The following is a 57508-nucleotide window of genomic DNA, read 5'->3' on the forward strand; positions in this document are numbered from 1 at the left end:
GGGCGTGTCCCTCAGTTGAACCAATGTTCCCGTGCTTTCATGATCAGCGACTTGGCTTCTTCCTCGCTGACACCGGTCATCTCGACCAGCTCGTCCACAGCCAGTTCGGCCAGGTCGTCACGCGTATGGATATCGCCTTCGGCCAGCTTGCCGATCAGTTCCGGGTTGAGGCCGTCGAGCGAGCGCAGGTCCTGCGACACCTCTTCCACCTTTTCTTCCCGGGCCAGTTCCATCGTCAGGAGCGCATCACGCGCGCGATTGCGCAGCTCGTTGACGGTGTCTTCGTCAAAGGCCTCGATCTCCATCATTTCACTGATGGGGACATAAGCCACTTCTTCCAGCGTGGAGAAGCCTTCCTCGATCAGGATGTCCGCGACTTCCTCATCCACGTCCAGCTTGGACATGAACAGCTTGCGCACGACATCGCTTTCTTCGGCCTGCTTCTGCGCCGATTCTTCCTGCGTCATGATGTTGATCTGCCAGCCGGTCAGCTCGGACGCCAGGCGCACGTTCTGACCACTGCGGCCGATGGCGACGGCGAGGTTTTCCTCGTCGACCACCACGTCCATGCTGTGCTTTTCTTCATCGACCACAATCGACTGCACTTGTGCCGGCGCCAGCGCGCCGATCACGAATTGCGCCGGGTCTTCCGACCACAGCACGATATCCACTGCCTCGCCGCCGATCTCGTTGCGCACCGCGGTGACGCGCGTACCGCGCACGCCCACGCAGGTGCCGATCGGGTCGATGCGCTTGTCATGCGCCACCACCGCGATCTTGGCACGCACGCCCGGGTCGCGGGCAGCCGCCTTGATCTCCAGCAGGCCCTGTTCCATTTCCGGCACTTCGTTTTCGAAGAGCTTGATCAGGAAGTCGGGCGCGGTGCGCGACAGCTCGATCTGCGGGCCGCGCGCGGCGCGGTCCACGTTGAGGATATAGGCGCACACACGGTCGCCGGTGCGCAGGTTTTCCTTCGGGATGATCTGGTCGCGGGCCAGCAGCGCCTCGACGCGGCCGGACTCAACGATCAGGCCCTTCTTGTCGGCGCGCTTGACCGTGCCGGTCATGATCTTCTCGCCGCGATCGAGGTAGTCGTTCAGGATCTGCTCGCGCTCGGCATCGCGGATGCGTTGCAGGATCACCTGCTTGGCGGCCTGCGCGCCGATGCGGCCGAACTCGACCGACTCGATCTGCTGCTCGATATAGTCGCCCAGCTCGATGCTGGGATTTTCCTCGCGGGCCTCGAACAGCAGGATCTGCTTGTCCGGCTCCTGCAGGCCCAGTTCGTCGGGAACGACCAGCCAGCGGCGGAAGGTTTCATGCTCGCCCGACTCGCGATCGATCGCGACCCGGATATCCACGTCTTCCTCGAAACGCTTCTTGGTGGCCGAGGCGAGCGCCGCCTCCAGGGCACCGAATACCACATCCTTGTCGACGTTCTTCTCACGCGCAAGCGCATCGACGAGCAACAGAACTTCGCGGCTCATTGCTTGTTCCCTTTTCTTTGATTTCCTTTGAAGTCGATCACCGGCACCAGGCGTGCCTTGTCGACATCGGATACGGCAAATTCCAGCAGCGCCGGGCCATCCTTGCCCTCGAACTCCAGGCCGATCTTCTCCTCGCCCGCGGCGCCGGTCGGCTCGCGCAGGATGCCTGTGAAGTTCTTCTGTCCGTTGACGGGCAGGCGCAGCGTCACGCGCGCCTCCGCGCCGGCAAAGCGGATGAAGTCGGCCAGCTTATTTAGCGGCCGGTCCAGTCCGGGCGACGAGACCTCGAGGCGTTCATAGTCGACGTTCTCGACCGTAAACACGTGGGTGAGCTGGCGGCTCACCTTTTCACAATCCTCGATGGCAATGCCGGTTTCAGGCTGATCGATATAGACACGCAGCAATCCGGCCGGGGCACGCTCGAGCTCGACCAGCTCATATCCCATGCCGCCTAGGGTGGTTTCGATCAAATCTGCCAGATGCACTGTTATCCCGAGTAATGGCCATCAACACCGTGGCAGGCAAACCCGCCGGTGCCGTCCGGGACGACCCTGCTGCAGCGCTGCCTGTCCGCCAACCCGTTCCGCCCCAGCGGAACCACCGAAAACGGGCGAACCAAAAAAAAATGGGCGCAATGCCCATCATTCGCCCACCCTCGGACGAGGATGGCTTTTTGAATAGACTTGAATTATACGCGGATTATGTCGAAAAGGCAAAAGCCAGACATTTGCCGCGGACTGCAGGCGGCGCCTGCCGGGCGAAACGCCCGCCGTGCGCCGCATGCAGCACTTAGCGATTGCCGCCGCGGTTGCCGCCGCGATTGCCACCACCACCACCGCCACTGCCACCGCCACGCGGCGAACGGTTGCCGCCCGGCTTGGCTGCCTTCGGCATCACGTTGCCATTGGCCTCGCCGCCGCCGCGGCGGGGCTTGCCCTGCCCCTGGCCGGCCTGGCCCCGGGCTCCGCCCATGCCACCGATGCCACCCATGCCCGCGCCGCCGCGCCCCTGGCGCGCACCGGTGCCGCGCCCGCCGCCCAGGTTGGCGGCGTGCGAGGTCAGCAGCGTCGGCCCGTGGCTGATATAGCCCATCGACGTCTTCATCGGATCCGGCTGGCTGCTGCGGCTGCCGCCGCTGCCACCCCGCGGGCCGCCCTGGTCAAAGCGCGGCAGGCCGTCCATGCCCGTGGGCATCGGCATGCCGGCAATCGCCGCCTCGGTGCGCTGCTTGCGCCCGCCCACCTTGGTGGCGCCCTTGGGCGCCTGCTCGCCCTTGCCGGGCACCTTCAGGCCGACGCTGGTCATCAGCGCCTTGACGTCATTCGGCTCCACTTCCTGCCAGCGGCCACGCTTGAGGCCGCGCGGCAGCAGGAACTGGCCATAGCGGGTACGGATCAGGCGCGACACGGTCAGGCCAACCGCCTCGAACATGCGGCGCACTTCCCGGTTGCGGCCTTCGGTCAGGGCCACGTGGTACCAGTGGTTGACGCCTTCACCGCCACCGTCGGCAATGCGCAGGAAGTTGGCCTCGCCGTCATCGAGCTTGATGCCGTGCAGCAGGCGCTGGCGGTCGGCTTCGGCCAGCTCGCCCAGCGTGCGCACCGCGTATTCGCGCTCGACGCCGTAGCGCGGATGCATGAACCGGTTGGCGATATCACCCGAGGTGGTGAAGATCAGCAGGCCTTCGGTGTTGAAGTCCAGGCGGCCCACCGCGACCCACTTGCCGGTCTTGATGCGCGGCAGGTTGTCGAACACGGTCGGACGGCCTTCCGGATCGGACTGGCTGACGATTTCGCCGGCAGGCTTGTGATACAGCAGCACGCGCGGCGGCTTGGTCGACACTTTGCGGTGGATCAGCTTGCCGTTGACGCGGACCTGGTCGGCCGGCAGGATGCGCTGGCCGATATGCGCCGGCAGCCCGTTGACCGAGACTCGGCCCTGCAGGATCAGCTCTTCCATTTCGCGGCGCGAGCCGAGGCCGCCCTCGGCCAGCACCTTGTGCAGCTTGGGCGCGTCGTCATCGGCGGACAGCTCGCGCACGGGCTTGGCCTTGGTGCGCGGGATGACGGTGTCTTCGCTGTCGTACTGCTCGGAGATCACGAAGCGGAACAGGTCTTCGCTGCCTGCCGCGGTCTTGTCGGCGCCGGCCGGTCCCTTGCGGGGTGCCTGCGGCTTGCCGCCATCCTTGCGCCGGCCCTGCTGGCGCGCGCCGGCGCCCTGGGCTTCGCCGGGAGTCGCCGGCTTGCCGCTGCGCGGGCCCTGCTTGCGCTTGCGGCCAGGCTGCTCCGGCTTGTCGGCACCCTCCGCCCGCGCGGCGCGGTCGATCTTGTCTGCCTTGCTGTTGCCCTGGCCGCCCTGCCCGCCTTCGCCCTGGCCCGTCTTGCGCTTGCCGCGGCCGCGCTGGCCGCCGCGCCCGGCACCCGCGGCGCCCGCACTTGCGGCGGCGCCCGCCTCGGCGGCATCGCCCTGGCCGGCCGCGCCGGCGCCTTCGGCGCCCTCGGCGCGGTCCTGCGTCGCCTGGCGGCGCGATGCCACCAGGTTCCTCAGACCACGGCGCAAGCCCTTGCGGCGGGGCGCGGCGTCGCTGCCCGATCCGGGTTCTGCGGCGCCGGTGTCGGCGGATGCGCCCGCATGGCGGGCGTCTTGCTCAACGGAATCAGACAAGATATTCACTATCGGATGTTGCATGTTATTCAGTTCGGCACGCGCTCGTCGTGCTCGCTCGGGTGCGGCGGGGTGCCGTCGTGCGGCAGTTCGTCCCGCGCCCCGTCCGGAGGGGGTGCGGCGGGTTCGGTTGCATCGTCCGAACCTGCCTCGGCAGCCGCCGGGGGCAGCGGCTGCGCGTCAAAGCCATTGGCGCTGTCTTCGGGCGAGGTGTCGTCTTCCTGCACGGCTGCAGCCTCGCCCGCTGCCGATGTGTCGGCCGGGGTGGCCGGCTCGGCAAAGGCTTCTTCATCGGCGCTGGCCGGCTTGTTCGCCGCCAGGTCTTCGAAATTGATCGCCTGCTGTTCCAGCAGGGCGGCTTGCGCCTGCGCCTGGGCGTCTTCCAGCGGCGGCAGTTCGTCCAGCGTGCGCAGGCCAAGGTCGTCCAGGAATGCCTTGGTGGTGGCATACAGCGCCGGGCGCCCCGGCACGTCGCGGTGGCCGATCACCTCGATCCAGCTGCGGTCCTCGAGTTTCTTGATCACTTCCGTGCTGACCGTCACGCCGCGGATTTCCTCGATATCGCCGCGCGTCACCGGCTGGCGGTAGGCAATGATCGCCAGGGTCTCCATCACGGCCCGCGAGTATTTTGGCGGTTTTTCCGGATTCAGGCGGTCGAGGTATTCCCGCATTTCGGGCCGGCTCTGGAAGCGCCAGCCACTGGCCAGCGCCACCAGTTCCACGCCGCGCGGCCGCCAGTCCTGCCGCAGCTCGTCCAGCAGCACGCGGATCGTGTCCGCGCCGACGTCATCGTCAAACAGGCGGCGCAGATCGTTGACGCGCAACGGTTCCTGCGCGCAGATCAGCGCCGTCTCGAGGACGATCTTCGCCTCTTGGGTATTCATGTTGATGGTGTGCAGCCTGTCTTTGCACCTGCTCCCGGACGGATCCGGGGCACCGGAGATTTTGGATACAGCGGTGCCAAAGCCACCGCCATCTCATTGCGCAGCGAGCCGGATACCTGCTGCATCCAAGCCGTGCACTTCCCTTTCTTTGCATCGAGTTGCCGGGTGGTTCCGGCAGGAGATCGTCCGCATGCCGTCATGGACCGGCCAGCGGACCTCTTGCGTCGCTCGTCCAAAAGCGGACATCGCGGTCGGCGAACTGAACGCCTCGGACGCAAGAAAATACGGGTATCGGGAGCAAGGCCGGCATCTACCACGCCGCAGCGCCAACCGGACTTTTGAACCAGATCTTTTGAACCGGATGGACCGCGGGGGCCGGCGATCATCGAAAGCCTTCCGCTTCCTGTGTCCCGGGCGCGCCTTCGGGTATGAAGGCTGCCAGGCGCTGCTCGCCGCTGCTTTCCGCAGCCTGTCTGACTCCGCGCGATACCGCAATGCTGGCGATTGTATGGCATTCCCGCCTCCGCCTGCAACCATCATCCTGCCTGCGCGCGGCGCCAACGCCGCACCAGGCGCCGCTCGGCATCAAAAAACCAGGCAGAAGCCCTGCTCCGCCAGAGAATGTGGCAGCAGCACCGCTCGCGCGATGCCAAGGCCACCGAACGCCATCACGGCAAGACCTGCGCCCAGGCGCACGCCAGGGCGTCGCGACCACAGCCTGAGATAGCCCGACAGCCCGGACAGCACCAGCAGGTTCGGCAGCGTGCCAAGCCCGAACACGCCCATGACCAGCGCGCCCGAGCCGGCATTGCCCGCCAGCAGCGCCAGCGTCAGCGCGCCGTAGATCATGCCGCACGGCACCAGGCCCCACGCCAGGCCCACACCATAACGCCGCGCCAGCCCGCCCCGCGCCCGCACGAAGGCAGGCAGCGCGCCGGCGAGGCCGCCCATGCGCCCGGCCACGGCAGTGCCGGCGCGCGCCGCCAGCCGCTCCAGCCAGTTGACGGTGAAGGTGCTGCCGCGCAGCAAGCGCCAGCCCGACCACAGCAGCATCACGCTGCCCGCGCCGAACAGCCAGCGCTGCACCGGCAGGTAGTCCTGCTTCCAGGCCGTGGCGCCGGCGGCGCCCAGCGCGGCGCCAAGCAGCATATAGGTGGAAATCCTGCCAAGGTGCATCACCAATATCTCGCCAAGCCAGGCCGTCCGGCTGCGCACCAGGCTGACCGGCGCCGCCGTGCCGCGCCGCTGCTCTACCGCCAGCGCCACGCCGCCGCACATCGCCGCGCAGTGCACGCCGCCCAGCAAAGCGAGCAGGAAAACGCTGATCAATACACCAAATGTCAATTCTGTCTCCCTGCCGCATCACATCGCACGGTAAAATGTCCATATCGTGCCCCGCTGCCATTTCTAGCAGGTTCCAATTGCTCACTTCCATCCCCATTACCGAGATGTCGCCCCGCTGCTCCACCTGTGCGATGGGACAGCTGTGCCTTCCGGTTGGCATGTCGCAGCAGGACCTTGCCAAGATCGACACGCTGGTGCAGGAACGCATCCGCGTGCACAAGGGGGAAACCCTCTACCGCATGGGCGACCCGCTCACCGCGGTCTACGCCATCCGCTTCGGTACGCTCAAGACGCATGTCACTACCGAAGACGGGCGCTCGCAGATTACCGGTTTCCACCTGCCCGGTGAAATCGTCGGCCTCGACGGCCTGGGCGAGATGCAGCATGCATCCGATGCAACCGCGCTCGAAGATACCGAGGTATGCGTGGTCCGCATGAACGACCTGCAATCGCTGTCGGCCGACCTGCCTTCGCTGCAGCAGCAGTTCCTGCGCCTGATGGGCAAGGAAATCACGCACGACCAGCTGATGCTGGTCACGCTCGGCTCGATGCGCGCAGAGGAGCGCCTGGCCGCCTTCCTGATCAATCTGTCGGAGCGCCTGTCGGCGCGCGGTTATTCGGCCTCCGAATTCGTGATGCGCATGAGCCGCGAAGAAATCGGCAGCTACCTCGGGCTGAAGCTCGAGACCGTCAGCCGGCTGTTCTCGCGCTTTGCCGAGGCCGGACTGATCCAGATCCGCCAGCGGCATGTCAAGCTGATCGACATCGACGGCATCAAGCAACTCTACAGCCGCACCTGCTGACCCACCGCGGCGTTGCCGCGCCGCGTGCGGCGCCGGCAACGCGGTGGGCCCGTTCCTGCTCCCTTCCTATTCCAGCTCGTCCGTATCCGCCAGCCGGGTCGGCATGGTGTACAGCGTCAGCCCGCTGGACAACGCGCAGAACACCCACGCCAGCAGGAAACCAACGGTATAGACCGACTCGCGCGACGATTCGATCGGATGGCCGAAGAATTTCAGGTCGCCCGGATCGACGACGGAAAACACCGTCGCCGTCGCCAGGCCCGCCATCAGGAAGCCCGGCCACAGCACCCACATCAGCCAGCGCAACCTCATGGCTGCCTCGCTGCCGCGGACCTGGGCGGCACGGCTCCAACCTTCTCCACCACCAGGCCATGCCGCGTTGCGCCCTGCACCGGCATGTCGGGGTGCACCGACGCCAGCCAGATCGTCACGCCGCACGCCACCATGGCCGCCAGCGGACCGGCCATCAGCAGCCACGGCCACGGTTCCTTCCACCACGGATTGCCTTGCTGATTCATCTTGCCCCCTTCATCCTGGCGACGACCTACGAGTCGCCTAGCTTCACAATTCGCGCGGCACGATAAAACTGGTGGATTGCCGGATTTCGGCATGCCCCTGCTCCGTGCCTTCGCTCGTTACCGTTACGTTGATCTTGTGCGTGCCCTGCGTGGCGGCCTCGATCGGCACACGGATGCGGATCGGCAGCAACCGGTTCGAGGTTGGCGCCAGCGATTCGGCCTGCTTGTCGTATTCGACCGTCAGGTCCTTCAGCTCATCGCTGTCGGCGCGCACGCGGATCTGCATCGGCGCTTCGGTGGTGTTGATCAGCTGCAACCGATAGACGTTCTCGATCCAGCGCCCTTCCACTTCCCGGCCCAGCGCGCCACGGTCGCGGATGATGTCGACCTTCAACGGGGTGCGCAGCATGATCGAAGCCATGAAGCCGGCCAGCAGCGCCCCCCAGATCACCGAGTAGATGATGACGCGCGGACGCAGCAGGCGCTTGCGCGATGCCGCGGCGGACAGGCCCTTGCGCATCGCGTTTTCCGAAGTGTACCGGATCAGCCCGCGCGGGTACGCCATCTTGTCCATGACCTGGTTGCAGGCATCGATGCAGGCGCCGCAGCCGATGCACTCGTACTGCAGGCCATCGCGGATGTCGATGCCGGTCGGGCACACCTGCACGCAGATGCTGCAGTTGACGCAATCGCCCAGCCCGGCCTGGTGATGGTCGGTCTTGCGCGAGCGGCTGCCGCGCGGCTCGCCGCGGCCGACGTCGTAGGTCACGACATAGGTGTCGCGGTCCACCATCACGCTCTGGAAGCGTGCGTACGGGCACATGTACTTGCATACCTGTTCGCGCATAAAGCCCGCATTGCCCCACGTGGCGAACGCATAGAACAGCATCCAGAACGCCTGCCACGGTCCCAGCGACAGCGCCAGCACCTCGCCGCCCAGTTCGCGGATCGGCGCAAAGTAGCCGATGAAGGTGAAGCCGGTCCAGAGCGCGATCAGTATCCAAAGGAAATGCTTGGTCGCCTTGATGCGGAGTTTGCGCAGGCTCCACGGATCCCCGTCGAGGCGGATGCGCGCGATGCGGTCGCCTTCGACCCGCCGCTCGATCCACATGAAGATCTCGGTATAGACCGTTTGCGGGCACGCGTAGCCGCAGAACAGCCGCCCCGCGATCGCCGTGAACAGGAACAGCGCCAGCGCCGAGATGACCAGCAGCACGGCCAGGTAGATGACGTCCTGCGGCCACAGCACCAGCCCGAAGATATAGAACTTGCGCTCGCCAAGGTCAAACAGCACGGCCTGGCGTCCGTTCCACTGGAGCCAGGGCGTGCCGTAGTAGATCAGCTGGGTCAGGATCACCAGCCAGACGCGCCAGCTGGAGAACGCGCCCTTCACCGAGCGGGGATAGATTTTGCGGCGGACCTCGTAGAGGGTTTCTTCCGAGGTCTCGCCCGGCGCAGCGGCCGACCTTTGCAGGTCGGCCGCCCGGGCCACTTCTTCGGTCCCGGGCGCGTTCATGGGCGAGTTCTCCGGCGAGCCACGAGCGCTCGCTCACATGAGTCGTCGATCATTGCCCGGCTCCGCCTCCCGTATTGGACAAGCCCCACACATAGGCCGTCAGCATGCGGATGCGCTCGGGCGTCAGGATTTCCTCGTGGGCCGGCATATGGTTGTTGTGGCCCTTCAGGATGGCCTCGACGATGCTGGCTTCCGAGCTGCCATAGAGCCAGACGTTGTCCGACAGGTTCGGCGCGCCGAGCGCTTGGTTGCCCTTGCCGCCTGAACCATGGCATGCCACGCAGGTGGTCTTGAACGTGCCCTCGCCGCGCGATGCACGGATCGGATCCGACGACAGCCCGGACAGCGAGCGCACATACTGCGCCACGTCGCCCGCCTGCTTGGCGTCGATCGAGGCGCCGAACGGCGGCATCACGCCGTTGCGGCCCTTGGTGATGGTCTGGCTGATGGTTTCGGGGTCGCCACCGTACAGCCAATCGTTATCGGTCAGGTTGGGGAAGCCCCGGCTGCCGCGCGCATCCGAGCCGTGGCACTGTGCACAGTAGTTCAGGAACAGGCGCTGGCCGATCTCGCGCGCCTGCGGGTCCGCTGCCACCTGCTTGACGTCCATCTTCAGGTATTTGGCGTAGATCTCGTTCTGCATGCGCTCCTGCGCCGCGCGGTGCGCGGCCAACTCGCCCTGCGTGGAGAATTTCAGCACGCCGGCGTATGAGCCCAGGCCCGGATACAGCACGAGATAAGCCAGACCGAAAATGCAGGCCAGCAGGAACATCCACATCCACCAGCGCGGCAGCGGGTTGTTCAGCTCGCGCAGGTCGCCGTCCCAGACGTGGCCGGTATCTTCGGTGCCACCGGGGGTCTTGGTGATCTTGCGTTGCGAGAACAGCAGCCATACGCACCAGATAATGCCGATGAGCGCGATGGCGGCAATGTAGTAACTCCAGAATTCGGAAATGAAATCGCTCATGGCTAGGGGTTCCGGCTCGATGTTGTCGTGGTTTCGTCAGGCAGCGCGAACGGCAGCATGGCCGATTCTCGGTTGGCGGCCTGGCGGCCGGCGGACCAGGCCCACCAGCAGATGCCGAGGAAGACAACCATGGACACGACGGTCGCAATGGCGGTGATCATGGCCATGGCTTACTCCTTCGGGGCCGCGGCGGCGGCATCGACGCGGACGTTGCGGCGGTTGGTGCCAAGCCCTTGCAGGTAGGCCACCAGCGCGTCCTCTTCGGTCTTGCCTTTCAGTTCTTCCGGCGCCTTCGCAATCTCGGCGTCGGTGTACGGCACGCCCAGCCTGACCAGCGCACGCATGCGCGCCTGGATATCGTTGGTCGGCAGCTCGGCCTTCTCCAGCCACGGGTACGACGGCATCACGGATTCCGGCACCACGTCGCGCGGGTTGCGCAGGTGGATGCGCTGCCAGTCGTCGGAGTAGCGCCCGCCCACGCGCGCCAGATCAGGGCCGGTACGCTTGGAGCCCCACAGGAACGGATGGTCGTAGACCGATTCCCCTGCGGTGGAGTAGTGGCCGTAGCGCTCGGTCTCGGCTTGCAGCGTACGCACCTGCTGCGAGTGGCAGCCGACGCAGCCTTCGCGGATATAGATATCGCGCCCCATCAGCCGCAGCGGCGAATACGGCGTGATGCCCGGATCCGGCTCGGTGGTGGAGTGCTGGAAGAACAGCGGCACGATCTGGACCAGGCCTGCGATGCTGACCACGAGGATCGTGCAGATGATCAGCCAGCCGATGTTCTTCTCCAGCGTTTCGTGGGAAAAGAAGCGTTGTTTGTCGGACATCTTTCTATCCTGGATTGATCAGTGGGCAGAGGCGGCGATGCTGGCCGGAATCGGCGCATCGACGGCGGGCTTGCCGGCAATGGTCTTGACGATGTTGTAGGCCATCAGCAGCATGCCGGACAGGAAGCACATGCCACCCAGCAGGCGAATCAGGTAGAACGGATACTTGGCCTTGACCGCTTCGACGAAGGCGTAGGTCAGCGTGCCGTCAGGCTGCGTGGCGCGCCACATCAGTCCTTCCATGACCCCGGCGATCCACATCGAGGCGATATACAGCACCACGCCGATGGTCGCGATCCAGAAGTGCCACTCGATCAGGCGCACGCTGTACATCTGCTTCTCGCCGAACAGCCGGGGGATCAGGTAGTACAGCGAGCCGATCGAGATCATCGCGACCCAGCCCAGCGCGCCGGAGTGCACGTGGCCGATGGTCCAGTCGGTGTAGTGCGACAGTGCGTTGACGGTCTTGATCGACATCATCGAGCCTTCGAACGTGGACATGCCATAGAACGACAGAGCCACCACCAGGAACTTCAGGATGGGGTCGGTGCGCAGCTTGTGCCAGGCGCCTGACAGCGTCATGATGCCGTTGATCATGCCGCCCCAGGAGGGTGCCAGCAGGATCAGCGAGAACACCATGCCCAGCGACTGCGCCCAGTCCGGCAGCGCGGTGTACTGCAGGTGGTGCGGGCCGGCCCACATGTAGGTGAAGTTCAGCGCCCAGAAATGGACGATGGACAGGCGGTAGGAAAAGATCGGGCGCTCCGCCTGCTTGGGAATGAAGTAGTACATCATCCCCAGGAAGCTGGTGGTCAGGAAGAAGCCGACGGCGTTATGGCCGTACCACCACTGGATCATTGCGTCCTGCACGCCGGCATAGGCCGAGTAGGACTTCCACAGCGACACCGGCATCTCGATGTTGTTGACGATGTGCAGCAGCGCGATGGTCAGGATGTAGGCGCCGAAGAACCAGTTGGCGACGTAGATATGCCGGGTCTTGCGCTTGACGATGGTGCCGAAGAACACGATGGCGTAGGCCACCCAGACCGCGGTGATCAGCAGGTCGATGGGCCATTCGAGTTCGGCGTATTCCTTGGAGCTGGTGATGCCCAGCGGCAGCGTGATGGCGGCCGCGACGATGACCAGTTGCCAGCCCCAGAACGTGAACGCGGCCAGCGGGCCGCAGAACAGCCGCGCCTGGCAGGTGCGCTGGACCACGTAATACGAGGTGGCGAACAGCGCGCTGCCGCCGAAGGCGAAGATCACCGCATTGGTATGCAGCGGTCGCAGCCGGCCGAACGACAGCCAGGGTGTATTGAAATTGAGCTCGGGCCAGATCAGCTGTGCTGCCAGCAGCACGCCGACGGCCATGCCGACGATCCCCCAGACTACCGTCATGACAGCGAACTGTCTTACGACGCCGTAATTGAAGGTGTCGACGCGTGATGACGCGGCAGTGACATCCATTCAGACCCCCAAAGCTTAGAGAAAATAAAAAACCTACTGACAGTGTGACTTTAGAAAAACCATGCCGCGGGTGCGTTGATCTTTATCAAGCGGCTCCGGGCACGTCTTGAACCTGCGCGCGCGGCTCCGGTCCGAGGCACGCGCCGCAGGCTCACGGCTTGTCGTTGTCCAGCAGGATCGATTCGGCAGGCCGGTCCAGGTCGTCGTATTGCCCGGCATGAAGCGCCCACCACAGCGCGCCCGCGATGACCACCACGAGCACCAGGCTCATCGGCACCAGCAGGTAAAGCGTTTCCATCGTCAGGCTCCGTGATGCAGCGACTTGTGCCGCGACTTGCCGGCGCGCAGCAGCCGCCAGGCGTTCGCGACCACCAGCAGCGACGACAGCGACATGCCGATGCCGGCCATCCACGCCGTCACCAGCCCGGTCGCCGCCAGCGGAATGGCGACCACGTTGTAGAAGAAGGCCCAGCCCAGGTTCTGCCGCACCACGCGGCGGGTCTTGCGCGACACGGCCAGCGCGGTCGCGATCTCGGCCACGCCGCCGTGCGTCAGCACCGCGTCCGCGCCGGCCTGGGCCAGCGGCGCGCCGCTGCCGATGGCAATCGACACCTGCGCCTGGGCCAGCACGGGGGCGTCGTTGATGCCATCACCGACTGCGAGCACCACCGCCCCGCCCTGCTGCAGCCGCGCCACGTAGTCGCGCTTGCCTTCGGGCGTGACCTCGCCGGCCACGCGGTCGATACCGAAGTGCGCGGCCCACCAGTGCACCGCGGCCGTGTTGTCGCCCGATACCAGGTGGCAGCGCACGCCCAGTTCGCGCAGCCGCGCCAGCAGCGCCGGGGTCTCCTGGCGCTCGACGTCGGCCAGCACGAAGCGCGCCAGCGGTCCGGTCTCGGCGCCGAGCCAGACCACCGTGGCGCCGGGATGCATCGGGTGGTCCGCTGCTGCCGGCGCTGGTCCGTCGTCGTTACTGAATGCACAGACAAAACCGGCGCGGCCGAGGCGCAGGCGGCGGCCCGCGACCACCGCCTCCAGGCCCTGGCCGGGCACGTTGCGCATGTCGCTGACCTGCAGCGGCTGGCCGGCGTGATCCGGCGCCGCCGCCACCAGCGCGCGCGCGATTGGGTGCTCGCCGCCGCGCTCCATCGCCGCGGCCAGGGCCAGGCAGCGGGCAGAATCGGCTTCAGCCAGCGGCTCGACCGCCGCCACGGCAAAGCGGCCTTCGGTCAGCGTGCCGGTCTTGTCGAGCACCACGTCCGTGACACGCGCGAGCGTTTCCAGTGCATGGCCGCGCGCCAGCAGCACACCACGCCGCGACAGCGCCGCGCCGGCCGCGGCCAGCGCAACGGGCGTGGCCAGCGACAACGCGCACGGGCAACTGACCACCAGCACCGCAATCGTCACCAGCAGGGCCCGCGACGGATCGATCCAGAGGCCCCAGACCATGCCGGTCAATGCCGCCAGCCCAAGCAGCGTCGCCACGAACCAGCCCGCAACGCGGTCGGCCAGCGTGGCAAGGCGCGGCTTCTCCGCCAGCGCGCGGTCCAGCACCGCGACGATCTCGGCCAGGCGGGTGGCGGCGCCGACGCGGGCCACGCGCAGTTCCAGCGGGCTGGCCGTATTGAAGCTGCCGGCCAGCACGGTGTCGCCGGCGCTGCGGCGCACCGGGCGGCTTTCGCCGGTCAGCATGGATTCATCGAGTTCGCTGGCGCCGGCAGTCACCGCGCCATCCGCCGGGACGATCTCGCCCGCCTTGACGCGGATGAGATCACCCGCGCGCAGGCGCGCCACCGGGATGCGATCGCCCGCTGCGCCGGCCGCTGACAGCCGCTCGCAAGTGGCGGGCAACTGGCGCGCCAGCATCTCGGCACCGCTGCGCGAGGCCTGGCGCACGCGCAGTTCCAGGTAGCGGGCCAGCAGCAGGAACGCGACGAACATCGTCACCGAGTCGAAATAGACCTCGCCCACGCCGCGCACGGTGGCCAGCGCACTGGCGGCAAAGCCCGCGGCGACGCCGATCGCCACCGGCACGTCCATGCCCATATGGCGCTGGCGCAGGCTGCGCCAGGCACCGGCGAAGATTGGCGAGGCGGCGTAGCACACCACCGGCAAGGTCAGCGCGAAGCTGGCCCAGCGCATCAGCTGGAGCTGGCCGGGGTCGATGGTGGCCTCGTGGGTGTAGATCGGCCACGCGTACATCATGACCTGCATCATGCCGAGCATGGCCACCGCCATGCGCATCAGCAACCCGCGCCGGGCGCGGCGGTCCTGCTGGTCGGTGCGCGAGACTTCGAAGGGCCAGGCCATGTAGCCGATGCCTGCCAGCGCGGCGAGCAGCCCCGACACCGTCTGCGCGCCGTCGCGCCAGCGCACCACCACGCGCCGCGTGGCGACGTTGGCCACCGCGGACTCGACCCCCGGCTGGCGGGACAGGTGCTGCTCGATCAGCCACGCGCACGCGGCGCAGCGGATGCTATCCGGAGCCAGCGTGATTTCACAGCGCCCGTCGTCGAGCGGGCGAACGAACTGCGCGCGCAGTTCCGGGGCATCGTAGGCGGCCCAGACCGGCTCGGCTTCGCGCCGGGCGTCGTCGTCGATGGGCCGGGCGAAGCGGGCTTCGTCGCCGTACAGGTGGGCAAAGCCGGCGGCGTGGAGGGTCTGTGCCAGGGCCTGGCAGCCGCCGCAGCAGAATACGCGGCGGCTGCCGTCCAGGTCGGCGCTGAGCGGCTTGGCGTCGGTGACAGGCAAGCCGCAATGGAAGCAGGCCAGCGGTGCGGCAGCGCCGCGCGCAGCCGTGTCGGCGCCATCGCGCCCGGCGGGCGGCGGGAATGGCGCCAGCATGCTGGCGGAAGGACTGGTGGCTGGGGGCGGCGACATGGGGACCTTTTTCTACCCGGTCGAGGATATAGGCCGGCCCCCGGTTTCAACTTGATATTAATCAAGGCGGCCCGGATACGTCGCCCCGGGCCCGAAACACCGCTCAGGTGAGCGTCGTATCCATGGTGCGGCGCTCGGATTCCAGGTATTCGCGCGACTGCATCTCGATGATGCGCGACACGGTGCGATGGAATTCGCCGGCCATCTGGCCTTCGGTGTAAAGCTCGTCGGCAGGCACTTCCGCCGACATCAGCAGCTTGACCTTGTGGTCGTAGAAGACGTCGATCAGCCAGGTGAAGCGGCGTGCCTCGGACGACATGCGCGGCGTCATGCGCGGCACGTCGGACAGGATCACCGTATGGAATTGCGCGGCCAGTTCCAGGTAATCGTTCTGCGAGCGCGGGCCGCCGCACAGCGTGGCGAAGTCGAACCACACCACGCCGTTGGCCTTGCGCAGCGCGCGCAGTTCGCGGTGCTCGATATGCAGCAGCGGGGACTCGTCGGCAACGCCGGCAATCGAGGTGAAGGCATCCCGCAGCGCCGAGTTGGCCTTGGCGTCCAGCGGCGTGTGGTAGGCCTGCACCTGCTCCAGCGCGCGCTTGCGGTAGTCGATGCCGGCATCGACATTGAGCACGTCCAGCTTCTGCTGCAGCAGCGCGATCGCGGGCAGCACGCGGTCGCGGTGCAGCCCGTCCGGGTACAGCAGGTCCGGGCGGTAGTTGGAGGTCATCACGAACTGCACGCCGTTGTCGAACAGCTGCTGCAGCAGGCGATGCAGGATCATCGCGTCGGCGACGTCGCTGACGTGGAATTCATCGAAGCAGATCAGGCGGAAACGGCGCGCGATGCGCCTGGCCAGTTCGTCCAGCGGATCGGGACGGCCGCGCAGCTCTTCCAGCTGGCGGTGCACCTCGCGCATGAATTCATGGAAATGCAGCCGCGTCTTGCGCACCACCGGCACGCAGGTATAGAAGCTGTCCATCAGGAACGACTTGCCGCGCCCCACCCCGCCCCACATGTAGACGCCCTGCGGCACGTCGGGGCGCACCAGCAGCTTTTTCAGCGCGTTGTTGCGGCGTCCCTTGTAGGCGACCCATTCGTCGTAGCACTGCTGCAGCCGGGCCACGGCGCGCAGCTGGGCCTCGTCGGACTGGTAGCCGCGCTCCTTCAGTTCCTTCTCGTAGTACTCGGTGACGTTCATGCTCGGGGCTCACGCGGCACGGGCCGCAAGTGAAAACGGCGCGCCGCAGAGCGGCGCGCCGGTATCAGGCAACGGTAGACACGCGCCTTACATGTTGAGTTGACGCTTGTCGACGGCCAGCGCGGCTTCGCGCATGACTTCCGACATCGACGGGTGCGGATGGCAGACACGGCCGATATCTTCGCTGGCGGCCTTGAATTCCATCGCCACCACGGCTTCGGCGATCAGGTCCGACGCGTTGGCGGCCACGATGTGCACGCCGAGGATCTCGTCGGTCTTGGCGTCGGCCAGCATTTTGACGAAGCCGTCGGCATGGCCCATGCCCAGCGCACGGCCGTTGGCCATGAACGGGAACTGGCCGGCCTTGTACTCGCGGCCTTCTGCCTTGAGCTGGGCTTCGGTCTTGCCGACCCATGCGATTTCCGGGAAGGTGTAGATCACCCACGGAATGCAGTTGTAGTCGATATGCGGCTTCTGGCCGGCGATGCGCTCGGCCACGGCCACGCCTTCGTCCTCGGCCTTGTGCGCCAGCATCGGGCCGCGCACCACGTCGCCGATGGCCCACAGGCCCGGCACCTTGGTGGCGCAATGGTCGTCCACCTCGATAAAGCCGCGCTGGTCGACCGCCAGGCCGACTGCGTCCAGGCCCAGGTTGTCGGTATTCGGGACGCGGCCGACCGACACGATCAGGCGGTCGACTTCCAGCGTCTGGGCCTTGCCGTCCTTGTCGGTGTACTTGACCGTCACGCCGTTCTTGGCGGTGGTCACCTCGTCAACCTTCACGCCAAGGCTGAACTTCAGGCCCTGCTTGGTCAGCTGCTTCTGCGCTTCCTTGGCGACGCCCTCGTCGGCGGCACCCAGGAACGCGGGCAGCGCTTCCAGCACGGTCACTTCGGAACCCAGGCGGCGCCACACCGAGCCCAGTTCCAGGCCGATCACGCCGGCGCCGATCACGCCCAGCTTCTTCGGCACGGACGGGAACTTGAGCGCGCCTTCGTTATCGCTGACCAGGTCGTTGTCGACGGTGATGCCGGGCAGGTGGCGGGCCTTGGAACCGGTGGCGATGATGACCTGCTTGGCCGTCACCACTTCACCTGCGATCTCGACCTGGAAGCCTTCGGCGGTCTTGCCGACGAACTTGCCGTAGCCCTTGAGCAGCGTCACCTTGTTCTTGCGGAACAGGAACTCGATGCCCTTGGTCATCTTGCCGACGATATCGTCCTTGCGCTTGAGCATCTTGGCCACGTCGACCTTGACGTCGCCCACGGTGATGCCATGGTCGCCCAGGTGGTGCTGGACGTTCTCGAACTCTTCCGAGGAAGCCAGCAGCGCCTTGGAGGGGATGCAGCCCACGTTCAGGCAGGTGCCGCCCAGGCGGGCTTCGCCCTTGGGATCGTCATACGCATTGCCTTCGCAGCAGGCCACGTTCAGGCCCAGCTGGCCGGCACGGATGGCGGCGATATAGCCGCCGGGGCCGGCGCCGATCACCAGCACGTCGAATTGTTTGCTCATGGAAATTCCTTGTTGGACGCCGGCGGCAACTTGTGCCGGCGCGCCGTGATCACGGGAGCGCGCTCCCCGCGCACGCCAGCGCGTGCGCGGAGGGACCGGCTGTTACAGGTCCAGCAGCAGGCGCGCCGGATCTTCCAGTGCGTCCTTCATGGCGACCAGGCCCAGCACGGCTTCGCGGCCGTCGATGATGCGGTGGTCGTAGGACATCGCCAGGTAGTTCATCGGGCGGATCACGATCTGGCCGTCTTCCACCACCGGACGGTCCTTGGTCGCGTGCACGCCCAGGATGGCCGATTGCGGCGGGTTGATGATCGGGGTCGACAGCATCGAGCCGAACACGCCGCCGTTGGAGATCGAGAACGTACCGCCGCTCAGCTCTTCCAGCGACAGCTTGCCGTCACGGGCCTTGACGCCGAACTCGGCGATCTTCTTCTCGATGTCGGCCAGGCTCATCTGGTCGGCGTTGCGCAGGATCGGCACCACCAGGCCGCGCGGCGAACCGACGGCGATACCGATGTCGAAGTAGCCGTGGTAGACGATGTCGTTGCCGTCGATCGAGGCGTTGATCAGCGGGAACTTCTTCAGCGCGTGCACCGCCGCCTTGACGAAGAACGACATGAAGCCCAGCTTCACGCCGTGTTCCTTCTCGAAGCGGTCCTTGTACTTGTTGCGCAGGTCCATCACCGGCTTCATGTTGACTTCATTGAAGGTGGTGAGGATGGCGTTGGTGGCTTGCGACTGCAGCAGGCGCTCGGCGATGCGGGCACGCAGGCGGCTCATCGGCACGCGCTCTTCCGGGCGGTCGCCCAGCGCGGCGAAGTCGACCGGCGCCGAAACCTGCTGCAGCGCGGGCTTGGCGGCCGGGGCCGGGGCGGCCTTGGCGGCGGGAGCCGGCGCGGCGGCCGCGCCCAGCACGTCGCCCTTGGTGATGCGGCCGTCCTTGCCGGTGCCGGCAACCTGGCCAGCCGACAGGCCGGCTTCGGCCATCAGCTTGGCGGCCGACGGCATTGCCACGGCGCCGGCGGCAGCCGGAGCGGCAGCAGCGGCCGGGGCCGGCGCGGCGGCAGCCGGGGCCGGCGCAGCAGCGGCCGGGGCGGCGGCGCCCGCGGTGGCTTCGGTGTCGATCTTGGCGATGATTTCATCGGCCACGACGGTGTCGCCATCGTTCTTGACGATCTGCGACAGCACACCGGCCGACGGGGCCGGCACTTCCAGCACGACCTTGTCGGTTTCGATCTCGATCAGGATCTCGTCCTGGGCAACGGCTTCGCCTGGCTTCTTCTTCCAGTTGAGCATGGTCGCTTCGGCGACCGATTCGGAGAGTTGCGGAACCTTGACGTCAACGATAGCCATGGTGGTGAATTCCTCGTGTTATGCGTGTTGTCTGGTGGCTGGCGATGCCACGGCGCGCCTGCGCGTGCGGCCGTGGCTGCCGACTGATTACTTGGTCAGGACAAAGCCCTTGAGCTTGGCGAAGGCAGCGTCCAGCAGCGCCTTCTGTTGCTCGTTGTGCTTTGCGTAGTAGCCCACCGCCGGCGAAGCCGAAGCGGGGCGACCGGCATAACCGAGCTTCTGGCCGTCCGTCATGTTTTCCATGATGTAGTGCTGCACGAAGAACCAGGCGCCCTGGTTCTGCGGCTCGTCCTGGCACCACAGGATTTCGTTGGCGTTCGGGTACTTCTTCAGTTCCGCGGCCACGGCCTTGTGCGGGAACGGGTACAGCTGTTCCAGGCGGATGATCGCGGTGTCGTTGGCCTCGCGTTCCTTGCGCGTGTTGACCAGGTCGTAGTAGACCTTGCCCGAGCACATGATGACGCGCTTGACCTTGCTGGCGTTCAGTTCCTCGTGATCAGGGATCACGGTTTCGAAGTGGCCCTTGGCCAGGTCGGACAGCGGCGACACCGCATCCTTGTTACGCAGCAGCGACTTCGGCGTCATGATCACCAGCGGCTTGCGGAACAGGCGGATCATCTGGCGGCGCAGCAGGTGGAAGATCTGGGCCGGCGTGGTCGGCTGGCAGACCTGCATGTTGTGGTCCGCGCACAGCTGCAGGAAGCGCTCGATGCGCGCCGAGCTGTGTTCCGGACCCTGGCCTTCGTAGCCGTGCGGCAGCATCAGCGTCAGGCCCGAGGCACGGCCCCACTTCACTTCACCCGACGAGATGAACTGGTCGATCACCACCTGGGCGCCGTTGACGAAGTCGCCGAACTGGGCTTCCCAGATCACCAGCGCGTTCGGTTCGGCGGTGGAGTAGCCGTATTCGAAGCCGAGCACGGCTTCTTCGGACAGCACCGAGTCGATCACCGTGAACGGGGCCTGGTTTTCCGACACGTTCTGCAGCGGCACGTAGCTGCCGGCATCCCAGCGCTCGCGGTTCTGGTCGTGCAGCACGGCGTGGCGGTGGGTGAAGGTGCCGCGGCCGGCGTCCTGGCCGGTGATGCGCACCGGGTAGCCCGAGGCCACCAGCGAGGCGAAGGCCAGGTGCTCGCCCATGCCCCAGTCCAGCGGCTGGTCGCCGCGGCCCATGTTGGCGCGGTCCTTGACGACCTTCTCGACCAGCGGGTGCAGCTTCAGGTGTTCCGGGATCGCGGTGATGCGTTCGGCCAGGCGCTTGAGCTCGGTCACCGGCACGGCGGTGTCGGCGGCGTCGGTCCACTTGCGGTTCAGGAACGGCATCCAGTCGACCGCGAACTTGTTCTTGAAGTTCGACAGCACCGGATCGGCGGTGTGCTTGCCGGCGTCCATCGCGGCGCGGTATTCCTTGACCTTCTCGTCGCCGAAGTCAGCCGGGACCAGGTTCTGCGCGGCCAGCTTGTCGGCGTACAGCTTGCGCGTGCCGGGGTGCTGGGCGATCTTCTTGTACATCAGCGGCTGCGTGACCGCGGGGGTGTCCTGCTCGTTGTGGCCCAGCTTGCGGAAGCAGATGATGTCGACCACGACATCCTTCTTGAACTCCATGCGGAAGTCCACCGCCAGCTGCATGGCGTACACCACGGCTTCGGGATCGTCGCCGTTCACGTGCAGCACCGGGGCCTCGATCATCTTGACCACGTCCGTGCAATACAGCGTCGAGCGCGCGTCGCGCGGATCGGAGGTGGTGAAGCCGATCTGGTTGTTGATGACGATGTGCATCGTGCCGCCCGTGCCGTAGCCGCGGGTCTGCGCGAGGTTCAGCGTCTCCATCACCACGCCCTGGCCGGCAAAGGCGGCATCGCCGTGCACCTGCACCGGCAGCACTTCCATGTTGCCGACCGCGCCGCGGCGTTCCTGGCGCGCCTTGGCCGAGCCCTCGACCACCGGGTTGACGATTTCCAGGTGCGACGGGTTGAATGCCAGCGACAGGTGGATCGGGCCGCCTTCGGTCGAGACGTCGCTCGAGAAGCCCTTGTGGTACTTGACGTCGCCGGCCGGCAGGTCGTCGACGTGCTTGCCTTCGAACTCGGCGAACAGGTCGGCGGGCATCTTGCCCAGGGTGTTGACCAGCACGTTCAGGCGGCCGCGGTGGGCCATGCCGATCACGATTTCCTGCACGCCCTTGCTGCCGGCGTGCTGGATCAGTTCGTCCATGGCGGCGATGAAGCTTTCGCCGCCTTCCAGCGAGAAGCGCTTCTGGCCGACGTACTTGGTGTGCAGGAAGCGCTCCAGGCCTTCGGCCGCGGTCAGGCGGTCAAGGATGTGCTTCTTCTTTTCCAGCGTGAACACCGGCTTGGAACGCGTGGTTTCCAGGCGCTCCTGCCACCAGCGCTTCTGCGCCTGGTCGCTCACGTACATGAATTCGAAGCCGATGGTGCCGCAGTACGTTTCGCGCAGGTTGTTGAGCAGCTCGCGCAGGCTCATCGACTCCTTGCCGAAGTAGGTATTGCTGGCGTTGAAGACGATATCGAGATCGGCTTCGGAAAAACCGTAGAAGGCGGGGTCCAGGTCCGGCAGCGGCGGACGCTCCTGGCGCTTGAGCGGGTCCAGGTCGGCCCAGTGCGAACCGATGTTGCGGTAGGCGGCGATCAGCTGGGTGGCAGCGACGCGCTTGCGGCCCATGTCGGAATCGGCCGAGGCAACGATGGTGCGGATGGGGCCCTGCTTGGCGCGCTCGGCGAACGAGGCAACGATGGGAGCGTGGGGGATATCCCGGCCGTTCGAGCCGTCGGCGGCGGGAACGTTCTGCATGGCGTCGAAGTACGCGCGCCAATTGTCGGGAACCGAGGCGGGGTTCTGGAGATAGGCTTCGTACAGTTCTTCGACATAGGGGGCGTTACCGCCGAAGAGGTACGAATTGCTCTGATACTGCTGCATCATGGGACGCTCACTTTTCTCCGGGTCTGCCGGAGTTCAGCGGGTTATTCAACCTTCCGCGACACGGCTTGACCGGTTAGCGGATCGCAAACAACTCTTGGGAGCCAGGCGGGGGCGCTTACGCAAACGGCACCGCGAGGGTGCCGCATGTGATTGCCGCCTCACAAGGCCCGAAAGGGCAAGTTGTGCGGGGAAGGACCTTAAGTCTTCACGGCGGTAAGGATAGCACGGATTGCGTTTGATCAATGTGGACTTTTCGCGATATGAAACACACCGGCGCGACAATTCCACATGGATTCAGCGAATTCGCAACACCCGCACAACAATTTGCGTCACGGGGCGATCTGGTCGACGGCATCGGTGATCACCCCGTCCAGCCCCCAGGCCAGTAGCTGCGCCGCCCGTGCCGGATCGTTGACGGTGTACGCCAGCACGCGCAGGCCGGCCGCATGGGCGGCGGCGATCACGCCAGCATCGAGCTCGCGATGGTTCGCGTCGAGCGCCACGCAGTCCAGCCGGCGCACCCGCTCCAGCCAGTCCGCCGGCAGCTTGTCGAGCAGCAGCGCGCGCGGCAGGCCGGGCGCGACATGCGCCGCGGCGGCGAGCGCCTCTTCCGAAAACGACGACAGCAGCGGCGGCACCTCGGCGCCGGCCCACAGCGACTGGGCATCGATGGCCACGGCGGCGCCGGTGCGTGCCTCGGTGCCGGGCACGGGCTTGATCTCGATATTGACCAGAAAGCCGTTGGCCCGCGTGTAGCGCGCGATCGCCGCCAGCGTCGGCACCGGCTCGCCGGCAAAGGCGGGGCCGTGCCAGCTGCCGGCGTCGAGCAACGCCAGCTCTCCCAGCGTCAGCGCATCCACCCTGCCCTGGCCGCTGGTGGTGCGGTCCAGCGTGGCATCGTGCATTAGCACCGGCTTGCCGTCGGCCGACAGCTTCACGTCGAACTCGAACATCCGGTAGCCAAAGCCGGCGCCGTGGCGGAACGCGGCCAGCGTGTTTTCCGGCGCCAGCTTGCCGGCGCCGCGGTGGGCGATGTGGCTGGGGTAGCGCCAGACGAAGTCAGTCGCAGTGGTCATGTCAGGCCTCGATGCGCTTGCCGGTATCCGGCGCGAAGAAATGCAGGTGCTCGGCCGACGAGGTCACCGGCAGGCGGTCGCCGGCGCGCACGCGCGCATGGCTGTCGAGCCGCACCACCACCGCCTGCCCGCCGAGCGAGCCATAGGCGAACGAATCCGCGCCGAGCGCCTCGACCACGCGCACGTCGACTTCGGCGATCGCCTCGTGCGCGGCGCAAGGCTCGATATGCTCGGGGCGCAGCCCAAGCAGCGCCTGCTCCGGCAGGTGCAGCCCCATCGGCAGGTGACCCAGCGTGGCGTTGGCGGCCTCGCCCTCCTTCGCCACCACGCGCATCTGCGCGCGGGTATCGCCGCCGGCGTTGCGTGCCACCGGGATCAGGTTCATCGGCGGCGAGCCGATAAAGCCGGCCACGAAGGTGCTGGCCGGCCGCGCATAGACTTCCAGCGGCGTGCCGATCTGCTCGACGCGCCCGGCGTTGAGCACCATCATGCGGTCGGCCAGCGTCATCGCCTCGACCTGGTCGTGGGTCACGTAGAGGCTGGTGGTGCTCAGGCGCCGGTGCAGCTCCTTGAGCTCCAGCCGCATCTGCACGCGCAGCTTGGCGTCGAGGTTGGACAGCGGCTCGTCGAACAGGAACACCGCCGGCTCGCGCACGATGGCGCGGCCCATCGCCACCCGCTGGCGCTGCCCGCCCGAAAGCTGGCGCGGCTTGCGCTCGAGCAGCGGCATCAGCTCGAGAATGCCGGCCGCGTGGTTGACGCGCTGCGCGATCTCGGCCTTGGCCATGCCGCGGATCTTCAGGCCGTAGGCCATGTTGTCGTACACGCTCATGTGCGGATAGAGCGCGTAGTTCTGGAACACCATGGCGATGTCGCGCTCGGCCGGCTCCAGGTTGTTGACCACCTTGTCGCCGATATGGATCTCGCCGCCGCTGATGGTTTCCAGCCCGGCCACCATGCGCAGCAGCGTGGACTTGCCGCAGCCGGAGGGCCCGACGATGACGATGAACTCGCCGTCGGCGATCTCCATGTCGATGCCATGCACGACCTGGGCGCCGCCGGCGTAGGTTTTCTGAACGTTGCGTAGTGACAGTTTTGCCATTGTGTTCCGCTTATTTCTCGGTTTCGACCAGGCCCTTGACGAACCACTTCTGCATCAGCACCACCACCACCGCGGGCGGGATCATCGCCAGCATCACCGTCGCCATCACCAGGTTCCAGTCGGTGGCGGCATCGCCCGAGCGCGAGATCATCTGCGTCACCCCCACCACCACCGGCGTCATCGACTTCTGCGTGGTGATCAGCAGCGGCCACAGGTACTGGTTCCAGCCGTAGATGAACTGGATCACGAACAGCGCCGCGATGCTGGTGCGCGACAGCGGCAGCACCACGTCCCAGAAGAAACGCAGCGGCCCGGCGCCGTCGATGCGCGCGGCCTCGGCCAGCTCGTCGGGAATGGTCAGGAAGAACTGGCGGAACAGGAAGGTGGCGGTGGCCGACGCGATGATCGGAATGGTCAGCCCGAAATAACTGTCGAGCAGCCCGAGGTCCGACACCACCTTGTAGGTCGGCAGGATGCGCACCTCCACCGGCAGCATCAGCGTGATGAAGATCAGCCAGAAGAAGGTCTTGCGCAGCGGGAACTTGAAATAGACGATGGCAAAGGCCGAGATGATCGAGATCGCGATCTTGCCCAGCGCAATGCCCAGCGCCATGATCAGGCTGTTCTTCATCATGGTCGAGACCGGCGAGGCGGCCTCGCCCACGCCCTGGAACAGCACGGTGCGATAGTTGTCGATCAGGTGGCTGCCCGGGATCAGCGTCATCGGCGCGTCCAGCACCTCTTCGGCGGTCAGCGTCGACGCGACGAAGGTCAGGTACACCGGGAACACCACCACCACGATGCCGAGGATCAGCACCACATGGGTCAGGAAATCAAGGAAAGGACGTCGTTCTACCATGGCTGCCTCTGTCAGTACTGGACCTTGCGCTCGACGTAGCGGAACTGCACCACGGTCAGCGCGATCACGATCACCATCAGCACCACCGACTGCGCGGCCGAGCCACCGATGTCCATGCCGCGGAAGCCGTCATGGAAGACCTTGTAGACCAGCGTGTTGGTCGAATTGAACGGCCCGCCGTGCGTCACTGCGTCGATGATGGCGAAGGTGTCGAAGAACGCGTAGACCACGTTGATCACCATCAGGAAAAACGTCGTCGGCGACAGCAGCGGGAAGATGATCGACCAGAAGCGGCGCCACGGCCCCGCGCCGTCGATGGCGGCGGCCTCGATCAGCGAGCGCGGGATGCTCTGCAGCCCGGCCAGGAAAAACAGGAAGTTGTAGCTGATCTGCTTCCAGGCCGCGGCCAGCACCACCAGCAGCAAGGCCTGGTTGCCGTTGAGCAGGAAGTTCCATTCGACGCCCAGCTTGCGCAGCGCAAACGACACCACGCCCAGCGTGGGGTTGAACATGAACATCCACAACACGCCCGCCACCGCCGGGGCCACCGCATACGGCCAGATCAGCAGGGTCTTGTAGCCCACCGCGCCGCGAATTACGCGGTCGGCGAAATAGGCCAGCGCCAGCGCAGTGGTCAGCCCCACCACCGTCACGCCCAGGGCAAAGATGGCGGTGACCTGGAACGACTCGACATAGAGCGGGTCGTTCCACAGCATGCGAAAGTTGTCCAGGCCGACGAATTCCAGGTTGATGCCGAAGGCATCCTGCTGCAGCATCGACTGGTACAGGGCCTGCCCGGCGGGCAGGAAGAAGAAGATCAGCGTGATTGCGATCTGCGGCAACACCAGCAGATACGGCAGCCACGGCGAGCGGAACACGACGCGTTTTTCCATGAACGGCTTCCGGCGGATGCCGCGGATGGCGGCATCGGACAAGGTACGGATGAGGTACGAAGTGGCGGGCGGCCCGGATCGGTGCCGGCCACAAAGCAAGCGGGCGGCGGTTTCGCCGCCGCCCGCTTGTTACGTCAGCCTGCTGGCAAGGCCCGGCGCCTTATTCGCGCGCGGTCTTCTGGAAACGCTCGAGCAGGTCGTTGCCACGGGCCACGGCCGAGTCCAGCGCCGCCTTGGGCTCCTTCTTGCCGGCCCAGACCGCTTCCAGTTCCTCGTCGACCACGGTGCGGATCTGCACCATATTGCCCAGGCGCACGCCGCGCGACTTGTCGGTGGTCTTGACCACCATCTGCTGCACCGACACGTCGGCACCCGGGTTCTTGTCGTAGAAGCCCGACTTCCTGGTCATCTCGTAGGCGGCCATCGTCACCGGCAGGTAGCCGGTGGCCTGGTGCCAGTCAGACTGGATCTCCGGGCGCGACAGGAAACTGAAGAACCTGGCGACGCCCTTGTACTCTTCGGCCTTCTTGCCGCCCATCACCCACAGCGACGCGCCGCCGATGATGGTGTTCTGCGGGGCGCCCTGCACGTCCGGGTAGTACGGCAGCTGCGCCACCGCGAACGCGAACTTGGCGTTCTTGCGCACATTGGCCAGCGTCGCCGACGAGCCGGTGAACATGGCGCACTCGCCGTTATAGAACTTGGCCTGCGATTCGGCCTTGCGCCCGCCGTAGCTGAAATAGCCCTTCTTCACCATGTCCTGCAGGTTGGCGATGTGCTTGACGTGCAGCGGGCTGTTGAAGATCAGGCGCGTATCGGTGCCGCCGAAGCCGTTGTTCTTGGTGGCGTAGAGCGTGTTGTGCCAGGCCGAGAAGCTTTCCAGGTGGACCCAGCCCTGCCAGTCGGTGGTATAGGCGCAGTTGGTGCCCGAGGCCTTGAGCTTGGCCGAGTACTGCATCACCTCCGGCCAGGTCTTGGGCGGCTTTTCCGGATCCAGGCCCGCCTTCTTGAAGGCGTCCTTGTTGTAGTAGAACACCGTGGTCGAGCTGTTGAACGGGAACGACAGCATCTCGCCCTTGGACGAGGTGTAGTAGCCCGCCACGGCGGGGATGTAGGCCTTCTGGTCGAACTTCTCGCCGGCGTCCTTCATCACCGTCGACACCGGCTTGATCGCGCCCTTGGCGCTCATCATGGTGGCGGTACCGACCTCGAACACCTGCAGGATCGCCGGCGCGCCGCCGGCGCGGAAGGCGGCGATGCCCGCCGCCAGGGTCTCGTCGTAATTGCCCTTGTTGACCGGCACCACCTTGTATTCGGACTGGCTGGCGTTGAACTTGTTGGCGATCTCGTTCACCTTGTCGTTCAGCGCGCCCTGCATGGCGTGCCACCACTGGATTTCAACGGCGGCGTGCGCGCTGCCGGCCCCGGTCAGGGCAGCCAGCGCGGCGAGTTTGAGCACAGTACGGGATACGGACATCGGGCCCCTCCTTGGGTCTGTCTTGTTGCGGTCAGTCGAAAATCCGACAGCATGTGATTGTTTTGTGACAGCGGCATGTTACGCCCGTCGCACCCGCGCAAGCAAATCAGCAGATTCACCAGTATGGCCGGTCCGCGGCATTTTGCAGTGCAATAAACGAATTTGGCCGCAGATCCACGGTTACAATGGCCCGCCATGCAATCCCTGAACAAGCTCCCTGATACCGCGCTGCGCAATGTGCGCGGCGTGCTGACCGACATCGACGGCACCCTGACCACCGACGGGCGGCTGCCGGCCTCGACCTACCTGGCCCTCGACGGCCTGCGCCGGGCCGGCCTGCATGTGATCCCGGTCACCGGGCGCTGCATCGCCTGGGCCGAGATCCTGACGCGGCTGTGGCCGGTCGATGCCATCATCGGTGAGAACGGTGCGTTCTACTCGCACCTGCACCATGGCCGGCTGCAGACCCGATTCCTTGACGATGCCGCGACGCGCGCGCGCAACCTGGAGCGCATCCAGGCGCTGGGCCAGCGCATCCTGCGCGAAGTGCCCGGCTGCGCGCTGGCCTCGGACCAGGCCTGGCATGCCGCCGACCTGGCCATCGACCATGCCGAAGACGTCGTGCCGCTGCCCGAAGACGCCGTGGCGCGCATCGCGGCGCTGATGCGCGAGGCCGGCATGACCGCCACCGTCAGCTCGATCCACGTCAACGGCTGGTTCGGCCAGCATGACAAGCTGTCGATGAGCAAACTGTGCGTGGCCGAGCTGCTGGGCGAGGACCTGGATGCGCAGCGCGACCAGTGGCTGTTTATCGGCGACTCGGCCAACGATGCCAGCATGTTTGCGCATTTCCCGCTGTCGGTCGGCGTGGCCAATGTGCGCGAGATCCTGCCGCAGCTGCCGGTGCCGCCCGCCTACATCACCGCGGCCGCGGGCGGCGAGGGTTTTGCGGAAATGGCGCAGCGACTGATTGAAGCGCGCGGCTAGTGCCGCGGCATTTGGGAGATTGACTCCCTCCCCCAATTGCGGGAGAGGGTTGGGGTGAGGGCCGGAGCGCCGACGAAGTCAAGCCCGCGGTATGCCACCGCCCTGCCCTCACCCCCGGCCCCTCTCCCGCACGCGGGAGAGGGGAGCAAACAATGGGCGTCGGCCAAGGCAGTCGCGCACTGGCTGCCCTGCGCCTCAGTCGAAGCCCAGCTCCTGCAGCTTGCGCGTAATGGTGTTGCGCCCGATCCCGAGCCGGGTCGCGGCTTCGACGCGGCGGCCGCGCGTGACGCCCAGCGCGGCTTCCAGCACCGCTTTTTCGAAGCGGCGCGTCAGCAGGTCCATCACTTCGGGCTGGCCGGATTCGAGCATGGCGCGCGCCTCGCCGGCGAGCAGGCTTTCCCATCCGGCAGACACGGCGGCCGGGACCGGCGCCACCGACGGGGCCGGCGCGATCCGGACCGCCGTGGCCGTGTCGGCCTCGGCCACCACCGGCACCGCAAACCCGCCATAGTCGGCCGGTTCCTGGCCGCCTTCGTACTCGGCCACGCGCAGTTCGGGCGCGCGCTCGGGCCGCGGCGCATTGACCGGCTCGCTGGTGCCCGCTTCCAGCATCTCGCGCGGCAGGTCCTTGACCTCGATGGTCTGCGCCGGCGCCATCACGGTCAGCCAGTTGCACAGGTTTTCCAGCTGGCGCACGTTGCCGGGGAATGGCAGCGTGCTGACATAGGCCAGCGCATCGTCCGACATGCGCTTGGGCTCGACGCCAAGCTCCTTGGCACTCTTCTGCAGGAAATGGCGCGCCAGCAGCGTGATGTCCTCGGGCCGCTCGCGCAGCGGCGGCAGGCGCAGCCGGATCACGTTCAGGCGGTGGAACAAGTCCTCGCGGAACAGCCCTTCCTTGACGCGCAGCTCCAGGTTCTGGTGGGTGGCGGCAATCACGCGCACATTGGCGCGCAAGGGGTTGTGGCCGCCGACGCGATAGAAGTTGCCGTCGGACAGCACGCGCAGCAGCCGGGTCTGCAGGTCGAACGGCATGTCGCCGATTTCGTCGAGAAACAGCGTGCCGCCCTCGGCCTGCTCGAAGCGTCCGCGCCGCATGGTCTGGGCACCGGTAAAGGCGCCGCGCTCATGGCCGAACAGTTCGGATTCGAGCAGGTCCTTCGGGATCGCCGCGGTATTGAGCGCGATAAACGGGCCGTTGGCGCGCGGGCTGTGCTTGTGCAGGGCGCGCGCGACCAGTTCCTTGCCGGTGCCGGACTCGCCGGTGATCATCACCGTGACGTTGGATTGCGACAGCCGGCCGATGGCGCGGAACACGTCCTGCATCGCCGGCGCCTGGCCGAGGATCTCGGGCGCGTCGACCAGGCGGTCTTCCAGTTCTTCCTCGCGCAGGCTTTCTTCGAGCGCGCGGCGAATCAGCTCGACCGCCTTGTCGACATCGAACGGCTTGGCCAGGTATTCGAAGGCGCCGCCCTGGAACGCCGCCACCGCGCTGTCCAGGTCGGAGTAGGCCGTCATCACGATGACCGGCAGCCCGGGGTGCCGCGCCTTGATTGCCTGCAGCAGGTCCAGGCCAGAACCGCCGGGCATGCGGATGTCCGAGATCAGCACCTGCGGCTGGTCTTCCTCCAGCGCGGCCAGCGCGTCCCGCACATTGGTGAAGCTGCGCGAGAGCAGGCTTTCACGGGCCAGGGCCTTTTCCAGGACCCAGCGGATTGATTGATCGTCGTCGACTATCCAGATCGGCTTCATGTGCGTCGCTTGTCTGCTCGGTGTCAGTTGGTCTTCCGCATGCCCTGGCCACGTCGGTGCACGCGCTTGCGGACGCCGGCAAAGGCTAGTGCAGCGGCAGCAGGATACGGAAGTCGGTACAGCCCGGCCTGCTCTCGCATTCGATCAAGCCCTCGTGCTGCTGCACGAAGGTTTGCGCGAGTGTGAGACCCAGTCCGCTGCCGCCATCCCTGCCCGATACCAGCGGATAGAAGATGCGTTCGCGGATGTCTTCGGGAATCCCCGGGCCGTTGTCGATCACATGCAAGTCCAATGCCAGCTTGAACAAACGCTTGGCAATCGTGACCTGCCGCGCGATGCGCGTGCGCAGCACGATCTGCGCGTCGCCGCGCGCCATGCGGTCGGCCAGCGCCTGCGCGGCGTTGTGGACGATGTTGAGCACGGCCTGGATCAGCTGCTCCATGTCGCCCTGCAGCTCGGGCAGGCTGGCGTCGTAGTCGCGCACTATCTCCAGCCCGTTGGGAAACTCGGCCAGCACCACCGAGCGCACGCGCTCGAGCACCTCGTGGATATTCAGGCTCGATACGATATGCGGGTGCCGGTGCGGCTCGAGCAGTCGGTCGACCAGCGTCTGCAGCCGGTCCGACTCCTTGATGATGACCTGCGTGTATTCGCGCAGCGAGCGCTCGGGCAGCTCGAACTCCAGCAGCTGCGCCGCGCCGCGGATGCCGCCCAGCGGGTTCTTGATCTCGTGGGCGAGGTTGCGGATCAGCTCCTTGTTGGCCGAGGTCAGGTCGAGGATGCGCTCTTCGCGGTCGCTGCGCACCTTCTGCTCGTTGGGCAGGATCTCGACCACCACGGTGTCGCCGACGGCCTCGAGCGCGGCGATCACCACGTGCACGTGGATCGGGTCCTGCAGCGGCGGATGCAGGATCAGGTCCTGCCGGCGCACGTCGAACTGCCGCGTGACCACGGTGTCGAGCATGTTGTGCAGCTCATCGGATTTGCCGAACAAGTCCGGCAGCGTCAGCTCGACCATGCCCTTGCGCGACACGCCGAAGGTGGCCTCGGCGGCCGGGTTCGCGTAGACCACGCGCAGCCCCGGCTGGCGCACCAGCAGCACCGGGTTGGCGACCACGTCCAGGCCGGCATGGAACGCCGCCGCGCCGAGGCTCAGCACGCGCGCGCCGGTTTCGGCCGGCGCCGGGTCGGACGCGGGCGGCTCGGCGCGCGCGCCGTCGGCACTGCCGGCCTTGCGTGACACTCCGCGAATCAGGCGACGCATAAGACTAGTCCTTCAGGTTGCCAAGCTCGCGCCGCAACGACGCGGCGTTGGCCTCGCTGCGGGCGATGTCGTCGCGCAGCGCCGCGGTGCGGTCGAGGTATTTCTGGTAGTTGCGCTCGTTGCCCTGGCGCTCCGGCTGGCCGTTGTTGTATTCGGCACGAAGCGCCTGCAGCTTGGCCTCCTCGGCCTGCAGCTCCTGCGTCAGCACGGTACGGCGCTCGCTGTCGCGGCTGCGCTGGGTGGCGCTGTCCACGCGCGGGAAACTGGTGCTGCCGGTGGTGGCGGCGCTGCTGCCGCTGCCCTTGGCCGGTGCGGCAATGCGCCCGCCCGGCACGGTCACGACTTCAGGCAGGTTCAGCTTCTTGCAGCCCTTGCCGGCATTGCCGTTGCGGTACTCCGGCACGCCATTGGGACCGGCGCAGACATAGACATCCGAAGACTGTGCCATGGACGGGCCGGCCCACATCGTCAACGCCAGTGCCGCGGCTGTCACCAGAACGGGGAATCGGCGTCGGGTTTGGTGCACGAAACGGGGCATGGCATGAGTCCGGCGGGCCGTGCGGGAAGAGGCATCCAGGGGCATGGCGTCAGGTTGGAACGGGGTGGGATCGCGGCAGGATCGGGTTCCCCATTCTAGCGAGCAAAGTCAAAAGGGGCAGCCGAGGCCGCCCCTTTGTGGTGCAACTGTTGCCCGGTCACAACCTGCGTCATGGCCGGGCAAGGGCCGCTTACAGCGAGTAGTACATCTCGAACTCGACCGGGTGCGTGGTCATGCGGAAACGCGTGACTTCTTCCATCTTCAGTTCGATGTAGGCATCGATCATCGAGTTCGAGAACACACCGCCGCGGGTCAGGAACTCGCGGTCGTTGTCCAGGTACTCGAGTGCCTGGTCCAGGCTCGAGCACACGGTCGGGATCTTTGCGTCTTCTTCCGGCGGCAGGTCGTACAGGTTCTTGTCGGCGGCTTCGCCCGGGTGGATCTTGTTCATCACGCCGTCCAGGCCGGCCATCAGCAGCGCCGAGAAGCCCAGGTACGGGTTCATCAGCGGATCCGGGAAGCGGGTCTCGATGCGGCGGCCCTTCGGGTTGGCCACATACGGGATGCGGATCGAAGCCGAGCGGTTGCGGGCCGAGTAGGCCAGTTTGACAGGAGCCTCGAAACCCGGCACCAGGCGCTTGTACGAGTTCGTGCCCGGGTTGGTGATGGCGTTCAGGGCGCGGGCGTGCTTGATGATGCCGCCGATGTAGTACAGCGCGAATTCCGACAGGCCGGCGTAGCCGTTGCCGGCGAACAGGTTCTGGCCGTCCTTCCACACCGACTGGTGCACGTGCATGCCCGAGCCGTTGTCGCCGACGATGGGCTTCGGCATGAAGGTGGCGGTCTTGCCGTAGGTGTGGGCCACGTTCTGGATCACGTACTTCTGCAGCTGGGTCCAGTCGGCGCGCTGCACCAGCGTGCTGAACCTGGTGCCGATCTCGTTCTGGCCCTGGCCAGCCACTTCGTGGTGGTGGACTTCAACCGGAATGCCCAGCGATTCCAGGATCAGGCACATTTCCGAACGCATGTCCTGGAAGGTGTCGATCGGGGCGACCGGGAAGTAGCCGCCCTTCTTGCCCGGACGGTGGCCGCTGTTGCCGTGCTCGAATTCCTTGGCCGACGACCACGGGGCTTCTTCGGAGTGGATCTTGACGAAGCAGCCTTGCATGTCGACGTTCCAGGTGACGCCGTCGAAGATGAAGAACTCGGGCTCCGGGCCGAAGAAGGCGGTGTCGCCCAGGCCGGTGCTCTTCAGGTAGGCTTCGGCGCGCTTGGCGATGGAACGCGGGTCGCGGTCATAGCCCTTGCCGTCCGACGGCTCGATCACGTCGCACGACAGCACCAGCGTCGGCTCTTCGTAGAACGGGTCGATGTGGGCCGTGTTCGAATCCGGCATCAGCAGCATGTCCGAAGCTTCGATACCCTTCCAGCCGGCGATCGACGAACCGTCGAAAGCGTGGCCGCTTTCGAACTTGTCTTCATCGAAGTGCGACACGGGCACGGACACGTGTTGCTCCTTGCCTTTGGTATCGGTGAAGCGGAAATCGACGAACTTGACGTCGTTTTCCTTCACCAGCTTCATCACGTCTGCAACGCTGTGGGCCATGCCAATCTCCTGGGTATTCGGCAAATGTCTGTGAAAGCCAATTCTTGGGACTGTCGCCAGCGGCGCCGCTGCATCTTGCCGCGCCTGACTGGCCTCGCCGCGAAAGGACGACGGATGTTAGCAGAAAGCGTGCCAACCAAACGCCCCACGCGGCGCCGGGCCCGAAAATTGTGCAACTCCGGCGAATCGCGCACCATGCTGGCCGGCGGCGAAAACGCCTTCCCGGTGGCAGGCGGCACATGTGGCGCTCCAGCGACACAGGCGACGAGGGGTGCCTGGCTCATGGAACACCATCATGGTGCAAACATCAAGTTACCGCACCGTAGTAGTGCGTATGCACCAGAATCGGTCGGCCTCCGCCCTGGGACGACGCTTGCCGGGCCCTCCCGGCCTGCGCATCCACCGCCCCGCCACCGCGGCGCTATAGAATAACGGTTTGCGGCCCCCGCGCCACGAATTCCACCCATTCAATTTGTCACGCCGATGACCACCCGAGACGATCTCCTGCAGGCCGCCCGCCAGCGCCAGGAACAAAACCAGTTGCCGTACTTCGGCGCGCTGTCGCCGCAGGAAGCCTATGCCCTGCTGCAGAACGACCCTTCCGCCGTGCTGGTGGACGTGCGCACGCAGGCCGAGCTGGACTGGGTCGGCGGCGTCGACGTGCCGGACGCGCAGTTCGCCCATGTCGAATGGATGTCCTACCCGGGCGGCGCGCAGAACGCGCGCTTTGTCGAAGAGCTGCGCGCGCGCGTGCCGTCCGACGTGCCGGTGCTGTTCCTGTGCCGCAGCGCGGCGCGCTCCAAGCACGCGGCACGCGTGGCCACCGAAGCCGGCTACCATTTCGCCATGGACGTGCTCGAGGGCTTTGAAGGCAACCGCGACGATCACCACCACCGCAAGACCGTCGAGGGCTGGTGCGTGCGCGGCCTGCCCTGGCATGGCGCCTGATACCTCGGCCTGAAGCAAAAGGGGCAGCCATGGCTGCCCCTTTTCTTTTGGCCGGCCGGTGCGCCTAAGCCTGCGCCGCCTGCCGCGGCGGCTGCTCCACGGTCTCGTACCCCATTGCCTGCACGCCTTCGAGCAGCATCGCATAGGCCGGGGCCAGCAGTTCGGACGGGCCCTTGACGCCCAGGTCGATATGGCGGCGCGCGAAGCGGTCGCCGCGCTGCACGTCGCCGACCGACGGCAGGCTGAACACGCGGATGCCCGGATGCGCCGCCTCGACACGTTCCATCAGCGGCGTCAGCGTCGACTCCGGCGCCTCGAACACGTAGAAGGCCCGCTCCTGCTGCGGCGCCTGGTGGAACAGGTGCGCATAGTCGTGGTCCAGTACCCACTCCATCATCGGCCACGCCATCACCGGGAAGCCCGGCATGAAATGATGGTGACCGACCGAGAAGCCGGGGATGCGGTTGTAGCTGTTGGGGATGATGCGCGCGCCCTCGGGGAACTCGCCCATCTTGAAGCGGTGCTGGTTCTCCGGCAGGGTCAGGTCGCCCTTGACCGGGTCGCCGCCGGCGGTCTCGGCGATGCGCAGCGCGATCAGTTCGCGCGCCTCGGGATGGAGCACCAGCGGCACGCCCAGCGCCGCCGCCGCGCACTGGCGCGTGTGGTCGTCGGGCGTCGCGCCGATGCCGCCGGTGCAGAACACCACGTCCGGGCCGGCCAGCGTGCGTCGCAGCGTGGCGGTGATGCGGGCGCGGTCGTCGCCGACGTACTCGGCCCAGTCCAGCGCCAGGCCGCGCGCGCCCAGCAGTTCGATGGTGCGGCGCAGGTGCTTGTCTTCGCGCCGCCCGGACAGAATCTCGTCGCCAATGACGATCAGGCCGAAACCCATATTGCCCTCGCTTCAGGAATTTTCGATGCGGCGCACGTCGTGCGGCGCCAGGTCGATGACGTCGCCGCCCGGCGACGAGGCGGCAGGTGGCTGGGCCGGCACGGCGGCGCGCTCGGCGCGCAGCTGCGCCAGCGCGCGCAGGCAGAAATGGCCGAACCACAGCGCCGAGAAGATAAAGATCAGCACATAGAGCCACAGCGTGCCGGCCAGCACGAACGGGAACAGGAAGATCACCGCGGCCGACGACACCCACAGAATCGTCGGCGCCGAGCCCAGCAGCCCCACCGCCACCCCCATCACCAGCAGCGGCGTGCGGTGGCGCCGCACCAGGGTCTTGCGCTCTTCGGCGCTGGCGTGGTCGGCAAGCGCGTCATATGTCATCACGCGGTAGGTCAGCCAGCCCCACAGCACCGGCGGGATCAGCGCAAAGAACGGCGGGATCAGCCACAGCGGCAGCGTCACCAGCACCAGCGACAGGAACACCAGGGTGCTGCCGAGCGAATGGAACACGCTGCCCAGCACGCTGCCGCCATGGGACTTGGCCAGGTCCGGGTAGTTGCGCTCGAGGTGGCGCACCACCGCCGGCACCGAGAACACGCCGATAAACATCAGCATCGACGCGATCACCAGCGGGATCGCCAGCGCCGCCACGAACAGCGGCGCGACGATGGCGCGCATCGATTGCAGCCCGAACCAGTCGAGCGCGCTGTAGATCCAGCTGGTCAGGATCGAGGTTTCCAGGAAGCTGCGCGTGGCGCCCATGATGGGGTCCCAGCCCCACCACAGCAGCCCGCCCCACAGCAGCGTGGCCAGGACGAAAGGCAGCACGGTCAGCATCAGCATGCGGGGATGCAGCTGGCTGACCAGCGCGCGGCCAAACGAGCGGAAGATATCGTTCATGCAGTCGAAGGCAAGACAGGAAAGTCGCGGGGAACCGGCCCGGGTCAGCCAGGTGACGGGCCGGCGGCAACCCGGAACACTAGCATACGCCACCCGCCAACATGGCGCGCCGGGGGGAAGGATGCCCGGGAACGCCGGCTTCAGCGCAGCCGCAGCAGCCGCTTGATGCCGTACCACTGGTGCGCCAGGAAGCCCGCGCCGTAGTCGTGGCCCTTGCCCACCGGCGGCGGCAGCTGGTCGCGGATGCCGGTGGGATGGTAGGTCTCGGTGAAGACCGCGGTGCCGAACAGCATGTCCCACCAGGGGAAGATCACGCCGTAGTTGCAGCCGCCCAGCTTTGCCGGCGCACCGTCGGCTTCGTGGCCGATGCCGACCGCGTGGTGGGTGCGGTGAAAGCGCGGCGAGATCAGCAGCCGCTCGCCGAGCGTGCCGAAATGCATCCGCACATTGGCATGCTGCAGGCTTTGCAGCAACTGCGACAGCGCCACCAGCAGCACATACTGCGACGGCTCCACGCCCACCCCCAGCGCCACCAGCGCAAACACGAAGTCGCGCAGCATGTCGTCCAGCAGGTGGTTGCGGTTGTCGCTCCACAACGTCATCTGGCGCTGGCTGTGGTGCACCGCGTGCAGGTGCCACCACCAGCGGAACGAGTGCGACAGCCGGTGGTACCAGTAATCGAGCAGGTCGAACAGCAGCAGGTAGACAAAGAAGCTGACCAGCGGCACCGAGGTCACGCCCGGCCACCAGTCTTCCACATTGATACGGTGCCAGCCCATCAGCCGCAGGTGGCCTTCCAGCGCGTCGGTCAGCGGCGCCAGCAGGAAGAACATCGCCAGCCGGAACAGGCCGAGCCGGTGGATCACGGTGTACAGGATGTCGGTGCGGATGGCGGCCCGGTCGGCCACGGCTTCGACCGGCCGCCACTTCTCCAGCGGCCCCAGGATCAGCGCCATCACCGCGATCTGCACCAGCCCCACCAGCAGCCACTCGGTGCCGGTGAAGGCTTCCTCGGCATAGCGGCCGAAGCCCAGGTCATAGACCACCGGCAGCACCACGTCCTGGAACAGCGTGCCTTCGATCTGCCCGATCCATGCGTTCAGCGTCTCCCACATCAGCGTGCGCCCTCCTGTGCCTTGATGGGCCGTGCGATCCAGTCGCGATAGGCCGGGTGTTCGCGCAGCGTCGCGAAGCAGAAGCCCTTGCGTTCCAGCCCGGTGAGCAGCGGCTCGAGCACCGCCGGCGCCCACGGATCCTGCCGCGACCAGATGCCCAGGTGCGCCATGGCGATGTCGCCGTCGCGCAGGCTGGAAAGCGCACGCTGCAGCAACACGGCGTTGGGATAGCGCGCCGACGACAGCTCATCGCCGAGGAAGCCCGCCGGCGCCCAGCCGACATGCCGGAAGCCGCATTGCTCGGCCCACTGCAGCGTCTGCGGCGCGGTGCGCCCGCCCGGGGCGCGCCACAGCGGCACCATGCCGGCGCCGGTCATGCCGCGCAGGGCGTCGGCGCTGCGCCGCAATTCCTTGCAGAAGCCGGCCTGGTCCATGGCCACGTCCTGGCCCGCCTGCGCGCCGAACTGCGGCCGCATGGTGACCTGGCCGGCGCGCACGCTGCGCAGGTAGACATGGTCGAAGGTATGCGTGCCGAAGGCGTGGCCGTCGGCCACCAGCGACTTCCAGTAGGGCGCCCACGACGGGTCGAGCGAACTGTCGTTGCGCACCGTCGGCTCGTTGGCCAGGAAGAAGGTGGCGCGGATCTGGTGGCGGCGCAGGGTGTCGGCGATCAGCTGCGCCTGGCTCATGCTGCCGGTGTCGAAGGTCAGGTAGAGCGTACCGGCCGGGCATGCCTTGGCGGCCGGCGCGGCGGCGGCCTGCTGCGCGAGCGGCATGGCGCAGGCCAGTGCCAGCGCGGCCAGCCACCTGGCCGGCCATCTGGCCAGCGTTGGGGAGCGCAATGCCTGGATCGGTGCCATGGTCCCTGCCCTGCGTGCGCGTCAGTACAGCGGCGCGCGCGTGCGGAAATAGATGCCGTGCGGCGAGCGGCCGACGCGCACGGTCTTGACCAGCTTGCGGCTGGCCACGTCGACCAGCCCGACCGAGCGCGCCCAGCGGAAGGTCACCCACAGGGTCTTGCCGTCGGCGGTCAGCTCCATGTCGTCCGGGCCCGGCGGCAGGCCAGTGATGTCGCCGACCTTGTTCAGGGTCTGCTGGTCGATGATGCTGATGCTGCCGGTGACGCGGTTGCTGAGAAACAGGTGGCGCCGGTCGCCGACCGCGCGGAAGTTGTGCGCGCCCTTGCCGGTCTGGATCTGCTTGACCACGGTGCGCGTGCGCCAGTCGATCACGGCCACGTAGTCGGCGCCGGTCATGCCGACCAGCAGGTATTTCTGGTCCGGCGTGACCCAGATCCCCGCCGGCGCCGAACCGGTTTCCATGCGCCACAACACGTTCTGCGTGACCAGGTCGATGGCGGCGACTTCGTTGGAGTCCTGCAGCGTGATGAAGGCGATGCGGCTGTCGGCGGTAAACGCGATATGGCTAGGGGTCTTGGCCAGCGGATACTGCTTGGCCAGCTTCAGTGCCTTGCCGTCCCAGCGGTACACGTCGACGCGGTCGAGCCGGTTGCCGGTGGCGACAAACCACTTCTGGTCGGGGGAGAAGCCGATCTGGTAGGGGTCGTCGATATTGGGCACGCGCTGCTGGACCTTGCCGGTGACCGGATCCAGGAAGACGAGATCGTTGCCGACCGCATTGGCGACGATCAGCGATTTGTCGTCCGGCGTGGCGATCAGGTGGTGAGGCTCCTTGCCGATCGGGAAGGTCTCGAGCACCTTCTGCGTGTCCTTGTCGATCAGCGTGACGGTGGCATCACCCGAATTGAGGATCACCACCACTTCCGCCAAGGCCGGCGCCGCCATCAGGCCCAGCGCGAACGCGCCCACCGTGATCCCACCAGCCACCCACCGCCGCAATGCGAACATAAGACCCGCTACCCGAAGAACTGAATCGGCGATTCTAACGTTTGGGCGGCTAATTCCGCTGACGTCGCGGCGGGCTGCAGACAAGTATTTGGCAGATTGTTGCGCCGGCACGACCATTTGCCGCCGTACCGGCGCGCAGCCTCAGCGCTGCATCGATTCCCAGACCTTTTGCAGCCGCTTGACCGACATCGGCACCGGCGTGCGCAGCTCCTGCGCGAACAGCGCGATGCGCAGTTCTTCCAGCATCCAGCGGAATTCCTCCAGCCGCGCATCCTCGCCGCCGCGGCCCTGCGTGCGCAGCTGCTTTTCGGCGCGCTGCCACTGCTGCAGCAGCGGCGCCATCTCCTGCATGCGCTGGCTGTCGCGGGCCGGATCGCCCTTGAGCTTGTCCACGCGCATGGCGATGCCCTTCAGGTAGCGCGGGAAGTGGACCAGCTGCGCGTACGGGGTTTCTTCGATAAAGCGCTTGCCCATCAGCCGGCCGAGCTGGGCCTCCATGTCCGCGTACGCCCCGGGGAAAGGCCTGGCCTGCAGCAGCTTGCGCGGCAGCCCGGCGTATTCGGCAAGGATGGCGCCCGCCAGCCGCGCGATTTCCTGCGCCAGCAGCGACAGCCGGGAACGGCCCTCGTCCTTGCGGGCATTGAACTCGGCATCGTTGCGCGGCAGCGGCGCCTGCATGCAGGCGCGCTCCAGCGCCAGCATCACGATCTGCTCGCGCAGCATCTCCTGCGTGCCCAGCGTCATGTACTGCATCGCCATCTGCTGCAGCCCCGGGATGTTCTTCTCGATGAACTTGACCTGCTCGCGCAGTTGCAGCGCGAACAGCCGGCGCAGCCCCAGGTGGTGGATGCGGGCGGCCTCTTGCGGATCGTCGAAGACCTCGACGTCGCAATGCGTGCCGCGGTCGACTAGCGCCGGATAACCGAACAGGGTCTGGCTGCCCTTGCGGATCTCGAGCAGCTCAGGCAGTTCGCCGAAGCTCCAGCCGGTCAGGCCTTCGTACTTGCCGGGCTCGGCCGCGGCCAGCGCCGGCGCGTGTTCCGGGGACTGGGTTGCGGCCTGGGTTGCGGCCTGCGCCGCCGCTTGCGCGGCCACGCGCTGGAACGACTGCTGCGCCTGCCCGCCCAGCTCGGCGCGCAGCTGGGCCAGGTTGCGGCCCATGTCGAGCTGGCGGCCGTGCTCGTCGATCACCTTGAAGTTCATCGCATGGTGCGCGGGCAGCGTTTCCAGCTTGAAGTCGGCCCGCCTGACCATGGTGCCGGTCTGCTCGCGGATATCGGCGATCAGCACGTCCAGCAGCTCGCCTTCGCCGAACGGCTGGCGCGCGACAAAGCCCGCGGCATACTCGGGCAGCGGCACGCAGTGGCGGCGCAATTTCTGCGGCAGCGACTTGAGCAGCAGGTGCACCTTCTCCTTGATCATGCCGGGCACCAGCCAGTCGGCGCGCTCCTGCCGGACCTGGTTGAGCGCGTACAGCGGCACCGTCAGGGTCACGCCGTCGCGGTGGCTGCCGGGCTCGAAGTGATAGGTCAGGCCCATGTCCACGCCGGCCACGGTCATGGTCTTGGGGAACAGGTCGGTGGTGATGCCGGCCGCTTCGTGCCGCATCAGTTCGTCGCGGTTCAGGTACAGCAGCTTGCGGTCTTTCGCGCTCTCGGCCTGGTACCACTGCTCGAACGCGGTCTGCTGGCAGATCTCGGCCGGGATCGCGCGGTCGTAGAAGGCGTAGATCAGCTCGTCGTCGACCAGCACGTCCTGGCGCCGCGACTTGTGCTCGAGGTTCTCGATCTCGCGCACCAGGCGCTGGTTGTGCGCGTAGAACGGCAGGCGCGTGTCGAACTCGCCCTCGACCAGCGCGCGGCGGATAAACAGTTCGCGCGCTTCCTTCGGGTTCATCGGCCCGTAGTGCACGCGGCGGTGCTGGTAGACCACCAGCCCGTACAGCGTGGCGCGCTCCAGCGCCAGCACCTGCCCGGCCTTTTTCTCCCAGTGCGGATCGCTCCAGCTGACCTTGAGCAGGTGGCCGCCGATCTGCTCCAGCCATTCCGGCTCGATCCGCGCCAGCGTGCGCGCGAACAGCCGGCTGGTCTCGACCAGTTCGGCCGCGACGATCCAGCGCCCGACCTTGCGCGCGATCAGCGAGCCCGGCCACAGGTGGAACTTGATGCCGCGCGCGCCCAGGTATTCGCGGCCCTTGCCATCGCCGTCCTCGATGCGGCAGCCGACGTTGCCGAGCAAACCCGTGAGCAGCGCCTTGTGCACCTGCTCGTAGGTCGGCTCGCTGTCGTTCAGGCGCCAGCCCTGCTCAGTCACGGTGGTCAGCAGCTGCGAATGCACGTCGCGCCACTCGCGCAGCCGCAGGTGCGACAGGAAGTGCGCGCGGCACTTGTCCTGCAGCTGGCGGTTGGACTTCTTGTGCGCGACCGCGTCCTCGAACCACTTCCACAGCCGGACCCAGCCCAGGAACTCGGACTTCTCGTCCATGAACTTGCGGTGGGCCTGGTCGGCGGCTTCCTGCGCTTCCTGCGGACGGTCGCGCGGGTCCTGCACCGACAGCGCGCTGGCGATGATCAGCACCTCGCGCAGGCACTGGTGCTCGCGCGCGGCCAGGATCATGCGCGCCACGCGCGGGTCCAGCGGCAGCTTGGCGAGCTGGCGCCCGGTGCCGGTCAGCTGGTTGGCGTCGTCGACCGCGCCCAGCTCCTGCAACAGCTGGTAGCCGTCGGCCACGGCGCGTCCCAGCGGCGGCTCGATGAACGGGAAGGCCTCGATATCGGTCAGCCGCAGCGCCTTCATGCGCAGGATCACCGCGGCCAGCGACGAACGCAGGATCTCGGGGTCGGTAAAGCGCGGCCGTCCGGTGAAATCCGCTTCCTCGTACAGCCGGATGCAGATCCCGTTGGCGACCCGGCCGCAGCGGCCGGCACGCTGGTTGGCGGCGGCCTGCGAGATCGCCTCGACCTGCAGCTGCTCGACCTTGTTGCGGTACGAGTAGCGCTTGACGCGCGCCAGCCCGGTATCGACCACATAGCGGATGCCCGGCACCGTCAGCGAGGTTTCGGCAACGTTGGTCGCCAGCACGATGCGGCGCGCGTTCGACGGCCTGAACACCCGCTCCTGCTCCTGCACCGACAGCCGCGCGAACAGCGGCAGGATCTCGGTATGCGGCGGGTGGTGCTTGCGCAGCGCCTCGGCGGCCTCGCGGATCTCGCGCTCGCCGGGCAGGAACACCAGCACGTCGCCGGGGCCGGCGCGGCACAACTCGTCAACGGCATCGACGATGCCGTCGTACAGGTCGCGCTCGCGCGCCTGCGGGCTGCGCGGCGCGCCTGCGGCGGGCGCGTCGTCGGCGATCGGGCGGTAGCGCACCTCAACCGGGTACAGGCGGCCGCTGACCTCGATCACCGGCGCCGGCTTGTCCCCGGTGGCGAAATGCCGGGCAAAGCGCTGCGCGTCGATGGTGGCCGAGGTAATGATCACCTTCAGGTCCGGCCGCCTGGGCAGGATCTGGCGCAGGTAGCCGATCAGGAAGTCGATATTGAGGCTGCGTTCGTGCGCCTCGTCGATGATCAGCGTGTCGTAGGCGCGCAGCAGCGGGTCGTTCTGGGTTTCGGCAAGCAGGATGCCGTCGGTCATCAGCTTGACCGACGCGCCCGACGACATGGTGTCGTTGAAGCGCACCTGGTAGCCCACGTGCTCGCCCAGCGGCGTGCCGAGTTCCTGCGCGATGCGCTTGGCGGTCGAGGTGGCGGCGATGCGGCGCGGCTGGGTGTGGCCGATCAGCCCCCCGCCCTCGCGGCCGGGGCCGCGCCCGATCGACAGGCAGATCTTGGGCAGCTGCGTGGTCTTGCCGGAACCGGTCTCGCCGGAAACGATCACCACCTGGTTGGCCAGCAGCGCCGCGGCGATCTCGTCGCGGCGGGCCGATACCGGCAGGGCTTCCGGGAACGTGATGGGCGGCAGCGGGTTGACCGGCCGCGGCGCGCGTGGCGCACGCGGGCCGCGGGGCTGGCGCTGGCCGCCCTCGGCGGCGGGCCGCGCACCGGCAGGCTGCGCGGGGCCGGGCGCCGGGCGGGGCGTCGGGCGGGGCGTCGGGCGAGATTCGGCTGGGGCAGCGGACTGACCGGCACCGGCGCGCTGGCGCGGCGCTGTCGGTGGTTTGGGCTTGACGGGGCGTTGTTCTGACATTGGCCGGGATTATAATCCGCGGGATGAACGCCAGAACCGACGCGCCGCAGACGGCGCCTGCCTCCGCTCCCGCGGCCACCGCCTCCGCTGCCGCCCCCGCGCAGGCGGAGCCGCCCGCCGCGGCCGAACTCCCCGCCCCCGCCCCGACCTCTCCCGTGCCCGTCACGGCCGATCCGGACCGCAGCGGCCCCGACCACCAGCAGTTCGTCGACTGGCTGCGCATGGTGGCGCCGTATATCCATGCCTTCCGCGGCAAGACCTTCGTCATCGCCTTCGCCGGCGAACTGGTCAAGTCCGGCGTGCTCAACGCGCTGGTCAACGACGTCGCGCTGCTGCACGCGATGGGCATGCAGATCGTGCTGGTGCACGGCTCGCGTCCGCAGGTGGAAGAGCAGCTGGCGCTGCGCCATGTCGAGTCGCAGTTTGTCGACGGCGTGCGCGTCACCGACAACGCCGCGCTCGAATGCGCCAAGGAAGCCGCCGGCGAACTGCGCCTGGACATCGAGGCCGCCTTCAGCCAGGGCCTGCCCAATACGCCGATGGCCGGCGCCCAGCTGTCGGTGATCTCCGGCAACTTCGTCACCGCGCGCCCGGTCGGCATCGTCAACGGCACCGACTACCAGCACACCGGGCTGGTGCGCAAGATCGACGCCGAATCGGTGCGCATGTCGCTGTCGCACGGCAAGGTGGTGCTGCTGTCGCCGCTGGGCTTCTCGCCTACCGGCCAGGCCTTCAACCTGTCGATGGAAGACGTGGCCAGCGCCACCGCCACCGCGCTCAAGGCCGACAAGCTGATCTTCATCACCGAGGTGCCGGGCGTGCCCGACCCGGTCGGCAAGATGATGCAGGAGATGTCGCTGCGCACCGCGGTGGAGCGGCTGCAGAACAACCACCTGCCGCCCGACGTGGCCAACTACCTGCAGCACCTGGTCAAGGCGCTCAAGGGCGGCGTGCCGCGCGCGCACCTGATCCCCTATTCGCTCGACGGCGCGGTGCTGCTGGAACTGTTCCTGCACGACGGCGTCGGCACCATGCTGTCCGACACCGACCTGGAAAGCTTGCGCGAGGCCACGCTGGATGACGTCGGCGGCATCGTGCAGCTGATCGCGCCGCTGGAGCAGGACGGCACGCTGGTGCCGCGCGGGCGCCATTTGATCGAGCGCGATATCGCCAACTTCTCGGTGATCGAGCACGACGGCGTGCTGTTCGGCTGCGCCGCGCTGTACGACTATCCGCGCGAGAACATGGGCGAGATGGCGTGCCTGACGGTCTCGCAGGAAGCCCAGGGCACCGGCGACGGCGAGCGCCTGCTCAAGCGCATCGAGCGCCGCGCCCGCGCGCTGGGGCTGGAGCGGCTGTTCGTGCTCACCACCCGCACCGAGCACTGGTTCCTCAAGCGCGGCTTCGTCCACGCCACGGTCGACGACCTGCCCGAGGACAAGCGCAGGCTCTACAACTGGCAGCGCAAGTCGATGGTGCTGATGAAAAAGCTGTGACGGCGTAGGGACAATCGCCGCCGCGCCGCGGCCGGCCGCCCCGCTTGGCTACAATAGCGCCAGCGCCGAAGCTCTCACGAACATTGCAAGGAGTCCCCATGGCCCGCACGGTCCATTGCATCAAGCTGAACAAGGAAGCCGAAGGTCTCGACTTCCCGCCGCTGCCCGGCGAACTGGGCAAGAAGATCTGGCAGAACGTGTCGAAGGAAGCGTGGGCCGGCTGGCTCAAGCACCAGACCATGCTGATCAACGAAAACCGCCTGAACATGGCGGATGCGCGTGCGCGCCAGTACCTGCTCAAGCAGACCGAGAAGTACTTCTTCGGCGAAGGCGCCGACCAGGCCCAGGGCTACGTGCCGCCGCAGTCCTGATCCGGACCGCTGCAACGACAAAGGGGTGCCTCAGGCACCCCTTTTTGCTGGATCGCGCCGACCGGCCAGTGCGATCAGTAGTCCGTGCGCTGCACGCCGTCGCCGGTGCCCAGCAGCAGCACGTCGGCGCCGCGCAGCGCGAACAGCCCTGCGGTCACCACGCCCGGCACCTGGTTGATGGTCTGCTCGAGCCCGCGCGGGTCGTCGATCTTCAGGCCGGCCACGTCGAGGATCACATTGCCGTTGTCGGTCTTGTAGATACCGCCTTCCCGGGTCATGCGCAGGCGCGGCTGTCCGCCCAGCGCCTGCAGCTTGCGCGCCACCGCGGCGCGTGCCATCGGAATCACCTCGACCGGCAGCGGGAAGTTGCCCATGGTCTGGACCAGCTTGCTGCCGTCGGCGATGCAGACAAAGCGCCTGGCCACCGAGGCCACGATCTTTTCGCGCGTCAGCGCGCCGCCGCCGCCCTTGATCATCGCGCCGCTGGCGTCGATCTCGTCGGCGCCGTCGACGTACACCGGGATCTCGTCGACCTCGTTCAGGTCCAGCACCTTGAACCCGTGCTGCTGCAGGCGCCGCGTGGAAGCCTCGGAGCTCGACACCGCACCCGCGAAGCGCTCCTTGAACGCCGCCACGGCGTCAATGAAAAGGTTGGCGGTGGAGCCGGTGCCCACGCCGAGCACGGCACCTTCGGGCACTTCCTGCTTCACGTAGTCGGCGGCGGCTTGCGCGACCAGCGCCTTGAGTTCATCCTGAGTCATGACAACAGCCAGATTGCGTTGGGGAAACGCGTAGTGTAGCGGATTGCGGCGGCGCGCCGCGGGCGACGGTGCCCGCGCAGGTACAATGGACCGCACCGGTGCCGCACGCGCCCCTCACAGCCTGCGAACACAGCCCGCGAACGCTTTTTGCAGACGCTCAAGCAAACGACCTAGCGACCATGAACCAGCTCGAACAACTCAGGCAGTTCACCACGGTGGTGGCCGATACCGGCGACTTCCAGCTGATGAAGCAGTACACGCCGCAGGACGCGACCACCAATCCGTCGCTGATCCTGAAGGCGGTGCAGAAACCCGAATACCGCCACCTGCTGGAGCGCGCGGTGCAAGACCACCACGGCAACGGCGGCGTCGACGCGGTGATGGATGAAGTGCTGATCGCCTTCGGCTGCGAGATCCTGGCGATCGTGCCGGGCCGGGTCTCGACCGAGGTCGATGCGCGCCTGTCGTTCGACACCACCGCGACGGTCAACAAGGCGCGCCACCTGATCCAGCTGTACGAGCAGCGCGGCATCGCGCGCGAGCGCGTGCTGATCAAGATCGCCTCCACCTGGGAGGGCATCCGCGCCGCCGAGATCCTGCAGCGCGACGGCATCCGCTGCAACATGACGCTGCTGTTCTCGCTGGTGCAGGCCGTGGCCTGCGCCGAGGCCGGCGCGCAGCTGATCTCGCCGTTCGTCGGCCGCATCTTCGACTGGTACAAGAAACAGGCGGGCGAGCAATGGGACCCGGCCGCCAACGGCGGCGACAACGATCCCGGGGTGCGCTCGGTGCGGCAGATCTACGATTACTACAAGAAGTTCGGCTATCCCACCGAGGTGATGGGCGCCAGCTTCCGCAGCACCGCGCAGATCCTGTCGCTGGCCGGCTGCGACCTGCTGACCATCAGCCCCGAGTTGCTCGAGCAGCTGGCCGGCGGCCAGGGCCCGGTGGCGCACAAACTGTCGGTGGACCAGGCGCAGGCGGCCAATATCGCGCGCATCACCGCCGACGAGCCGTCGTTCCGCTGGCAGCTCAACGAAGACGCGATGGCGACGGAAAAGCTGGCCGAAGGCATCCGCCTGTTTGCCGCAGATGCGGTCAAGCTGGAGAAGCTGATCGCCGGACTGGCGCAGCAATAAGCGCCGCCGCGCGCTACCCCCCGCGCTACCCCCCGCGCTTCAGCCGGCCGCTGGCGCCGGCTGCGGCCACAGCCGCGGCAGGCAGGCGCCCGCCGCGGCCGCCAGCACGATGTCCGCGGTCTGGTCCAGCGCCGACGGCTGCGGATTGACCACGATCACCGGCGCGCCATGCTCGCGCGCCACGCCGGGCAGCGCCGCCGCCGGGTACACCAGCCCCGATGTGCCGACCACCAGGCACAGGTCGCAGGTCTGCGCCGCATGCTCGGCGCGGTAGCGCGCCACGCGCGGCAGGTCTTCGCCGAACCACACCACCCCCGGCCGCATCAGCGCACCGCACAGGTTGCAGCGCGGCGGCATGCCGGGCAGCGCAGTGGCCTCGCTGCAGCGGCCGCAGCCATCCAGCCATTTGTTGGCGAACAGGTTGCCGTGCAGTTCGATCACGCCGGTGCTGCCGGCGCGCTGGTGCAGGCCGTCGACATTCTGCGTCACCAGCGTGACCGGTTTCTGCGCGGCCAGCGCCACCAGCGCATGGTGCGCCGGGTTCGGCTGCACCGCCGCCACCAGCTCGCGCCGGTGCTGGTACCACTGCCACACCAGCGCCGGCTGGCGGCGGTAGGCGGCCTCGCTGGCCAGGTCTTCCGGATCGAACTGCTGCCACAGCCCGGTCATGGCGTCGCGGAAGGTCGGCACGCCGGATTCGGCGGAGATCCCGGCGCCGGTCAGCACGAAGATATTGCTGGCGCCGTCGATCAGCCGACGCGCTTCCTCAATCCCCGGGAGTGCCGCCAGACTGGAATCGTCGGCCATGGCTTCAGCGCGGCAGGCGCCGCTGGCGCACGGCCTCGTACAGGCACACGCCGCTGGCCACCGACACGTTCAGGCTTTCGACGCCACCCGCCATCGGGATGCCAACCAGTTCGTCGCAGGTTTCGCGCGTCAGCCGGCGCATGCCCTCGCCTTCGGCGCCCATCACGATCGCGGTCGGCCCCTTGAAATCGATGTCGTACAGCGACTTCTCGGTGCCGTCGGCGGTGCCGATCACCCAGATGCCGCGCTCCTGCAGTTCGCGCAGGGTGCGGGCCAGGTTGGTCACGGTGATATAGGGCACGGTCTCGGCGGCGCCGCTGGCGACCTTGGCCACGGTGGCGTTCAGGCCGACGCTGCGGTCCTTGGGCGCGATCACGGCGTGCGCGCCGGCACCGTCGGCCACGCGCAGGCAGGCGCCCAGGTTGTGGGGGTCGGTGACACCATCCAGCACCAGCAGCAGCGGCGTGCCTTCGATGCCGTCGAGCAGCTCATCCAGGTTCAGCGCCAGCGCCACGTCCTCGGCACGCGCGACCACGCCCTGGTGGCGGTCGGTGCCGGCCATGCCGCGCAGGCGCTCGGCATCGACCGGATGCAGGCGCACGCCCAGGCTTTCGGCCAGGCGCACGAAGTCCTGCATGCGCCGGTCGCGGCGGGCGGATTCAATGTAGATGTCGGACACGCCCTTGGGGTCTTGCCGCAGGCGCGCGGTCACGGCGTGAAAGCCGATCAGGAGTTTTTGTTTGGCCATGGGCGCGATTGTACCCGCCCGGCCGCGGTCCCCGCGCGGGCGGGGACCGCGGCTTGCGCGCAACCGGCTAGTGCTTGCGCGGCGTGCGCTTGGCGGCGGTCTTGCCCGCCGGCTTGGACGTGCGCGCCTTCGAGGCCGGCTTGCGCGGCTTTTCCAGGTGCGCGGGCTTGGGCTTGGCGGCGCGCTTGCCCGGCTTGCCGCCGGTCTTGACGTGCGGCTTGAGCGGCGTGATCACCGCCTCGAACACCGGTTGCTCTTCGATCACGCGGTCGAGCGTCTCGTCGAACGACTCTTCCGGCTTGGACGAGCCGCCCAGCAGCGCCGCCAGCTGGCGGCCCTTCTTGCGCGCCGGCACCGCATGCGCGGCAGGCACGCGCGGCTGCGCCTCGGTTCCCGTGACGCGTGCGCGCAGGGTTTTCGCCGAAGGCTCCTGCACCAGCCGGAAGTCGATCTTGCGCGCGTCCAGGTCGACGCGCGACACCTGCACGCGCACGCGGTCGGTCAGCCGGTAGCGGATGCCGGTGCGCTCGCCGCGCAGCTCGTTGCGGGCCTCGTCGTACTGGAAGTAGTCGCTGCCCAGCTCGGTCACGTGGACCAGGCCCTCGACATACAGCTCGTCGAGCTGCACGAAGATGCCGAACGAGGTCACGGCGCTGACGGTGCCGGCATAGTCGCTGCCCAGCTTGTCGCGCATGAAGTAGCACTTGAGCCAGGCCTCGACATCGCGCGAGGCCTCGTCGGCACGGCGCTCGTTGGTCGAGCAGTGCAGGCCCAGCTCGTCCCAGATGGCCTCGTTGCGGCGCGCGCGCGCCGCGGTCAGCTCGGCCTTCTGCTCGGCATCCTTGGCCTGCAGCCGGCGCGCCTTCGGCGAGATCGCGGTGTTCAGCTCGGTGCCGTGGGCAAAGGCCGGCTGGTACTTGGTGTGCGCCAGCACCGCCTTGATCGCGCGGTGCACCAGCAGGTCGGGATAGCGGCGGATCGGGCTGGTGAAGTGGGCGTAGGCCTCGTACGCCAGGCCGAAGTGGCCGATATTGTCGGGGCTGTACACCGCCTGCTGCATCGAGCGCAGCAGCATGGTCTGCAGCATCGGCGCGTCGGGGCGGGACTTGATCTTGTCCATCACCTCGGCGTAGTCCGACGCCTGCGGCTTGTCGCCGCCGCCCAATGACAAGCCGGCGGTACGCAGGAACTCGCGCAGGTTCTTCAGCTTTTCTTCGTTGGGGCCGGCGTGGATGCGGTACAGCGCCGGGTGCTTGAAGCGTTCGAGGAAGTCGGCCGCGCAGACGTTGGCGGTCAGCATGCATTCCTCAATCAGCCGGTGCGCATCGTTGCGCGTGCGCGGCAGGATCTGCTCGATCTTGCCCTGCGCATTGCAGACGATATAGGTCTCGGTGGTGTCGAAGTCGATCGCGCCGCGCGCGCGCCGCGCCTTGAGCAGGACCTGGAACAACTCGTACAGGTTCTGCAGGTGCGGCACCAGTTCGCCGCGCTTGTGCGCCTCGGGACCCTTGGTGTTGGACAGCACCGACCAGACCTCGTTGTAGGTCAGCCGCGCGGCCGAATGCATTACCGCCGGGTAGAACTGGTAGCCCTTGAGCTCGCCCTTGGCGGTGATCACGGCATCGCACACCATGCACAGCCGGTCGACGTGCGGATTGAGCGAGCACAGCCCGTTGGACAGCTTCTCCGGCAGCATCGGGATCACGCGGCGCGGGAAGTAGACCGAGGTGGCGCGGTCGAGCGCGTCGGCATCGAGCGGCGTGCCCGGACGCACGTAATGCGACACGTCGGCGATCGCCACGATCAGGCGCCAGCCCTTGGCGCGGCCGATCCTGACCGGCTCGCAATAGACCGCGTCGTCGAAGTCGCGCGCGTCTTCGCCGTCGATGGTGACCAGCGGGATGTCGCGCAGGTCGATGCGGTGGTCCAGGTCGGCCTGGCGCACTTCGTCGGGCAGCCCGGAGGCTTCCTGCGCGGCGGCCGGCGAGAACTGGTGCGGCACGCCGTACTTGCGCACGGCGATCTCGATCTCCATGCCGGGATCGTCGATCTCGCCGAGCACTTCCACCACGCGGCCCACCGGCTGCACGTAGCGGTCCGGGAATTCGGTCAGCTCGACGCTGACCACCTGCCCCACCCGCGCCTTGCCCTGCGCCTTGGGCGGGATCAGGATGTCCTGGCTGATGCGCTTGTCTTCCGGCGCCACCACCAGCACGCCGCCCTCGCTGAGCAGGCGGCCGATGACAAAGCGGTTGGCGCGCTCGATGATCTCGACGATCTGCCCTTCGGGGCGCCCGCGCCGGTCGTAGCCCACCACGCGCACCTGCGCGCGGTCGTTGTGCATGGCCTTCTGCAGTTCGCGCTCGGGCAGGAAGATATCGTCCTCGCCGTCGTCGCGGATCAGGAAGCCGAAGCCGTCGCGGTGGCCCTGCACCCGGCCGATGACAAAGTTGGGCTGGTGCGCCAGTTCATAGCGGCCCTTGCGGTTGAGCTCGATCTGGCCGTCGCGCTCCATCGCGGCCAGGCGCTTCTGGAAGCCGTCATGCTCCTTGCGCGTGACCGCCAGCGCCTTGGCGATATCGCCTGCCGACTGGGGGGATCCCGACGTTCTCAGCACGCCCAGGATTTCTTCCCGGCTGGGGATCGGATAGTTGTTCTGATTCAATTTTTTCTGGAAACTATTTGACAAAATTCTCGCGCTCTCTATAATGAGCGCTTCGGTTGTTTCGACACCTGCCCAGGTGGCGGAATTGGTAGACGCACTAGGTTCAGGTCCTAGCGGTGGCAACACTGTGGAGGTTCGAGTCCTCTCCTGGGCACCAGATCACCGGGAAACCCGCAGCGCTTTCGAGCCCTGCGGGTTTTTTGTTTTTGACGCCTGTTTCGCGCATCAGATCCGGCAACTTGCACTCCTTGCTTGGCGGCACTTGCCGCGATGTCATACCTGCGAGCGTACGGGTTTTTTCCCGTCCGTGAAACCGCGCACCGTACCCCGCGCGGCAGCCGCACCACAAGGTTACGGCAATGTCGGGGAGTGTAACAGCTTCAGTGGCGATTCCGGCATTCCGGCGGCCGGCGCGATCCATTTCGCTGCACGGCGCCGCTGCCCTTTCTTCCCACCGCCCTGACCTTTCTTATCCCTGCCCCTTGACGTCAGCGCGCATGTGTAACTATCATGGTTTCACATCGCACCCGACACCATGAGCACAAGCAGCCGGTTTGCCGTCGCCGTCCATATCCTTACCCTGCTGGCCAGTGCCGCCGAGCCGGTGCCATCATCGCTGATTGCCGGCAGCGTCGGCACCAACCCGGCGCTGATCCGGCGCCTGGTCGGCCAGCTGGCTGAAGCGGGCCTGGTGGCCACCACCATGGGCAGCACCGGCGGCGCCACGCTGGCGCGCCCGGCCGCGTCGATCACGCTGCTGGATGTGTTCCGCGCGGTCGAAACCACGGCGCTGATCACGCTGCACCAGAGCGCGCCCAATCCGGCCTGCATGGTCGGGCGCGAGATCACCGGTGCGCTGCGCAAGGTGGCCGACCGCGCGCAGGCGGCCATGGACGAAACCCTGGCCGGCATCACCGTTGCCGGCATGCTGGCCGATGTCGAGCGCGGCAGCCAGCGCCGCAAGCGCTGATTTTTTTATCCCGATGTGTAACCACATCAGTTTCATATCCAACCAACTGAACCAGGGAGTGACCATGAAGATCGCCATCATTGGAGCCAGCGGCCGCGTTGGCACGCGCCTGACCGACGAAGCCGTGCGCCGCGGCCACCACGTGACCGCGATTGCGCGCCAGGCCAGCCGCCTGCCCGCGCGCGCAGGCGTGACCAACAAGGATGTGGATGCGACCGACCGCGCGGCACTGGCCGCCGCCCTCGCCGGCCATGATGTCGTCATCAGCACCGCGCGCTTCGCGCAGCTGAACGCGCAGCAGGTAACCACCGCCGTGCGCCAGGCAGGCGTGCCGCGGCTGCTGGTGGTGGGCGGTGCCGGCAGTCTTTATGTCGCACCGGGCGTGCAGCTGGTCGACACCCCGAACTTCCCCGATGCCTACAAAACCGAGGCGCTGGCCGGCCGCGACTTCCTGAATGCGCTGCGCAACGAGCAGCAGATCGACTGGACCTTCCTGTCGCCGTCCGCACTGTTCGAGCCGGGCGAGCGCACTGGCCATTTCCGCATCGGCATGGAAGACCTGCTCAGCGACGCGGCAGGCAAGAGCTGGATTTCGATGGAAGACTATGCCATCGCGATGCTCGATGAAATCGAGCGGCCGGCGCATTCGCGCCAGCGCTTCACCGTGGGCTACTGAGCCCAAACCCGCCGTGCCCGCCGGCAAGGCGGGCCCGGCTGGCCGACGCGCTCAGTCGCGCGCGCCGTCGTCCAGCAGGCTGGCGCGCTTGCCGCGCTTGAGCCAGGCGGCCAGGTTGTGCGGGCGCAGCGTGTCGTACTCTTCGAACGGCTGGTGGATCCAGGGGTTCGATTCGAGGAAGGTCACGTGGTAGTCCGGCTCCACCTTGGAGCACGCCTTGTACCACAGCACCGCCGAGCGCACCTCGGTCACCGCCGGATAGCGTTCCTTGAGGTGGCGGCCCACACGCTCGAGCGTGATGCCGGAGTCCACCAGGTCGTCGACCAGCAGGATCTTGCCGCTCAGCTCGCCGCGGGTCATGGTGATGTACTGCGCGATGTCGAGTTCGCCCTGCTGCGTGCCGGCGGCCTCGCGGTAGCTGCTGGTGGCCAGGATCGCCAGCGGCACGTCGAAGATGCGCGACATCTGGTCGCCCACGCGCAGCCCGCCGCGTGCGAGGCACAGGATCTTGTCGAACTTCCAGCCCGATTCATGCACGTTCAGCGACAGGCGTGCGATCAGGCGATGGTATTCGTCCCAGGAGACCCACAGGTTCTCGTCATCGTTGATAGGCAGGTTCATCGTTTTACTCGTTGTATCGTGCGGTCGGCTGACCGATATGGCTCGGCCCGCTTGCGCGGGCCGATTTATTTTCTGGCAGGCCGCGGCGCTTGTGGCGCGGCGGCACTGCGGGGACTGCGCAGGCCGTCAGGCCTTGTACGGATGGCGCAGCAGGATGGTCTCGTCGCGGTCCGGGCCGGTCGAGATCATGTCGATCGGGATGCCGACCACTTCTTCGACGCGCTTCAGGTAGATGCGGGCCTGCTCGGGCAGCGCGTCCCAGGTCTTCACGCCGAAGGTCGACTCGTTCCAGCCGGGGAATTCCTCGTAGACCGGCACGCAGCGCGCCACCGCGTCAGAGCCGCGCGGCAGGATGTCGACGGTCTTGCCGTCGAGCTCATAACCCACGCACAGCTTGATGGTTTCCAGGCCATCGAGCACGTCCAGCTTGGTCATGCACAGGCCCGACACGCCGTTGATCTGCACCGAGCGCTTGAGCGCGGCGGCATCGAGCCAGCCGGTGCGGCGCGGACGCCCGGTGACCGAACCGAATTCCTTGCCGACGTTGGCCAGGCGCACGCCGACCTGGTCCTGGCGTGAGGGGTTGTCGTTGTCGTACAGCTCGCTCGGGAACGGGCCGGCGCCAACGCGGGTGCAATAGGCCTTGGTGATGCCGAGGATGTAGTTCAGGCGGCCCGGGCCCACGCCCGCGCCGGCTGCTGCCGCACCGGCCACGCAGTTGCTCGAGGTGACGAACGGATAGGTGCCGTGGTCGACGTCGAGCAGCGTGCCCTGCGCGCCTTCGAACATCAGGTTGCCGCCGGCGGCATTGACCGCGTACAGCTCGGCCGATACATCGGCGACCATCGGTGCCAGGCGCGGCGCGTAGGCCAGCGCTTCGTCCAGGGTCTGCTGGAAATCGACGGCTTCGGCACCCAGGTACTGGGTCAGCATGAAGTTGTGGAGGTCCAGGTTCTCGCGCAGGCGTTCGGCGAACTGCTGCGGATCGAACAGGTCCTGCACGCGCAGCGCGCGGCGTGCCACCTTGTCTTCATAGGCCGGGCCGATGCCGCGGCCGGTGGTGCCGATCTTGGCGGCACCGCGGCGGGCTTCGCGCGCCTTGTCGATGGCGACGTGGTACGGCAGGATCAGCGTGGCCGCCTCGGAAATGCGCAGGCGGTTCTGCACCTGCAGGCCGGCGCCTTCGAGCTCTTCGATTTCACGGAACAAAGCTTCGGGCGACAGCACCACACCGTTGCCGATGTAGCAGACCGTGCCGGCGCGCATGATGCCCGAGGGGATCAGCCGGAGAATGGTCTTCTTGCCGCCGATGATCAGCGTGTGGCCAGCGTTGTGGCCACCCTGGAACCGCACCACGCCCTTTGCATGGTCGGTAAGCCAATCGACGATTTTTCCTTTGCCTTCGTCACCCCACTGGGTGCCGATCACGACGACATTGCGTCCCTGGCCTACTGCGGATGCGGACATATTGCTTTGGTCAATAGGTTAAAAACGTATTCTACTCTTGTTGCCGCGCGTTTCCGGGTTTTTGGCCCGCCGCGGCGTCGATGCGTCAGCGCGGCACCACGGCCCAGCCGGCGTCCTTGCGCACCAGTTGCCGGTCGCAATTGAATTCGTCCAGCTCATGGGTATGGCCGGGCAGCGACTGGATGACGATCTCGCCGCCGGCGCGCAGCGCGGCAATCGCGGCACGAAGTGCCGGGTCCGCATCCCAGGGTGCAAAGATCGCCTGCGCGCGCACCTCGACGGGTGACAGTGCCGCCACTTCGCGCAGGTCCAGCGAGAAACCCGTTGCCGGACGGGCCCGGCCAAAGGCCTCGCCCACCTTGTCGTAGCGGCCGCCGCGCGCGACGTAGTTGGGCAGGCCGGCCACATAGGCCGCGAACATCACGCCGCTGTGGTAGTGGTAGCCGCGCAGGTCCGACAGGTCGATATTGACGCTGGCGCCGCGCACCTGCACCGCCAGCGCCGCCAGCTCATCGAGCGCGCGGCCGATGGCCGGGCTGGCCGGCAGCGTGGCGCGGGCGCGCTCGATCACGTCGACGCCGCCGTACAACGTCGGCAGCGCCAGCAGCGCGTCGCGCTCGGTTTGCGGCATGCCGGTGGTCAGCTCGCGCAAGGCGGGCACGTCCTTGGTCTCGAGCGCGGCAAACAAGGCATCCTCGATCTTGCGGATCGACGGCAGGCCGGCCAGCAACGCTTCGAGAATGCCGGCATGGCACAGGTCGATGCGGATCTCGGACAGGCCGGCCGCGGTCAGCGCGGCCAGCATCAGTTCCTGGATCTCGACGTCGGCTTCCAGGCCGGCATGGCCATAGATCTCGGCACCAATCTGGATCGGCTCGCGGGTCGCGTGGAACCCTGCCGGGCGCGCGTGCAGCACGTTGCCCGCGTAGCACAGCCGGGTCACGCCGGGTCGATTCAGCAGGTGGGCATCGATGCGCGCCACTTGCGGCGTGATATCGGCGCGCAGCCCCATGGTGCGGCCCGACAGCTGGTCGACCAGCTTGAGCGTGCGCAGGTCGAGGTCGTGGCCGGTGCCGGTCAGCAGCGACTCGAGGTATTCCAGCAGCGGCGGCATCACCAGCTCGTAGCCGTAGGTGCGGAACAGGTCCAGCATGCGGCGGCGCAGCTCTTCGATCTTGCGCGCTTCCGACGGCAGCACGTCGGCAATGTTTTCTGGCAGCAGCCAATGGTTGGACATGGTGAATCTCTTCTCAGTCATTCAGTTGCCCGCGGGCGCAGCGCCTGCAGGGACCGGGCAAGGCCCGGCAAAACCAGCGCGCGGACATCGCGCGCCCGCGCCATCACTCCGCAGCGAAGGCTCCAGCCGGACAAAACCCCGGCAAGCCGGGGTTTCGTCAATTCGCCACACGGACAAGCGACGGGGCTAGCGCTTGCCTCCGCCGTTGCCGGAGGCCGCGGCCGCGGCGCCGCCGCTGGAACGCATATAGCGGAAGAACTCGGAATTGGGCTCGAGCACCAGCACGTCGCGCTTGTCGCGGAAGGTATTGCGATACGCCTCCATGCTGCGCCAGAACTGCGCGAACTGCGGATCGCGGCCAAACGCGTCGGCATAGATCTGCGAGGCCTTGGCATCGCCCTGGCCCTTGATCACCTGCGCATCGCGATAGGCCTCGGCCAGCACCACTTCGCGCTGGCGGTCGGCGTCGGCGCGGATCTTCTCGCCCTCGGCGGCGCCGGTGGAGCGCAGTTCGTTGGCCACGCGCTTGCGCTCGGCCTCCATGCGGCGATACACCGATTCGCTGATCGCGGGCAGCAGGTCGACACGCTTCAGGCGCACGTCGAGGATCTCGACGCCAACCGATTTGGCGTACTCGCTCATGCCACTGCGGATGGCCTGCATCACCTGCTCGCGCTCGCCGGCGACCACGTCGGCGACGGTGCGCTTGCCGAACTCTTCGC

General features: G+C 67.1%; 49 protein-coding genes and 1 tRNA gene (1 of these 50 cut by a window edge). 9 read left to right on the forward strand and 41 right to left on the reverse strand.

Annotation, left to right across the window (positions count from 1 at the left end):
- Positions 1-11: 11 nt before the first annotated feature.
- The 5 genes from nusA to CBM2594_RS10270 form a co-directional block, all read right to left on the reverse strand.
- Positions 12-1487, reverse strand: a complete 1476-nt coding sequence (gene nusA, locus CBM2594_RS10250) for a transcription termination factor NusA (protein WP_116356739.1) — start codon at positions 1485-1487, stop codon at positions 12-14.
- Positions 1484-1972: a ribosome maturation factor RimP gene (rimP, locus tag CBM2594_RS10255; RefSeq protein WP_116356740.1), complete on the reverse strand. Its 489-nt coding sequence runs from the start codon at positions 1970-1972 to the stop codon at positions 1484-1486. The genes nusA and rimP overlap by 4 nt, the downstream gene beginning before the upstream one ends.
- Before the next feature lie 304 nt (positions 1973-2276).
- Entirely contained in the window at positions 2277-4175 is a 1899-nt protein-coding gene (gene rluB, locus CBM2594_RS10260) for a 23S rRNA pseudouridine(2605) synthase RluB (protein WP_116356741.1), read from the reverse strand.
- Between the two features lie 5 nt (positions 4176-4180).
- A complete protein-coding gene (scpB, locus tag CBM2594_RS10265; protein ID WP_116356742.1) occupies positions 4181-5035 on the reverse strand; it encodes an SMC-Scp complex subunit ScpB in 855 nt (284 codons plus the stop codon).
- Positions 5036-5620: 585 nt separating this feature from the next.
- Positions 5621-6379 carry a sulfite exporter TauE/SafE family protein gene (locus tag CBM2594_RS10270; protein ID WP_116356743.1) on the reverse strand — a complete coding sequence of 253 codons (759 nt, stop codon included), beginning with the start codon at positions 6377-6379 and terminating at the stop codon, positions 5621-5623.
- 77 nt (positions 6380-6456) lie between these two features.
- Here CBM2594_RS10270 and fnr point away from each other — a divergent pair, with 77 nt between their 5' ends.
- Positions 6457-7182 carry a fumarate/nitrate reduction transcriptional regulator Fnr gene (gene fnr / locus CBM2594_RS10275; protein ID WP_116356744.1) on the forward strand — a complete coding sequence of 242 codons (726 nt, stop codon included), beginning with the start codon at positions 6457-6459 and terminating at the stop codon, positions 7180-7182.
- A gap of 66 nt (positions 7183-7248) precedes the next feature.
- Here fnr and CBM2594_RS10280 read toward each other — a convergent pair whose 3' ends face one another.
- From CBM2594_RS10280 to ugpB, 18 genes are all read right to left on the reverse strand, one after another.
- Positions 7249-7494, reverse strand: coding sequence for a hypothetical protein (locus CBM2594_RS10280; RefSeq protein WP_012353116.1), 246 nt, complete (start codon positions 7492-7494; stop codon positions 7249-7251).
- Positions 7491-7700, reverse strand: a complete 210-nt coding sequence (locus tag CBM2594_RS10285; protein ID WP_116356745.1) for a hypothetical protein — start codon at positions 7698-7700, stop codon at positions 7491-7493. The genes CBM2594_RS10280 and CBM2594_RS10285 overlap by 4 nt, the downstream gene beginning before the upstream one ends.
- 43 nt (positions 7701-7743) lie before the next feature.
- Positions 7744-9216 (reverse strand): cytochrome c oxidase accessory protein CcoG, encoded by a 1473-nt coding sequence (gene ccoG, locus CBM2594_RS10290; RefSeq protein WP_116356746.1) that lies wholly within the window; start codon positions 9214-9216, stop codon positions 7744-7746.
- Positions 9217-9265: 49 nt separating this feature from the next.
- Complete coding sequence (ccoP, locus tag CBM2594_RS10295; RefSeq protein ID WP_116356747.1) at positions 9266-10183, reverse strand: cytochrome-c oxidase, cbb3-type subunit III; 918 nt, start codon at positions 10181-10183, stop codon at positions 9266-9268.
- Positions 10184-10185: 2 nt separating this feature from the next.
- Positions 10186-10350, reverse strand: a complete 165-nt coding sequence (locus CBM2594_RS10300; protein ID WP_116356748.1) for a cbb3-type cytochrome oxidase subunit 3 — start codon at positions 10348-10350, stop codon at positions 10186-10188.
- Positions 10351-10353: 3 nt separating this feature from the next.
- Positions 10354-11013 (reverse strand): cytochrome-c oxidase, cbb3-type subunit II, encoded by a 660-nt coding sequence (ccoO, locus tag CBM2594_RS10305; protein ID WP_116356749.1) that lies wholly within the window; start codon positions 11011-11013, stop codon positions 10354-10356.
- An 18-nt stretch (positions 11014-11031) separates the two neighbouring features.
- On the reverse strand, positions 11032-12480 hold the full coding sequence (gene ccoN / locus CBM2594_RS10310) for a cytochrome-c oxidase, cbb3-type subunit I (RefSeq protein ID WP_116356750.1): 1449 nt from the start codon (positions 12478-12480) through the stop codon (positions 11032-11034).
- Positions 12481-12631: 151 nt separating this feature from the next.
- Positions 12632-12778, reverse strand: a complete 147-nt coding sequence (ccoS, locus tag CBM2594_RS10315; protein ID WP_010809469.1) for a cbb3-type cytochrome oxidase assembly protein CcoS — start codon at positions 12776-12778, stop codon at positions 12632-12634.
- A 2-nt stretch (positions 12779-12780) separates the two neighbouring features.
- The gene (locus CBM2594_RS10320; protein WP_116356751.1) at positions 12781-15360 is read right to left on the reverse strand and encodes a heavy metal translocating P-type ATPase metal-binding domain-containing protein; all 2580 of its coding nucleotides are present in this window, start codon (positions 15358-15360) and stop codon (positions 12781-12783) included.
- Between the two features lie 103 nt (positions 15361-15463).
- Complete coding sequence (gene zapE / locus CBM2594_RS10325; protein WP_116356752.1) at positions 15464-16561, reverse strand: cell division protein ZapE; 1098 nt, start codon at positions 16559-16561, stop codon at positions 15464-15466.
- A gap of 87 nt (positions 16562-16648) precedes the next feature.
- Positions 16649-18073, reverse strand: coding sequence for a dihydrolipoyl dehydrogenase (lpdA, locus tag CBM2594_RS10330; RefSeq protein ID WP_116356753.1), 1425 nt, complete (start codon positions 18071-18073; stop codon positions 16649-16651).
- Positions 18074-18175: 102 nt separating this feature from the next.
- Positions 18176-19426, reverse strand: coding sequence for a 2-oxoglutarate dehydrogenase complex dihydrolipoyllysine-residue succinyltransferase (gene odhB, locus CBM2594_RS10335; RefSeq protein ID WP_062800539.1), 1251 nt, complete (start codon positions 19424-19426; stop codon positions 18176-18178).
- 87 nt (positions 19427-19513) lie between these two features.
- Complete coding sequence (locus CBM2594_RS10340) at positions 19514-22366, reverse strand: 2-oxoglutarate dehydrogenase E1 component (RefSeq protein ID WP_116356754.1); 2853 nt, start codon at positions 22364-22366, stop codon at positions 19514-19516.
- 329 nt (positions 22367-22695) lie between these two features.
- On the reverse strand, positions 22696-23442 hold the full coding sequence (gene ugpQ / locus CBM2594_RS10345; protein ID WP_116356755.1) for a glycerophosphodiester phosphodiesterase: 747 nt from the start codon (positions 23440-23442) through the stop codon (positions 22696-22698).
- 1 nt (position 23443) lies between these two features.
- The gene (locus CBM2594_RS10350) at positions 23444-24544 is read right to left on the reverse strand and encodes a sn-glycerol-3-phosphate import ATP-binding protein UgpC (RefSeq protein ID WP_116356756.1); all 1101 of its coding nucleotides are present in this window, start codon (positions 24542-24544) and stop codon (positions 23444-23446) included.
- Between the two features lie 10 nt (positions 24545-24554).
- A complete protein-coding gene (gene ugpE / locus CBM2594_RS10355) occupies positions 24555-25403 on the reverse strand; it encodes a sn-glycerol-3-phosphate ABC transporter permease UgpE (protein ID WP_116356757.1) in 849 nt (282 codons plus the stop codon).
- Positions 25404-25414: 11 nt separating this feature from the next.
- Positions 25415-26296 (reverse strand): sn-glycerol-3-phosphate ABC transporter permease UgpA, encoded by an 882-nt coding sequence (gene ugpA, locus CBM2594_RS10360; protein ID WP_116357761.1) that lies wholly within the window; start codon positions 26294-26296, stop codon positions 25415-25417.
- Positions 26297-26456: 160 nt separating this feature from the next.
- Positions 26457-27773 (reverse strand): sn-glycerol-3-phosphate ABC transporter substrate-binding protein UgpB, encoded by a 1317-nt coding sequence (gene ugpB, locus CBM2594_RS10365; RefSeq protein WP_116356758.1) that lies wholly within the window; start codon positions 27771-27773, stop codon positions 26457-26459.
- Between the two features lie 195 nt (positions 27774-27968).
- Here ugpB and CBM2594_RS10370 point away from each other — a divergent pair, with 195 nt between their 5' ends.
- Positions 27969-28760 carry an HAD-IIB family hydrolase gene (locus tag CBM2594_RS10370; protein ID WP_116356759.1) on the forward strand — a complete coding sequence of 264 codons (792 nt, stop codon included), beginning with the start codon at positions 27969-27971 and terminating at the stop codon, positions 28758-28760.
- Positions 28761-28955: 195 nt separating this feature from the next.
- Here CBM2594_RS10370 and ntrC read toward each other — a convergent pair whose 3' ends face one another.
- From ntrC to CBM2594_RS10390, 4 genes are all read right to left on the reverse strand, one after another.
- Positions 28956-30512, reverse strand: coding sequence for a nitrogen regulation protein NR(I) (ntrC, locus tag CBM2594_RS10375; protein ID WP_116356760.1), 1557 nt, complete (start codon positions 30510-30512; stop codon positions 28956-28958).
- Between the two features lie 85 nt (positions 30513-30597).
- Positions 30598-31776 carry a nitrogen regulation protein NR(II) gene (gene glnL, locus CBM2594_RS10380; RefSeq protein WP_116356761.1) on the reverse strand — a complete coding sequence of 393 codons (1179 nt, stop codon included), beginning with the start codon at positions 31774-31776 and terminating at the stop codon, positions 30598-30600.
- Positions 31777-31780: 4 nt separating this feature from the next.
- Positions 31781-32353: a DUF4124 domain-containing protein gene (locus tag CBM2594_RS10385; protein WP_116357762.1), complete on the reverse strand. Its 573-nt coding sequence runs from the start codon at positions 32351-32353 to the stop codon at positions 31781-31783.
- A 151-nt stretch (positions 32354-32504) separates the two neighbouring features.
- Positions 32505-33920 carry a 3-hydroxylaminophenol mutase gene (locus CBM2594_RS10390; protein ID WP_115709963.1) on the reverse strand — a complete coding sequence of 472 codons (1416 nt, stop codon included), beginning with the start codon at positions 33918-33920 and terminating at the stop codon, positions 32505-32507.
- Between the two features lie 483 nt (positions 33921-34403).
- Between CBM2594_RS10390 and CBM2594_RS10395 the strand changes: the two genes are divergently transcribed.
- Positions 34404-34868: a rhodanese-like domain-containing protein gene (locus CBM2594_RS10395; protein ID WP_115680508.1), complete on the forward strand. Its 465-nt coding sequence runs from the start codon at positions 34404-34406 to the stop codon at positions 34866-34868.
- 64 nt (positions 34869-34932) lie between these two features.
- On the opposite strand, the gene CBM2594_RS10400 is transcribed toward CBM2594_RS10395, so the two are convergent.
- From CBM2594_RS10400 to hrpA, 6 genes are all read right to left on the reverse strand, one after another.
- The gene (locus CBM2594_RS10400; RefSeq protein ID WP_116356762.1) at positions 34933-35757 is read right to left on the reverse strand and encodes a competence/damage-inducible protein A; all 825 of its coding nucleotides are present in this window, start codon (positions 35755-35757) and stop codon (positions 34933-34935) included.
- Between the two features lie 12 nt (positions 35758-35769).
- Positions 35770-36657, reverse strand: a complete 888-nt coding sequence (locus CBM2594_RS10405; RefSeq protein WP_116356763.1) for an EI24 domain-containing protein — start codon at positions 36655-36657, stop codon at positions 35770-35772.
- A gap of 140 nt (positions 36658-36797) precedes the next feature.
- The gene (locus CBM2594_RS10410; RefSeq protein WP_116356764.1) at positions 36798-37772 is read right to left on the reverse strand and encodes a sterol desaturase family protein; all 975 of its coding nucleotides are present in this window, start codon (positions 37770-37772) and stop codon (positions 36798-36800) included.
- Positions 37772-38632 carry a polysaccharide deacetylase family protein gene (locus CBM2594_RS10415; RefSeq protein WP_198048118.1) on the reverse strand — a complete coding sequence of 287 codons (861 nt, stop codon included), beginning with the start codon at positions 38630-38632 and terminating at the stop codon, positions 37772-37774. The genes CBM2594_RS10410 and CBM2594_RS10415 overlap by 1 nt, the downstream gene beginning before the upstream one ends.
- Positions 38633-38653: 21 nt before the next feature.
- Positions 38654-39640 (reverse strand): YVTN family beta-propeller repeat protein, encoded by a 987-nt coding sequence (locus CBM2594_RS10420; RefSeq protein WP_116356766.1) that lies wholly within the window; start codon positions 39638-39640, stop codon positions 38654-38656.
- Between the two features lie 141 nt (positions 39641-39781).
- The gene (hrpA, locus tag CBM2594_RS10425) at positions 39782-43828 is read right to left on the reverse strand and encodes an ATP-dependent RNA helicase HrpA (protein WP_116356767.1); all 4047 of its coding nucleotides are present in this window, start codon (positions 43826-43828) and stop codon (positions 39782-39784) included.
- Positions 43829-43851: 23 nt separating this feature from the next.
- Between hrpA and argA the strand changes: the two genes are divergently transcribed.
- Together argA and CBM2594_RS10435 are read left to right on the forward strand one after the other, a co-directional pair.
- Positions 43852-45324: an amino-acid N-acetyltransferase gene (gene argA, locus CBM2594_RS10430; RefSeq protein ID WP_116356768.1), complete on the forward strand. Its 1473-nt coding sequence runs from the start codon at positions 43852-43854 to the stop codon at positions 45322-45324.
- Positions 45325-45422: 98 nt separating this feature from the next.
- Positions 45423-45695 (forward strand): oxidative damage protection protein, encoded by a 273-nt coding sequence (locus CBM2594_RS10435; RefSeq protein ID WP_018007757.1) that lies wholly within the window; start codon positions 45423-45425, stop codon positions 45693-45695.
- A 74-nt stretch (positions 45696-45769) separates the two neighbouring features.
- On the opposite strand, the gene rpiA is transcribed toward CBM2594_RS10435, so the two are convergent.
- Positions 45770-46456: a ribose-5-phosphate isomerase RpiA gene (gene rpiA, locus CBM2594_RS10440; RefSeq protein ID WP_116356769.1), complete on the reverse strand. Its 687-nt coding sequence runs from the start codon at positions 46454-46456 to the stop codon at positions 45770-45772.
- Between the two features lie 179 nt (positions 46457-46635).
- On the opposite strand from rpiA, the gene tal reads away from it, so the two are divergent.
- Positions 46636-47595, forward strand: a complete 960-nt coding sequence (gene tal, locus CBM2594_RS10445; protein WP_116356770.1) for a transaldolase — start codon at positions 46636-46638, stop codon at positions 47593-47595.
- Between the two features lie 39 nt (positions 47596-47634).
- Here the strand turns inward: tal and CBM2594_RS10450 are convergent, their stop codons facing one another.
- The 3 genes from CBM2594_RS10450 to rnr all read right to left on the reverse strand — a co-directional run bounded on the left by CBM2594_RS10450 (position 47635) and on the right by rnr (position 51815).
- Positions 47635-48402, reverse strand: a complete 768-nt coding sequence (locus CBM2594_RS10450; protein ID WP_116356771.1) for an SIR2 family NAD-dependent protein deacylase — start codon at positions 48400-48402, stop codon at positions 47635-47637.
- Between the two features lie 4 nt (positions 48403-48406).
- Positions 48407-49150, reverse strand: a complete 744-nt coding sequence (gene rlmB, locus CBM2594_RS10455) for a 23S rRNA (guanosine(2251)-2'-O)-methyltransferase RlmB (RefSeq protein ID WP_012353149.1) — start codon at positions 49148-49150, stop codon at positions 48407-48409.
- A 67-nt stretch (positions 49151-49217) separates the two neighbouring features.
- Positions 49218-51815 carry a ribonuclease R gene (gene rnr / locus CBM2594_RS10460; RefSeq protein ID WP_116356772.1) on the reverse strand — a complete coding sequence of 866 codons (2598 nt, stop codon included), beginning with the start codon at positions 51813-51815 and terminating at the stop codon, positions 49218-49220.
- A gap of 70 nt (positions 51816-51885) precedes the next feature.
- Between rnr and CBM2594_RS10465 the strand changes: the two genes are divergently transcribed.
- The 3 genes from CBM2594_RS10465 to CBM2594_RS10475 all read left to right on the forward strand — a co-directional run bounded on the left by CBM2594_RS10465 (position 51886) and on the right by CBM2594_RS10475 (position 53461).
- A tRNA-Leu gene (locus CBM2594_RS10465) sits at positions 51886-51972 on the forward strand.
- Between the two features lie 378 nt (positions 51973-52350).
- Positions 52351-52785 carry an Rrf2 family transcriptional regulator gene (locus tag CBM2594_RS10470; RefSeq protein WP_116356773.1) on the forward strand — a complete coding sequence of 145 codons (435 nt, stop codon included), beginning with the start codon at positions 52351-52353 and terminating at the stop codon, positions 52783-52785.
- 64 nt (positions 52786-52849) lie between these two features.
- Entirely contained in the window at positions 52850-53461 is a 612-nt protein-coding gene (locus CBM2594_RS10475; RefSeq protein ID WP_116357763.1) for an NAD(P)-dependent oxidoreductase, read from the forward strand.
- Between the two features lie 51 nt (positions 53462-53512).
- Here CBM2594_RS10475 and CBM2594_RS10480 read toward each other — a convergent pair whose 3' ends face one another.
- The 4 genes from CBM2594_RS10480 to hflC form a co-directional block, all read right to left on the reverse strand.
- Positions 53513-54082 carry a phosphoribosyltransferase gene (locus tag CBM2594_RS10480; protein WP_116356774.1) on the reverse strand — a complete coding sequence of 190 codons (570 nt, stop codon included), beginning with the start codon at positions 54080-54082 and terminating at the stop codon, positions 53513-53515.
- A gap of 126 nt (positions 54083-54208) precedes the next feature.
- On the reverse strand, positions 54209-55549 hold the full coding sequence (locus CBM2594_RS10485) for an adenylosuccinate synthase (RefSeq protein WP_116356775.1): 1341 nt from the start codon (positions 55547-55549) through the stop codon (positions 54209-54211).
- Between the two features lie 85 nt (positions 55550-55634).
- Positions 55635-56786 carry an ATP phosphoribosyltransferase regulatory subunit gene (locus CBM2594_RS10490; RefSeq protein ID WP_116356776.1) on the reverse strand — a complete coding sequence of 384 codons (1152 nt, stop codon included), beginning with the start codon at positions 56784-56786 and terminating at the stop codon, positions 55635-55637.
- A gap of 186 nt (positions 56787-56972) precedes the next feature.
- Positions 56973-57508 carry the 3' portion of a protease modulator HflC gene (hflC, locus tag CBM2594_RS10495; protein WP_116356777.1) on the reverse strand. It continues 373 nt past the right edge of the window, so the window shows 536 of its 909 coding nt (coding positions 374-909); its start codon lies beyond the right edge, outside the window; its stop codon occupies positions 56973-56975.

The sequence above is a fragment of the Cupriavidus taiwanensis genome, from assembly GCF_900249755.1.
Taxonomy (GTDB): Bacteria; Pseudomonadota; Gammaproteobacteria; order Burkholderiales; family Burkholderiaceae; genus Cupriavidus; species Cupriavidus taiwanensis_D.

Bases quoted from the DNA above. Each gene is read 5' to 3' on its own strand.
- nusA (WP_116356739.1), bottom strand. From the start codon at position 1,487: ATGAGCCGCGAAGTTCTGTTGCTCGTCGATGCGCTTGCGCGTGAGAAG.
- rluB (WP_116356741.1), bottom strand. From the start codon at position 4,175: ATGCAACATCCGATAGTGAATATCTTGTCTGATTCCGTTGAGCAAGAC.
- scpB (WP_116356742.1), bottom strand. From the start codon at position 5,035: ATGAATACCCAAGAGGCGAAGATCGTCCTCGAGACGGCGCTGATCTGC.
- CBM2594_RS10280 (WP_012353116.1), bottom strand. From the start codon at position 7,494: ATGAGGTTGCGCTGGCTGATGTGGGTGCTGTGGCCGGGCTTCCTGATG.
- CBM2594_RS10285 (WP_116356745.1), bottom strand. From the start codon at position 7,700: ATGAATCAGCAAGGCAATCCGTGGTGGAAGGAACCGTGGCCGTGGCTG.
- ccoG (WP_116356746.1), bottom strand. From the start codon at position 9,216: ATGAACGCGCCCGGGACCGAAGAAGTGGCCCGGGCGGCCGACCTGCAA.
- ccoP (WP_116356747.1), bottom strand. From the start codon at position 10,183: ATGAGCGATTTCATTTCCGAATTCTGGAGTTACTACATTGCCGCCATC.
- CBM2594_RS10300 (WP_116356748.1), bottom strand. From the start codon at position 10,350: ATGGCCATGATCACCGCCATTGCGACCGTCGTGTCCATGGTTGTCTTC.
- ccoO (WP_116356749.1), bottom strand. From the start codon at position 11,013: ATGTCCGACAAACAACGCTTCTTTTCCCACGAAACGCTGGAGAAGAAC.
- ccoN (WP_116356750.1), bottom strand. From the start codon at position 12,480: ATGGATGTCACTGCCGCGTCATCACGCGTCGACACCTTCAATTACGGC.
- ccoS (WP_010809469.1), bottom strand. From the start codon at position 12,778: ATGGAAACGCTTTACCTGCTGGTGCCGATGAGCCTGGTGCTCGTGGTG.
- CBM2594_RS10320 (WP_116356751.1), bottom strand. From the start codon at position 15,360: ATGTCGCCGCCCCCAGCCACCAGTCCTTCCGCCAGCATGCTGGCGCCA.
- zapE (WP_116356752.1), bottom strand. From the start codon at position 16,561: ATGAACGTCACCGAGTACTACGAGAAGGAACTGAAGGAGCGCGGCTAC.
- lpdA (WP_116356753.1), bottom strand. From the start codon at position 18,073: ATGAGCAAACAATTCGACGTGCTGGTGATCGGCGCCGGCCCCGGCGGC.
- odhB (WP_062800539.1), bottom strand. From the start codon at position 19,426: ATGGCTATCGTTGACGTCAAGGTTCCGCAACTCTCCGAATCGGTCGCC.
- CBM2594_RS10340 (WP_116356754.1), bottom strand. From the start codon at position 22,366: ATGATGCAGCAGTATCAGAGCAATTCGTACCTCTTCGGCGGTAACGCC.
- ugpQ (WP_116356755.1), bottom strand. From the start codon at position 23,442: ATGACCACTGCGACTGACTTCGTCTGGCGCTACCCCAGCCACATCGCC.
- CBM2594_RS10350 (WP_116356756.1), bottom strand. From the start codon at position 24,544: ATGGCAAAACTGTCACTACGCAACGTTCAGAAAACCTACGCCGGCGGC.
- ugpE (WP_116356757.1), bottom strand. From the start codon at position 25,403: ATGGTAGAACGACGTCCTTTCCTTGATTTCCTGACCCATGTGGTGCTG.
- ugpA (WP_116357761.1), bottom strand. From the start codon at position 26,296: ATGGAAAAACGCGTCGTGTTCCGCTCGCCGTGGCTGCCGTATCTGCTG.
- ugpB (WP_116356758.1), bottom strand. From the start codon at position 27,773: ATGTCCGTATCCCGTACTGTGCTCAAACTCGCCGCGCTGGCTGCCCTG.
- CBM2594_RS10370 (WP_116356759.1), top strand. From the start codon at position 27,969: ATGCAATCCCTGAACAAGCTCCCTGATACCGCGCTGCGCAATGTGCGC.
- ntrC (WP_116356760.1), bottom strand. From the start codon at position 30,512: ATGAAGCCGATCTGGATAGTCGACGACGATCAATCAATCCGCTGGGTC.
- glnL (WP_116356761.1), bottom strand. From the start codon at position 31,776: ATGCGTCGCCTGATTCGCGGAGTGTCACGCAAGGCCGGCAGTGCCGAC.
- CBM2594_RS10390 (WP_115709963.1), bottom strand. From the start codon at position 33,920: ATGGCCCACAGCGTTGCAGACGTGATGAAGCTGGTGAAGGAAAACGAC.
- CBM2594_RS10395 (WP_115680508.1), top strand. From the start codon at position 34,404: ATGACCACCCGAGACGATCTCCTGCAGGCCGCCCGCCAGCGCCAGGAA.
- CBM2594_RS10400 (WP_116356762.1), bottom strand. From the start codon at position 35,757: ATGGGTTTCGGCCTGATCGTCATTGGCGACGAGATTCTGTCCGGGCGG.
- CBM2594_RS10405 (WP_116356763.1), bottom strand. From the start codon at position 36,657: ATGAACGATATCTTCCGCTCGTTTGGCCGCGCGCTGGTCAGCCAGCTG.
- CBM2594_RS10410 (WP_116356764.1), bottom strand. From the start codon at position 37,772: ATGTGGGAGACGCTGAACGCATGGATCGGGCAGATCGAAGGCACGCTG.
- CBM2594_RS10415 (WP_198048118.1), bottom strand. From the start codon at position 38,632: ATGGCACCGATCCAGGCATTGCGCTCCCCAACGCTGGCCAGATGGCCG.
- CBM2594_RS10420 (WP_116356766.1), bottom strand. From the start codon at position 39,640: ATGTTCGCATTGCGGCGGTGGGTGGCTGGTGGGATCACGGTGGGCGCG.
- hrpA (WP_116356767.1), bottom strand. From the start codon at position 43,828: ATGTCAGAACAACGCCCCGTCAAGCCCAAACCACCGACAGCGCCGCGC.
- argA (WP_116356768.1), top strand. From the start codon at position 43,852: ATGAACGCCAGAACCGACGCGCCGCAGACGGCGCCTGCCTCCGCTCCC.
- CBM2594_RS10435 (WP_018007757.1), top strand. From the start codon at position 45,423: ATGGCCCGCACGGTCCATTGCATCAAGCTGAACAAGGAAGCCGAAGGT.
- rpiA (WP_116356769.1), bottom strand. From the start codon at position 46,456: ATGACTCAGGATGAACTCAAGGCGCTGGTCGCGCAAGCCGCCGCCGAC.
- tal (WP_116356770.1), top strand. From the start codon at position 46,636: ATGAACCAGCTCGAACAACTCAGGCAGTTCACCACGGTGGTGGCCGAT.
- CBM2594_RS10450 (WP_116356771.1), bottom strand. From the start codon at position 48,402: ATGGCCGACGATTCCAGTCTGGCGGCACTCCCGGGGATTGAGGAAGCG.
- rlmB (WP_012353149.1), bottom strand. From the start codon at position 49,150: ATGGCCAAACAAAAACTCCTGATCGGCTTTCACGCCGTGACCGCGCGC.
- CBM2594_RS10470 (WP_116356773.1), top strand. From the start codon at position 52,351: ATGAGCACAAGCAGCCGGTTTGCCGTCGCCGTCCATATCCTTACCCTG.
- CBM2594_RS10475 (WP_116357763.1), top strand. From the start codon at position 52,850: ATGAAGATCGCCATCATTGGAGCCAGCGGCCGCGTTGGCACGCGCCTG.
- CBM2594_RS10480 (WP_116356774.1), bottom strand. From the start codon at position 54,082: ATGAACCTGCCTATCAACGATGACGAGAACCTGTGGGTCTCCTGGGAC.
- CBM2594_RS10485 (WP_116356775.1), bottom strand. From the start codon at position 55,549: ATGTCCGCATCCGCAGTAGGCCAGGGACGCAATGTCGTCGTGATCGGC.
- CBM2594_RS10490 (WP_116356776.1), bottom strand. From the start codon at position 56,786: ATGTCCAACCATTGGCTGCTGCCAGAAAACATTGCCGACGTGCTGCCG.